Annotated in this window: 45 protein-coding genes and 2 pseudogenes (2 of these 47 only partly in view); 26 read left to right on the forward strand and 21 right to left on the reverse strand. The window is 69.6% G+C overall.

The annotated features are described in order from the left end of the window. Window positions 1-999, forward strand: the 3' portion of a protein-coding gene (locus ACFY0U_RS11020) for a helix-turn-helix domain-containing protein (protein ID WP_388633443.1). 159 nt of this gene lie to the left of the window's left edge; 999 of the gene's 1,158 nt are visible here — the last part of the coding sequence; the start codon falls outside the window, past its left edge; its stop codon occupies window positions 997-999. A gap of 75 nt (window positions 1,000-1,074) precedes the next feature. On the opposite strand, the gene snpA is transcribed toward ACFY0U_RS11020, so the two are convergent. Beyond that, window positions 1,075-1,722, reverse strand: a complete 648-nt coding sequence (snpA, locus tag ACFY0U_RS11025; RefSeq protein WP_388633446.1) for a snapalysin — start codon at window positions 1,720-1,722, stop codon at window positions 1,075-1,077. A gap of 172 nt (window positions 1,723-1,894) precedes the next feature. Here snpA and ACFY0U_RS11030 point away from each other — a divergent pair, with 172 nt between their 5' ends. Continuing rightward, window positions 1,895-2,821, forward strand: coding sequence for a LysR family transcriptional regulator (locus ACFY0U_RS11030; protein ID WP_388633449.1), 927 nt, complete (start codon window positions 1,895-1,897; stop codon window positions 2,819-2,821). Between the two features lie 20 nt (window positions 2,822-2,841). Here the strand turns inward: ACFY0U_RS11030 and ACFY0U_RS11035 are convergent, their stop codons facing one another. After that, window positions 2,842-4,923 carry a PhoX family protein gene (locus ACFY0U_RS11035; RefSeq protein WP_388633452.1) on the reverse strand — a complete coding sequence of 694 codons (2,082 nt, stop codon included), beginning with the start codon at window positions 4,921-4,923 and terminating at the stop codon, window positions 2,842-2,844. A 294-nt stretch (window positions 4,924-5,217) separates the two neighbouring features. On the opposite strand from ACFY0U_RS11035, the gene ACFY0U_RS11040 reads away from it, so the two are divergent. Next, window positions 5,218-6,867, forward strand: a complete 1,650-nt coding sequence (locus ACFY0U_RS11040) for a VWA domain-containing protein (RefSeq protein ID WP_388633455.1) — start codon at window positions 5,218-5,220, stop codon at window positions 6,865-6,867. A 59-nt stretch (window positions 6,868-6,926) separates the two neighbouring features. On the opposite strand, the gene ACFY0U_RS11045 is transcribed toward ACFY0U_RS11040, so the two are convergent. After that, window positions 6,927-7,337: a hypothetical protein gene (locus ACFY0U_RS11045; protein ID WP_388633458.1), complete on the reverse strand. Its 411-nt coding sequence runs from the start codon at window positions 7,335-7,337 to the stop codon at window positions 6,927-6,929. Next, on the reverse strand, window positions 7,334-9,028 hold the full coding sequence (locus ACFY0U_RS11050) for a hypothetical protein (protein ID WP_388633461.1): 1,695 nt from the start codon (window positions 9,026-9,028) through the stop codon (window positions 7,334-7,336). The genes ACFY0U_RS11045 and ACFY0U_RS11050 overlap by 4 nt, the downstream gene beginning before the upstream one ends. Before the next feature lie 366 nt (window positions 9,029-9,394). Between ACFY0U_RS11050 and metG the strand changes: the two genes are divergently transcribed. The 3 genes from metG to ACFY0U_RS11065 all read left to right on the forward strand — a co-directional run bounded on the left by metG (window position 9,395) and on the right by ACFY0U_RS11065 (window position 15,551). After that, window positions 9,395-11,113 carry a methionine--tRNA ligase gene (gene metG / locus ACFY0U_RS11055; RefSeq protein ID WP_388633464.1) on the forward strand — a complete coding sequence of 573 codons (1,719 nt, stop codon included), beginning with the start codon at window positions 9,395-9,397 and terminating at the stop codon, window positions 11,111-11,113. 122 nt (window positions 11,114-11,235) lie between these two features. Beyond that, complete coding sequence (locus ACFY0U_RS11060) at window positions 11,236-15,180, forward strand: CHAT domain-containing protein (RefSeq protein WP_388633467.1); 3,945 nt, start codon at window positions 11,236-11,238, stop codon at window positions 15,178-15,180. After that, window positions 15,177-15,551, forward strand: coding sequence for a hypothetical protein (locus tag ACFY0U_RS11065; RefSeq protein WP_388633469.1), 375 nt, complete (start codon window positions 15,177-15,179; stop codon window positions 15,549-15,551). Before ACFY0U_RS11060 ends, ACFY0U_RS11065 begins: the two co-directional genes overlap by 4 nt. 49 nt (window positions 15,552-15,600) lie before the next feature. Here ACFY0U_RS11065 and ACFY0U_RS11070 read toward each other — a convergent pair whose 3' ends face one another. Together ACFY0U_RS11070 and ACFY0U_RS11075 are read right to left on the reverse strand one after the other, a co-directional pair. Then, window positions 15,601-15,813, reverse strand: a complete 213-nt coding sequence (locus tag ACFY0U_RS11070) for a DUF397 domain-containing protein (protein ID WP_388634310.1) — start codon at window positions 15,811-15,813, stop codon at window positions 15,601-15,603. Window positions 15,814-15,858: 45 nt separating this feature from the next. Beyond that, a pseudogene (locus ACFY0U_RS11075) lies at window positions 15,859-16,513 on the reverse strand (helix-turn-helix domain-containing protein); the annotation flags it as partial. Window positions 16,514-16,667: 154 nt separating this feature from the next. On the opposite strand from ACFY0U_RS11075, the gene ACFY0U_RS11080 reads away from it, so the two are divergent. The 3 genes and pseudogenes from ACFY0U_RS11080 (at window position 16,668) to ACFY0U_RS11090 (ending at window position 18,920) form a co-directional block, all read left to right on the forward strand. Next, the gene (locus ACFY0U_RS11080; RefSeq protein ID WP_388633472.1) at window positions 16,668-16,985 is read left to right on the forward strand and encodes an ATP-binding protein; all 318 of its coding nucleotides are present in this window, start codon (window positions 16,668-16,670) and stop codon (window positions 16,983-16,985) included. 367 nt (window positions 16,986-17,352) lie between these two features. Then, window positions 17,353-18,220 (forward strand): annotated as a pseudogene (locus tag ACFY0U_RS11085) (helix-turn-helix domain-containing protein). A gap of 49 nt (window positions 18,221-18,269) precedes the next feature. Beyond that, window positions 18,270-18,920 carry a Uma2 family endonuclease gene (locus ACFY0U_RS11090; RefSeq protein WP_388633474.1) on the forward strand — a complete coding sequence of 217 codons (651 nt, stop codon included), beginning with the start codon at window positions 18,270-18,272 and terminating at the stop codon, window positions 18,918-18,920. Between the two features lie 5 nt (window positions 18,921-18,925). Here the strand turns inward: ACFY0U_RS11090 and ACFY0U_RS11095 are convergent, their stop codons facing one another. After that, window positions 18,926-20,275: a polysaccharide lyase family 1 protein gene (locus tag ACFY0U_RS11095; RefSeq protein ID WP_388633477.1), complete on the reverse strand. Its 1,350-nt coding sequence runs from the start codon at window positions 20,273-20,275 to the stop codon at window positions 18,926-18,928. A gap of 148 nt (window positions 20,276-20,423) precedes the next feature. On the opposite strand from ACFY0U_RS11095, the gene ACFY0U_RS11100 reads away from it, so the two are divergent. Together ACFY0U_RS11100 and ACFY0U_RS11105 are read left to right on the forward strand one after the other, a co-directional pair. Then, window positions 20,424-20,888, forward strand: coding sequence for a hypothetical protein (locus tag ACFY0U_RS11100; protein ID WP_388633479.1), 465 nt, complete (start codon window positions 20,424-20,426; stop codon window positions 20,886-20,888). A gap of 64 nt (window positions 20,889-20,952) precedes the next feature. Further along, complete coding sequence (locus ACFY0U_RS11105) at window positions 20,953-21,318, forward strand: PH domain-containing protein (protein WP_388633482.1); 366 nt, start codon at window positions 20,953-20,955, stop codon at window positions 21,316-21,318. A 2-nt stretch (window positions 21,319-21,320) separates the two neighbouring features. Here the strand turns inward: ACFY0U_RS11105 and ACFY0U_RS11110 are convergent, their stop codons facing one another. The 3 genes from ACFY0U_RS11110 to ACFY0U_RS11120 form a co-directional block, all read right to left on the reverse strand. Then, window positions 21,321-23,051 (reverse strand): carbohydrate-binding domain-containing protein, encoded by a 1,731-nt coding sequence (locus tag ACFY0U_RS11110; protein ID WP_388633484.1) that lies wholly within the window; start codon window positions 23,049-23,051, stop codon window positions 21,321-21,323. 128 nt (window positions 23,052-23,179) lie between these two features. Further along, window positions 23,180-23,968 carry a polyphosphate polymerase domain-containing protein gene (locus tag ACFY0U_RS11115; RefSeq protein ID WP_388633487.1) on the reverse strand — a complete coding sequence of 263 codons (789 nt, stop codon included), beginning with the start codon at window positions 23,966-23,968 and terminating at the stop codon, window positions 23,180-23,182. Continuing rightward, the gene (locus ACFY0U_RS11120) at window positions 23,965-24,576 is read right to left on the reverse strand and encodes a DUF4956 domain-containing protein (RefSeq protein WP_388633490.1); all 612 of its coding nucleotides are present in this window, start codon (window positions 24,574-24,576) and stop codon (window positions 23,965-23,967) included. The genes ACFY0U_RS11115 and ACFY0U_RS11120 overlap by 4 nt, the downstream gene beginning before the upstream one ends. A gap of 127 nt (window positions 24,577-24,703) precedes the next feature. Between ACFY0U_RS11120 and ACFY0U_RS11125 the strand changes: the two genes are divergently transcribed. Then, window positions 24,704-27,802, forward strand: coding sequence for an FG-GAP-like repeat-containing protein (locus ACFY0U_RS11125; protein ID WP_388633493.1), 3,099 nt, complete (start codon window positions 24,704-24,706; stop codon window positions 27,800-27,802). 226 nt (window positions 27,803-28,028) lie between these two features. On the opposite strand, the gene aspS is transcribed toward ACFY0U_RS11125, so the two are convergent. Next, on the reverse strand, window positions 28,029-29,792 hold the full coding sequence (aspS, locus tag ACFY0U_RS11130; protein ID WP_388633496.1) for an aspartate--tRNA ligase: 1,764 nt from the start codon (window positions 29,790-29,792) through the stop codon (window positions 28,029-28,031). A 183-nt stretch (window positions 29,793-29,975) separates the two neighbouring features. Between aspS and ACFY0U_RS11135 the strand changes: the two genes are divergently transcribed. Further along, complete coding sequence (locus tag ACFY0U_RS11135; protein ID WP_388633499.1) at window positions 29,976-32,105, forward strand: SpoIIE family protein phosphatase; 2,130 nt, start codon at window positions 29,976-29,978, stop codon at window positions 32,103-32,105. 252 nt (window positions 32,106-32,357) lie between these two features. Continuing rightward, window positions 32,358-34,094 carry a recombinase family protein gene (locus ACFY0U_RS11140; RefSeq protein ID WP_388633502.1) on the forward strand — a complete coding sequence of 579 codons (1,737 nt, stop codon included), beginning with the start codon at window positions 32,358-32,360 and terminating at the stop codon, window positions 34,092-34,094. Window positions 34,095-34,166: 72 nt separating this feature from the next. Here ACFY0U_RS11140 and ACFY0U_RS11145 read toward each other — a convergent pair whose 3' ends face one another. From ACFY0U_RS11145 to ACFY0U_RS11155, 3 genes are all read right to left on the reverse strand, one after another. After that, window positions 34,167-35,138, reverse strand: coding sequence for a pirin family protein (locus tag ACFY0U_RS11145; RefSeq protein ID WP_388633505.1), 972 nt, complete (start codon window positions 35,136-35,138; stop codon window positions 34,167-34,169). Window positions 35,139-35,264: 126 nt separating this feature from the next. Then, window positions 35,265-37,202: a YncE family protein gene (locus tag ACFY0U_RS11150; RefSeq protein WP_388633508.1), complete on the reverse strand. Its 1,938-nt coding sequence runs from the start codon at window positions 37,200-37,202 to the stop codon at window positions 35,265-35,267. A gap of 181 nt (window positions 37,203-37,383) precedes the next feature. Next, window positions 37,384-37,848 (reverse strand): SseB family protein, encoded by a 465-nt coding sequence (locus ACFY0U_RS11155; RefSeq protein ID WP_388633511.1) that lies wholly within the window; start codon window positions 37,846-37,848, stop codon window positions 37,384-37,386. Between the two features lie 120 nt (window positions 37,849-37,968). On the opposite strand from ACFY0U_RS11155, the gene ACFY0U_RS11160 reads away from it, so the two are divergent. From ACFY0U_RS11160 to ACFY0U_RS11175, 4 genes are all read left to right on the forward strand, one after another. Beyond that, the gene (locus tag ACFY0U_RS11160; RefSeq protein ID WP_388633514.1) at window positions 37,969-38,799 is read left to right on the forward strand and encodes an intradiol ring-cleavage dioxygenase; all 831 of its coding nucleotides are present in this window, start codon (window positions 37,969-37,971) and stop codon (window positions 38,797-38,799) included. A gap of 134 nt (window positions 38,800-38,933) precedes the next feature. Next, on the forward strand, window positions 38,934-40,760 hold the full coding sequence (locus ACFY0U_RS11165) for an acyl-CoA dehydrogenase (RefSeq protein WP_388633517.1): 1,827 nt from the start codon (window positions 38,934-38,936) through the stop codon (window positions 40,758-40,760). A 77-nt stretch (window positions 40,761-40,837) separates the two neighbouring features. Further along, a complete protein-coding gene (locus tag ACFY0U_RS11170; RefSeq protein WP_388633520.1) occupies window positions 40,838-42,133 on the forward strand; it encodes a M18 family aminopeptidase in 1,296 nt (431 codons plus the stop codon). Window positions 42,134-42,221: 88 nt separating this feature from the next. Beyond that, a complete protein-coding gene (locus ACFY0U_RS11175) occupies window positions 42,222-42,461 on the forward strand; it encodes a DUF6458 family protein (RefSeq protein ID WP_046261110.1) in 240 nt (79 codons plus the stop codon). Here ACFY0U_RS11175 and ACFY0U_RS11180 read toward each other — a convergent pair. Both ACFY0U_RS11180 and ACFY0U_RS11185 read right to left on the reverse strand, forming a co-directional pair. Further along, complete coding sequence (locus ACFY0U_RS11180) at window positions 42,449-44,278, reverse strand: NHL domain-containing thioredoxin family protein (protein WP_388633523.1); 1,830 nt, start codon at window positions 44,276-44,278, stop codon at window positions 42,449-42,451. The genes ACFY0U_RS11175 and ACFY0U_RS11180 overlap by 13 nt on opposite strands. 29 nt (window positions 44,279-44,307) lie before the next feature. Then, window positions 44,308-44,715 (reverse strand): cupin domain-containing protein, encoded by a 408-nt coding sequence (locus ACFY0U_RS11185; protein ID WP_388633526.1) that lies wholly within the window; start codon window positions 44,713-44,715, stop codon window positions 44,308-44,310. A 53-nt stretch (window positions 44,716-44,768) separates the two neighbouring features. Between ACFY0U_RS11185 and ACFY0U_RS11190 the strand changes: the two genes are divergently transcribed. Further along, on the forward strand, window positions 44,769-45,788 hold the full coding sequence (locus ACFY0U_RS11190; protein WP_388633529.1) for a GlxA family transcriptional regulator: 1,020 nt from the start codon (window positions 44,769-44,771) through the stop codon (window positions 45,786-45,788). Here ACFY0U_RS11190 and ACFY0U_RS11195 read toward each other — a convergent pair. Continuing rightward, the gene (locus ACFY0U_RS11195) at window positions 45,715-46,245 is read right to left on the reverse strand and encodes a hypothetical protein (RefSeq protein ID WP_388633532.1); all 531 of its coding nucleotides are present in this window, start codon (window positions 46,243-46,245) and stop codon (window positions 45,715-45,717) included. The genes ACFY0U_RS11190 and ACFY0U_RS11195 overlap by 74 nt on opposite strands. 69 nt (window positions 46,246-46,314) lie before the next feature. Between ACFY0U_RS11195 and ACFY0U_RS11200 the strand changes: the two genes are divergently transcribed. Then, window positions 46,315-46,812 carry an LURP-one-related/scramblase family protein gene (locus ACFY0U_RS11200; RefSeq protein ID WP_388633535.1) on the forward strand — a complete coding sequence of 166 codons (498 nt, stop codon included), beginning with the start codon at window positions 46,315-46,317 and terminating at the stop codon, window positions 46,810-46,812. Between the two features lie 3 nt (window positions 46,813-46,815). On the opposite strand, the gene ACFY0U_RS11205 is transcribed toward ACFY0U_RS11200, so the two are convergent. Then, window positions 46,816-47,610: a carbon-nitrogen family hydrolase gene (locus ACFY0U_RS11205; protein WP_388633538.1), complete on the reverse strand. Its 795-nt coding sequence runs from the start codon at window positions 47,608-47,610 to the stop codon at window positions 46,816-46,818. 181 nt (window positions 47,611-47,791) lie between these two features. Here ACFY0U_RS11205 and ACFY0U_RS11210 point away from each other — a divergent pair, with 181 nt between their 5' ends. The 3 genes from ACFY0U_RS11210 to ACFY0U_RS11220 all read left to right on the forward strand — a co-directional run bounded on the left by ACFY0U_RS11210 (window position 47,792) and on the right by ACFY0U_RS11220 (window position 49,707). Further along, window positions 47,792-48,616 carry a maleylpyruvate isomerase family mycothiol-dependent enzyme gene (locus tag ACFY0U_RS11210; protein ID WP_388633541.1) on the forward strand — a complete coding sequence of 275 codons (825 nt, stop codon included), beginning with the start codon at window positions 47,792-47,794 and terminating at the stop codon, window positions 48,614-48,616. Window positions 48,617-48,730: 114 nt separating this feature from the next. After that, window positions 48,731-49,252 carry a hypothetical protein gene (locus ACFY0U_RS11215; protein ID WP_388633544.1) on the forward strand — a complete coding sequence of 174 codons (522 nt, stop codon included), beginning with the start codon at window positions 48,731-48,733 and terminating at the stop codon, window positions 49,250-49,252. Next, complete coding sequence (locus ACFY0U_RS11220) at window positions 49,249-49,707, forward strand: GNAT family N-acetyltransferase (RefSeq protein WP_388633546.1); 459 nt, start codon at window positions 49,249-49,251, stop codon at window positions 49,705-49,707. Before ACFY0U_RS11215 ends, ACFY0U_RS11220 begins: the two co-directional genes overlap by 4 nt. Before the next feature lie 58 nt (window positions 49,708-49,765). On the opposite strand, the gene ACFY0U_RS11225 is transcribed toward ACFY0U_RS11220, so the two are convergent. Next, entirely contained in the window at window positions 49,766-50,668 is a 903-nt protein-coding gene (locus ACFY0U_RS11225) for a D-alanyl-D-alanine carboxypeptidase family protein (protein ID WP_388633549.1), read from the reverse strand. A 220-nt stretch (window positions 50,669-50,888) separates the two neighbouring features. Between ACFY0U_RS11225 and ACFY0U_RS11230 the strand changes: the two genes are divergently transcribed. Together ACFY0U_RS11230 and ACFY0U_RS11235 are read left to right on the forward strand one after the other, a co-directional pair. Then, window positions 50,889-51,563, forward strand: a complete 675-nt coding sequence (locus ACFY0U_RS11230; protein WP_388633551.1) for a GntR family transcriptional regulator — start codon at window positions 50,889-50,891, stop codon at window positions 51,561-51,563. Then, window positions 51,560-52,852, forward strand: coding sequence for a nitrate/nitrite transporter (locus ACFY0U_RS11235; protein WP_388633554.1), 1,293 nt, complete (start codon window positions 51,560-51,562; stop codon window positions 52,850-52,852). Before ACFY0U_RS11230 ends, ACFY0U_RS11235 begins: the two co-directional genes overlap by 4 nt. 55 nt (window positions 52,853-52,907) lie before the next feature. Here ACFY0U_RS11235 and ACFY0U_RS11240 read toward each other — a convergent pair whose 3' ends face one another. Beyond that, window positions 52,908-53,327, reverse strand: a complete 420-nt coding sequence (locus ACFY0U_RS11240; protein ID WP_388633557.1) for a hypothetical protein — start codon at window positions 53,325-53,327, stop codon at window positions 52,908-52,910. 111 nt (window positions 53,328-53,438) lie between these two features. Then, window positions 53,439-55,064, reverse strand: coding sequence for a protein kinase (locus tag ACFY0U_RS11245; RefSeq protein WP_388633560.1), 1,626 nt, complete (start codon window positions 55,062-55,064; stop codon window positions 53,439-53,441). Between the two features lie 336 nt (window positions 55,065-55,400). Between ACFY0U_RS11245 and ACFY0U_RS11250 the strand changes: the two genes are divergently transcribed. Continuing rightward, window positions 55,401-56,937 carry the 5' portion of a protein kinase gene (locus ACFY0U_RS11250; protein ID WP_388633563.1) on the forward strand. 29 nt of this gene lie beyond the right edge of the window, so the window shows 1,537 of its 1,566 coding nt (coding positions 1-1,537); its start codon is at window positions 55,401-55,403; the stop codon falls past the right edge of the window.

A 56,937-nucleotide genomic window follows, 5' to 3' on the forward strand; every position in this document is an offset into this window, starting at 1 on the left:
GCCGTGCACCGCATCGCCACCGCCTGCGGTGCCACCTCCGCCGAACTGCGCGAACTGCACCGGCTGTGGGCTGTCGCCGACACGGAGCGCGAGAGACGGGTGCCGCGGGAGGGGATCGCGCACGGCGATGTCGCGGCCGCGGAGCACGAGGCCGGGCGAAGACCCTCGCCGGACTCCGCCGGACCGGAATCGGCCGCCCCCACCGAGGAGGCCACCACCACCGCCCGGGAACCCGCCACCGCATCCGGGGATCCCTGCCCCCAGGAATCCGCTCCGGCCCCCGGGAGCCGGGAGCCGAGGACAGGGCCCGGTCGGCTCCCGGTGAGCCGTCGGGCCATCGCTCTGACCGCCGCGGCCGCCGTCACCGTCCTCGGGACCGTCGGCTGGGCCGTGTTCCTCTCCTCCGCCCCCGACGCTCCGGCCGAAAAGGCGGATTCACGAACCCTGTTCTCCCCCGCCTGCTCGCCTGTGGTGAGCATGGGCCAGCACGACGAGTGCGTACGGGAGGCACAGACGTTGCTCAAGCGTCATGGCGCCGTCATCGCGGTGGACGGCGACTTCGGTCCTCAGACCCTGCGCCGGGTCACGGCCTTCCAGGTCATCGTCGGCCTCCCGCCGAACGGCGTCGTCACGGCGGCCACCAAGAAGGCGCTCTACGAGTCGAAGGTCCGCATGGACACCTGGTCGCCGAAGAAGGTCCGCGAGCGTATCCGCGAGGTCTTCGACGCAACACCGGACGACGCCGTCGCCATCGCCGACTGCCAGTCCTTCCTGGACCCTCTGCACATCCTGCCGAACACCAACGGCACCAGAAACTGGGGCCTGTTCCAGATATCCGACACCCGGCTGCGTGAACTGGGCGGAACTCCCGGCAAGGCGCTGGATCCCGAATGGAACATCCAGGCCGCCAAACGCCTTTGGTCCCGCGACCAGGACTTCCACGACTGGCCGCACTGTGAGCGCGCCCTGCGGACCAAGGCTTCGGCCACTCCTTCCTGAGCCCGCACATGGGTGCGGCCGCCCTGTGCAGGAGGGCGGCCGCACCGGTGGGGGGTGGGGTCGGTTCTTGTGGGGTCAGTTCTTCCCGGGTCGGTTCTTCTGGAGGGCCTTGTCCATGGCCGCGGCGAGGCCGTTCGCCCAGAGCTGGTTCACCCGGGAGCGCTCGGCCGCGTTCGGCTGGGCGTTGGTGCAGGACGTGCCGGGGCCGCCGCCGGACATCAGCTCGCTGCACGGGCCCGAGTAGTGGTCCGGGAGGCCGAGGACGTGGCCGGTCTCGTGGGCCGTCACCCGGGTGGAGTTGTACTGCTGGTTCTGCCGGTAGTCGAGGAAGATGTAGCCGCTGCCGTGGCCGTCCGTGGAGGCGTAGGAGCCTCTGGAGTCGTTGCCCTCACGGTAGGAGAAGTCGGCGGAGGCGGCCGAGCCGGACTGGAGCTTCACGTTGGAGACCGCGCTGTTCCATATCTGGGTGCTGGAGGCTATCTGCGCGCTGAACGTGGGGGCCCGGGAGGCGTCGTAGACGACCGTCACGGCCGCCGTGCTCGTCGGGTTCGCGGCGCGTTTCTCCGCCACCGACTTCAGGACCGCCTGGAAGAAGGCGTCGGTGGCGTCCACGTTCGTGGTCGAGGTGTAGCCGACGGTCGCCGCAGTCGCGGGAACTGCCGTACTCAGGCCGAGCGTCGCGAGACTGAGGCTCAGTGCCGCCGCCATGACGGGCTTGCGCATCGATGACTCCTTGGTGGGGGGTGAGTCGTCGATGTGAGTCTCAGGGGCCGTGCGGCCGCTGTGATGATGGCAATCGGGGATAGGGCCGGGCTATCAGGGCCCCGATTCGCCTGCGTAGACGGCGATTTGTGTGTCTGGTGGAAGCTGTGAGCCCGCCTTAGTCTTCCAGGGCATGGAGCTCGAGGTGAGGCACCTTCGCGCGCTGTGCGCCATAGCCGACACCGGCAGCCTGCACCGGGCCGCCCGTCAACTGGGTGTCGCACAGCCCTCGTTGAGCACACAGCTCAGACGTATCGAACAGGAGCTGGGCGGGGCGCTGTTCCGGCGGGAACGGACCGGATGCCGGCCCACCCCGCTCGGACGGCTGGTGCTGAGCCGCGCCCGGCCGCTGGTGGCCGAGATGCGCTCCCTGGTCACCGAGGCGCGAGCCGCGGCCATGGGCGGGCCGCAGCTGCGGGTCGGGTCCACCGCCAGCAGAGCCCTGTCGGGCTGGCTGCGAAGACTCAGGGCACGCGGCCAGGAGCCCACCCTCCACATGGACGTCTCGCCCAACGCCCTGCTGCGCATGGTCGCCGACGGGCAGCTCGACGTCGCCTTCGTGCACGAGGTGGAGGGGTGCCCCCTGCGGATACCGGAGGGCCTGCGGCTGCGCGTGCTCGTGGAACGGGAGCCGCAGTTCGTGTCCCTGCCCGCCGACCATCCGGCCACCGCCAAACCCGTCGTCGACCTCGCCGACCTGGCCCAGGACCGCTGGATGATCGACCCCACCGTCGACGGCGAATGGGACGCCGTGCACCGGATGTTCCGGGCCGCCGGACTCAACCCCCGTGTCCTGCACGGCGATTACCACACGGCCGCCGCCCTGGTCGCCACCGGCGAGGTCGTCACCGTCTGCCAGCCGTCCTGTCTGCCCCGCCCCGAGATGGCCGTACGCCGGCTGCGGGGCGACCCGCTCGGCGTACGGCTGCTGCTCGCGGCCCGCACGGAGACGGACCTGGACGGGGTGCGCCCCGCGCTGGAGGAGGCGTACTGGGAGGCGGCGCGGCAGGCGCCGGCGTACCGGGAGTGGCTGGAACAGACGATTCCAGCCACTCACTGAGCGTCCTTCTTCAAGGGAGCTCAGACGCCGATGTCGTCGCCGTCCTTGCGCCACACCGCCACGACCGCCGGGCGGACGATCTTGCCCGGTCCGTCGGGCCAGACGCTCGCCGGGTTCTCCACCGTCGCCCCGCTGATCTCGCCCGGGTGCTGGACGGCGACCAGGACACGGCGGTCCTGGACGATCGGGCCGCAGGTCTCGGCGCCGATCGGCATGGTGAGGAACTGCTTGAGCTCACCGCGCCGGTCGCCCTTGGTCGCGACGCCGAAGAGGCCGTCGTGGTAGCCGAGCTGGGCGCCGTCGGTGGAGATCCACAGGTTGCCGTGCGGGTCGAAGGCGACGTTGTCCGGGCAGGAGATGGGGCTGACGCGGTCCTTGGGGAACCCGGCGAAGTAGGTGGCCGGGTCGTTCGGGTCACCGGCGACGAGGAACAGCAGCCAGGCGAACTTCGTGCTCTCGGGCCGGTTCCAGCGCTCGGTCAGCTCCAGGATCTGGCCGTGCTTGTTGGCGTTGCGCGGGTTGGCCTCGTCGGCCGGGGCGTTGCTGCCGACACCGCGGTTGGTGTTGTTGGTGAGGGCGACGTACACCTTGCCGGTGTGCGGGTTCGGCTCGATGTCCTCGGGCCGGTCCATCTTGGTCGCGCCGACCTTGTCACCGGCGAGACGGGTGAAGACGAAGACCTCGTCGGCGGTCATGCCCTCGACGTGCGAGACGGCGCCCTTGGCGGTCGCGGTGGCCAGCGGTATCCACTCGCCGCTGCCGTCGAACTCGCCGTCGGAGGGCAGCTTGCCGGTGCCGTCGATCTCGATGGCGGGGGAGTCGCCGGTGAGCTTGGCGACGTAGAGCGTGCCCTCGTCGAGCAGCGAGAGATTGTGCTCGCGGACGGCGCGACCCGTGCCCCTCTTCATGCGCTTGCTGCTGACGAACTTGTAGAAGTAGTCGAAGCGCTCGTCGTCACCGGAGTAGACGACGGGGCGGCCGTCGTCGGTGAGCCGGATGGTGGCGCCCTCGTGCTTGAAGCGGCCAAGGGCGGTGTGCTTGCGGGGGGTCGAGGTGGGGTCGTACGGGTCGAACTCGACGACGTATCCGAAGCGGTGGACCTCGTTGGGCTCCTGGGCGACATCGAACCGCTTGTCGAAACGCTCCCACTTGCGCTCGGTGGCACCCGTCCCGATGCCGTACCGCTTGTCGGTGGCCCGGCTGCTGTTGGCGAAGTACTGGTTGAAGTTCTCCTCGCCGTGCAGGCTCGTGCCCCAGGGGGTCGTTCCGCCCGAGCAGTTGTTGAGCGTGCCGAGGACCTTGGTGCCGGTGGGGTCGGCGGAGGTCTTCAGGAGGTCGGAGCCGGCGGCGGGCCCGGTGAGCCGGAATTCCGTCGTGGCCGTGACGCGACGGTTGAGGGGGTGCCGGGGTACGACGGTGAGCTTGCCGGTCTTGCGGCTCTCCTCGACGACGACCGCGGACAGGCCGTGCGCGGCCCAGGCGATCTCGACCTGCTCGCGGGTGGGGTTGGCGGCGTCGTAGCCGCGGAACATGAGCACCTCGTCGGTGTACTCGTGGTTGGCGACGAGGAGCTGCTTGCCGTGGCCCAGCGGGAGCAGGGTCAGGTAGTCGTTGTTGTACCCGAACTGACCGGCCTGGGCGGCGGCGGTCTGCTTCTCCGGGTCGAAGGCGGGCGCGCCGCGCAGGATGGGCTCGCCCCAGCGCACGACGACGTTCTGGGCGTAGCCGTCCGGGACGGTGACCTGGTCGGCGGTGTTGGGCGCGACCGGGGTGAAGCGGAGGCCGCGGGCGGCCTTGCCGCTGCCGGGCTTGTACGAGGCGGCGGTCGCGTCGGTGGCGGCGGCGGCCCGCGGCGCGTTTCCGACGACGGCGGCACCGGCCGCGGCGGTGACTGTCACGACGGCGGCGGCCTGCATGATCGACCGCCGGCTGACGGCACCGGCGATGACGTCGCCGACGTACTCGTTGGCGCTGGTGTTGGGCGCCTCGTGGAAGCAGGCGTTGCCACACCGGTACAGGCAGGTCAGGGCGGAGCGGCCGCCCGGGTGCGCGTCAGTCGGCTCGGATGACGACGTTCTGATGATCGGCAGCAGTTTGCGCATTTTGTGTTCCCCTTGCTTCCCCATGGAATCCCCTTGAATCCGCGTCACGGACGCTAGGAGCCCGTTTGTGCGACAGCGGGGACTCTCGGTGAACTGCCGGTGAATCCGAGGTAGCGGTAAGGGAGTTGGGGGGCCGGGAGAGGATGGGGGCCGGACTGTGGCCGGTTGGCGGTCTTGACGGAGGCAGGGTCCTGTGTCCGCCCCTCCCCAAGATCACCATCCCGGGCCGCTAACCTTACGTGTCCGTCCTGGCCAGGGATTTACGGGCATCAACTCACGCGAAGGGTTGCGCACATGGGCATTCTCACTCTCCTGCGGAACGCGTTCGGCCGGTCACGCAAGGGGCGTAGCGCCGAGGCAGAGGGTGCGGAAGGGACAAAGCCGACGGTGCCCTCCCCGTCGCCCGAACCCTCGACCCCGACCCCGGCCTCGGCCCAGGTCCCCGAGCAGCGTCCGTCTTCGTCGACGTCCCTGTCGACGCAGGAGGAGCACGATCTGGTATCGGCCGCGTTCGACAACGTGACGGTTCCGAAGCCGGCCGGGCCGGTGGAGGGGCGGGAGCCTGCGGCGGGCTCCGCGGAGACCGCGCCGGTGACCGCCGAGGAGGCTACGCCGGTCGCCGAGGAGCCGGTCGAGGCGTCCGCGCCGGTGGAGCAGTCCGCGCCGGTGGTCGCGGAGCCGGTCGAGGAGTCCGCGCCGGTGGTCGAGGAGACCGCCGTGGACGGGACGGCGGCCGAACCCGTCACGGAGGAGGAGCCGGCGACCGAGGAGCCGGTCGCGGTGGCCGAACCGGAGCCGGTCGCGGCGGTCGAGACCGAGCCGGTCGTGGAAACCGCACCTGAGCCGGTCGCGGAGACCCAGCCGGAGACCCAGCCGGAACCCGCCGCCGAGGAAGCCCCCGCCGAGGCCCCGGCCGCGGAAGAGGCACCCGCCGTCGAAGAGCCGGCCGCAGCTGAGGCACCCTCCGTCGAGGCGCCTGTCACGGACGAGCCCGCCCCGGAGCCCGCCGTAGCGGCCGAGGCCGACGCTGCCGTAAAAGCCGAGACCGCGGAGCCCGCCGTAGAGACGGAGCCCGAGCCGGTCGCGGTGGCTGCCGCCGAGGTCGACCCCGAACCGGCGGCAGAGTCCGCGCCGCAGCCGGCCGTCGACGAGCCCGCCACCCCCGAACCGATCGCCCCCGAACCGGTCACCCCCGAACCGATCGCCGCGGCCGCCGACGGCGAGTCCGCCCCGCAGGGGCCACCCGCGGTCGACGACGAAAGCAGCACGGGTGGTGCGGGTGGGAACACCGACGCCGAAGGCGAAGCCGTGGCGACGGTCGACCACGACGCCGCCGCCCTCGCCCTCGCCAAGGCCGGCCTCACCACCGCCCGCGCCAGGACCTACCTCGTCCTGGACCGCTCCGCGAGCATGCGCCCGTACTACAAGGACGGCTCCGCCCAGGCCCTCGCCGACCAGACGCTCGCCCTCGCCACCCACCTCACCCCGGACGCGGACACCCCCTCCGTCCACGTCGTCTTCTTCTCCACCGAGGTCGACGGCACCACCGACCTCACCCCCGCCTCCCCGAAGGACGCGATCGACGAGGCCCACGCCGGCCTCGGCCGCATGGGCCGTACCAGCTACCACGCCGCCGTGGAAGCCGTACTCGCCCATTACGACAAGACCACCCCCGACGCGAAGACCCCCGCCCTCGTCATCTTCCAGACCGACGGCGCCCCCGACGCGAAGACCCCCGCCACCCAGGCCCTCACCGACGCCGCGAAGACCCACCCCAGCGTCTTCTTCTCCTTCGTCGCGTTCGGCGAGCACGAGAACAAGGCCTTCGACTACCTCCGCAAACTGAAGACCGACACCACGGCCTTCTTCCACGCCGGCCCGACCCCCAAGGAACTCACGGACGCGGAGCTCTACGACGGCGTACTGATCGACTGGCGCCCGTAGCACGCACAGGTGGAAAACACCGACGGGGCCCGGCACTGCCGGGCCCCGTTCCGTTTCCGTCAGCCCGCCGCCAGGCCCAGCAAGGCCAACGCCGAGGCGATCAGGGAGGTCACCGGCTCCACGTCCGCACACAGCTGCCTGAGCTGGTCGAGCATCGATCCCGCCGCGCGACGCTCTCCGTCGTCGGTGATGCGCTGGTTGCGGATCAGACGTAGCAGAAGCCGACAGGTGTCGGGATCGGCGATGCCCTGTCCCCCGCGGGTCAGGACGGCGTCGAGTTCATCGAGGATCCGGGACCACTCGGCGACGGTTGTCGCCGACCCCGCGGGGATGCTCACATGGTGCGCGACAGAACCGGTCGAATGTGCCAGGTTCTGAACGTCTCCCATGGCGCCGGTGTTGTAGACACCGCTGTTGGAGCCCCCCGATGACTCACCGTCCTGTGCGTCACGCCGATTGAAGATCGTCACGAGTCGCCTCCTCCGGAAGGGGCCGTCTTTTCCATGGTCGCGGTCGAGTTCTGGGCACCGGGCTGGTTCTGGACGTCGCCCATGACCCCGGAATTGACGACACCGCTGTTCTGCAGGATGTACGTGGCCTGTTGCAGGAACGCACTGATGTCGACGTGGTGCTCTTTGAGGAAGCCCAGTGCGGCACGGAAGACACCACGCTGCATCCAGTCCACGTGCCTGCGTGCGTCGTCGAACTGGAGCATGTCGTCCATGAAGCGCGAGGAGTAGACCTCGCGCAGACTCACGGGCCCGCGTCCGGGGTCCATTGGCGCTCGGGCCGGGCGCAGGGGTGCGCGCAGCCGATTGAGCAGTGCGAAGACGTCCAGCAGCGCGTTGAGGGCTGTACGTACATGCCAGCCCGCCCCACCACGCTCGGCAGCCTTCACCCCGGTGCGCAGAGTCGGGTGTATCGGATTGATGACCTGCGCTCGGATGGTGATGCGCAGAAAATGGTGCTCGTACGCGAAGCTGACGTACAGCGCGGCAACGAGTTCACCGTCCCAGGAGACGATGCGCGTGCACAGCAGCCGGCGGGCTTCCTTCGTGGCGGAATTGGCCCCTTCCGCGCCGGTACCGAGCCGGGCGAGGGCGATCAGGGAGGCCCATTCGGCGCCGGTGATGTCGTCCCAGCGTTCCGCCGAGACCGCAGCCACGTCGAAGACGTCGAGCCTGTTCTCCGGGTGGTGGGCAGGCCGGTGGTCGATGAGGCGGCGCATCTCGCCGGCCACATGGCGATGCAGTTCGTCGGGGGTGAACGCGACGACGCCCCGACCTGCGGTACCGCCCAGGATCTCGTCGACGCTCTGAAAGGTCTGGCGTACGAGCTTCTCCTCTTCCGTCTCGTCCTTCAAGGCCTCTTTCTCAGCGGCCGAGGTGACGTCGATCCCTATGGCCTGCTCGAACCACACGTCACCCGCCCCCACCAGGTGGTGCAGACCCACGCCGTTGTCCCGCAGCCGCAGCGTGTACGGCACCACCAGGCCGTCTCTCTCACGCGGGTCGCGGCGCAGCATCCGGCGTCGCCAGGGACCTATCCACCAGCGCAGGTCGTGCGGCCCGCGTCGCTCGGCCCAGTGGGCGCGACGGAAGCCGACGTAGGCGAGGAGACGGTCGGCGTAGCAGGCTGCCCAGGCGCCACCGAACAGCACCGGCAGGACCGGGCCGAACCCGGCGGTCACACCCGTGACCACGGCCGCCGCGAGCACGCCGAGCAGCAGGACTCTGCGCAGGATGGTGAGTTTCTCGGAGCTCGCCGCGCTCTGGAGGACGGGTGTGAGGTGGAAGCCGTGGGGCGGTACGGGGTGTCCACGGCTGATGCGGCGGCGCACCCAGCGAACGTACGCGTGGCCGAGCGGCACTGGCCACTGGACGTCCGAGGGACGAAGACGTTCGGTGGCAGCCCGCAGTGCCTCGCTCCGCTTGCGCTGGTCCCGGCGGGTGAGGAATATCCAGGCGAACCTCGGGACGATGACCGCGTACGTGGTGGCCAGCCGCGCCATCGTCTCGACGTGGTCGTCACGCAGGTAGGCCGCCGCGCAGAGCCAGTGCGTCGCGTCGGAGAGGTCGGCGTGCTGTGTGCCGACAGCCGGTGCCGCGGTCTCCGTGGCCCCGCCTCCGGGTACTGCCGTCCCGCCTCCCGGAAGCGGCATGACGGGTTCCTTGCGCAGTGTGAAGCGACGCTGCCTCGGTGCCGTCAGACCTGCCGAAGATCCTGGTGAGCTGTCGTGATCAAGGTCATCGGCGCCCTCGTCCACCCGCTCGAAGTTTGTGCCCAGGCCCACTGCCCCGCCCCCTCCACTCTCCGGTGGTGGGTGACAGGGTGCAGATGCTCCCCCTTCCGGAGAAGAGGGCCTCGGCTGCGGTGGCTCCTTTTCGGCCAGTCCGTATTCGCTGCCCGGAGACCTGTCTGCGGAGTCCTTCCACCCCTCAGGACGGAAAGCGGGCGGCCCACCCATGTCGGCTACGATTTCTTGGTTCGTAAAGCGTCACGAAATCCGACCTGGGAGCAGCCCCCGATGGCTCGACACCTCATCACCAGCGCCCTTCCCTACATCAACGGGATCAAGCACCTGGGCAACATGGTGGGGTCCATGCTCCCGGCGGACGTGTACTCCCGGTACCTCCGCCAGCGCGGCCACGAGGTCCTCTACATCTGCGCCACCGACGAGCACGGCACCCCGGCGGAGCTGGCCGCGAAGGAGGCGGGGCTGAGCGTCGCCGAGTTCTGCGCGCAGGCGCACGACGCCCAGAAGGCGGTCTACGACGGCTTCGCGCTGGCCTTCGACTACTTCGGCCGCAGCTCCAGCGAGCAGAACGTCGAGATCACCCAGCACTTCGCACGCCGCCTCAACGAGAACGGCTTCATCGAGGAGCGGGCGATCCGCCAGGTGTACTCCCCCACCGACGGCCGCTTCCTCCCGGACCGCTACGTCGAGGGCACCTGCCCCCACTGCGGCTACGACAAGGCCCGCGGCGACCAGTGCGAGAACTGCACCCGCGTCCTGGACCCCACCGACCTGATCAACCCGCGCTCGGCGATCTCCGGCTCCACGGACCTGGAGGTCCGCGAGACCAAGCACCTCTTCCTCCTCCAGTCCAAGCTCCAGCACGAGGTCGAGGAGTGGGTCTCCCGCCACGAGGCCGAGTGGCCGCAGCTGGCCTCCTCCATCGCCCGCAAGTGGCTGACCGAGGGCCTGCACGACCGCGCGATCACCCGTGACCTGGACTGGGGCGTACCGGTCCCGGCGGACACGTGGCCGGAGCTGGCGGCCGAGGGCAAGGTCTTCTACGTCTGGTTCGACGCCCCGATCGAGTACATCGGCGCGACGAAGGAGTGGTCGGACCTGGACCCGGAGAACCGGGACTGGAAGTCGTGGTGGTACGACGTCGACGCCGACGTCCGCTACACGGAGTTCATGGCGAAGGACAACGTCCCCTTCCACACCGTGATGTTCCCGGCGACGGAGCTCGGCGTCCGCGAGCCCTGGAAGAAGGTCGACTACGTCAAGGCCTTCAACTGGCTGACGTACTACGGCGGCAAGTTCTCCACGTCCCAGAAGCGCGGCGTCTTCACGGACCAGGCCCTGGACATCCTCCCGGCCGACTACTGGCGCTACTTCCTGATCGCCAACGCTCCCGAGTCCGACGACTCGTCCTTCACCTGGGAGCACTTCACCGCGACGGTGAACAAGGACCTCGCCGACACCCTCGGCAACTTCGTCAACCGCGTCCTGTCCTTCTCCAAGAAGCGCTTCGGCGAGGAGGTCCCCGCGGGCGGCGAGCCCGGCGAGGCGGAGACGAAGCTGGGCGAGCAGATCGCCGAGCTCCTGGCCGAGTACGAGAACCAGATGGAAGCCCTCCAGTTCCGCAAGGCCGCGGCCGCCCTGCGCGCCCTGTGGTCCGCGGGCAACTCCTACCTGGAGGAGAAGGCCCCCTGGCTGGAGATCAAGACCGACCCGGAAGCCGCGGCCCTGACCCTCCGCACGGCGATGAACCTGATCCACCTCTACTCGGTGGTCTCGGAACCCTTCATCCCCGCCTCCTCGGCCGCCATGCGCCAGGCCTTCACCCTCAACGACGACACGGCCACCTGGATCAGCCCGACCGAGGCGAAGTCCCTCACCGCCGTCCCGGTCGGCACCCCCTTCACCGTCCCCCCGGTCCTCTTCGCCAAGCTCACGGAAGAGGACCTGGAGACGTACAAGGAACGCTTCGGCGGCGAGCCGGCCGCGTAACGCGACAAGCAACCGAGGGGCCCGGAACCGGCGTTCGGTGCCGGGCCCCTTCTCCAATGGGAAGACTGAGCCGCCATACGCAAACCCTGGAGAGGTCGCTTTCAGCGACGGTAGTATGACGTATGGTTACCGGTCTGGCTGTGGACGCCAATGGGTTTGAGCTGGTCGTTGATGACCAACGGGTCGGTCCCCGCCGGATGTTGCAGACCGCTGACATCGAGCTACTCAATGCCGTCGCCGGTCAGTATGTGGATGCCGTGCGTAACGGCTCCAAGGACCGGGCGCTGCTAGCAGTGGGACGCGAGTTGTATCGGTGGCTCGACGGCGACCTCGGTCAGTTGACGCGCCTGCTCGATGAGGCGTCAGGGCCGCTGGTGTTCGAGGTCCGAGCGCCGGCCAGGCCGTCTGCAGCTGCGTGGGCGTTACTGCGGGCCCCGTACGAGCTGCTGGCCGCTCCCGAGGGCGGGTTTCTGGCCGCCGAGGAGTCGAAGCTGTTCGCCGTGGCGCGTCGGCTCGGTCACCCGAGCGGGGCGCAGGCCCTGGACGGGTACCGACTCGGGGTGGCGTTCATGGCCTCGGCGCCCCGGGGCCAGCACGAGCTGGACTTCGAAGCCGAGGAGATGGCCATCCTCAACGCCGTTGGGGAGACGAGCGTTGATCTCGTCGTAGAGGACTCCGGCAATCCCGAGCGTCTTGGCCTACGCCTGTCCGAGCTCGGCGGGATGCCGGTGGTTCATCTGTCGTGTCACGGGCTGCACAACTGGCGCCCGGGGCCTGACGGGCCCGCCACCCCTGTCCTGCTGATGGAAGATGATCTCGGGGACGGGCGTCCGACGAGCGCGGACGCGCTGGTGCGCCTGTTGACTCCTCGGCCACGGCTGGCGTTCGTGTCGGCCTGCCTGACCGCCACCGGTGCCGACGTGGCCGGGCACGTTCCCGCCGGCGCCGGCCACCGCGGCGGTCCCTCAGCCGAGCCCGGCCTGCCGGTGGCCCACTCGATGGCCACCGGGCTGGTGGCCGCCGGGATTCCCGCGGTCATCGGCTGGGACGGCTCGGTCAGCGACCAGGCCGGCACTCGTTTCGCCGAACGCCTGTACCAGCAGCTCAGCCGCCGTGTCGAGGTGGCCGAGGCCGTCGCGGACGCCCGCCGCCATCTGCTGGCCTGTCCCGATGAACGCCAGCGCGCCGACTGGCACCTGGCGCGGCTGTGGCTGGGGCCGGCCGGTGGTGGCCCGCTGGTCGCGGGGATCCGCAAACGTCAGATGGTGCCTCCGCACCATGTGACCAAGACGTTCCTGGACCGCAAACACCAACTGCCGGTCGCGGTCGCGGAAATGTTCGTCGGCCGCCGCCCGGAAATGCAGCACACGCTGCGGGCCCTGCGCGGCGGGCAGAAGGCCGGGGTCCTGCTCCACGGGCAGGGACGGTTGGGCAAGTCGAGCCTGGCCGCCCGCATCGCCGACCGTCACCCCAACCGAGCCGTCGCGGTCGTGTTCGGCGACTACACCCCGACGGCGATCCTCGACGCCATCGCCGACGCTGTCGCCACCAACTCCGATGCCCGCACCCTCATCGAAGCGAGGCGCGCCGAGGTCCGCCAACACCCGGACCGTCTCAAGCCACTACTGATCGATCTGCTGGCCGGACCTGCCGCCCAGGAACTCGACGACGTTCGCAAACCCCTCCTGCTGATCATCGACGATCTCGAACAGATCCTGACCGCCAACCCTGACGGCCCGCACCGGCTCGATCCCGAGCACGCCACCGTGCTCGCCGACGTGCTCTCCGCGTTCGACCCGGCCAGAACCGACAGCCGACTCCTGGTGACCAGCCGCTACACGTTCACTCTCGACGGGTTGGAGGCCCGGCTGGAACCTGTCCAGTTGCAGCCGCTGTCGCCGGCGGCCCAGCTCAAGCTCCAACGTCGTCAGCAGGCCCTCGCCCCGGCCGGGTACCCGACCCAGCGCGCCCAGCTGGCCCAGCGGGCTCTCGACGTCAGTTGCGGCAACCCCGGGCTGCAGGACCTCATCGGGCTGCGCCTGGTCTACAGCGACCAGGTCGACCAGGCCCGCGCCGAGACCGCCGTCGCCGACATGGAGGCCTACCTTCACCAGGGTGACCTCCCAGCCGACAACTCCGACATCGGCGAGTTCCTGAAGAACCTGGCTCTCGACGCCCTCCTCGCCCAGGCCGGACCCGCCCACCGCGACCTGTTGCGGGCCTGCACCTTGTTCACCGTCCCGGTCCCGCACCCCGTCATCGACGTCCTTGCCACCGCTGTCGGCGGATCGGCGTCCCGCCTGTGCGGCCTCGGGCTCCTCGACGCCTTTCCCGACCAGTACCGCCCCGACATCCCGGCCTTGGCCGTCAACGCCCTCACGGCCGGACGCCTGGCCCCCCTCAACCCCGACGAGCGGGCCGCCCTCGCCACGCTGGCCGCCGAACCGCTGTACGCACAGTGGGGCGGTGCCACACCCCGGACCGCCCGCGGCAGCGACCTGGACCTGCAACTGACCCAACTGGCCCTGGCCGCCGACAACCCGACCATCACCGCCGACTGCGCCGCCAAGGCAGTGTCAGCCCTGCGGCAAGGCCCAGCCTCCACCGCCGCCGAGCTCGGCCACCACGCGATCACCCTCCTGGACCGCCACAACCACGAGGTTCCCGTCACCCTGCTACGGACTGTCGCCGACGCGGCCGTCACCAGCGGCGACGGCGACCACGCCGACACCCTGCTCCACCGTGCCATCCAGCAGACCCAGACCAGCAACGGGCAGACCAACCCGGCCGACCACGCCACAGTCCTCTACGATCACGCCAACCGCCTGATCACCCGTGGCGAGGTCGACCAAGCCGAGGACCTGCTCCACCAGGCCCGCCAACTGTTCACCGACGCCGGTGACACCCGCTCGGCCGCGGTCACCTGGGGAAAAATCGCCGACATCCTCCAGCAGCGAGGCGAGGTCGACGAGGCCTTGCGGATCCGCCACGAGGTCACCCTGCCCGCGTTCGAGCGGATCGGCGACACCCGCGAGGCCGCGGTCACCTTGGGAAAGATCGCCGACATCTTCCAGCGGCGGGGCGAGGTCGACGAGGCGCTGCGGATCCGCCGCGAGGTCGAACTGCCAGCGTACGAGCGGATCGGCGACACCCGCTCGGTCGCGATCACCTGGGGCCAGATCGCCAACATCTTCCAGCGGCGGGGCGAGGTCGACGAGGCGCTGCGGATCCGCCGCGAGGTCACCCTGCCGGCATTCGAGCGGATCGGCGACACCCACTCGATCGCGAACACCTGGGGCCAGATCGCCAACATCTTCGAGCAGCGGGGCGAGGTCGGCGAGGCGCTGCGGATCCGCCGCGAGGTCACCCTGCCGGCATTCGAGCGGATCGGTGACACCCGCTCGATCGCGGTCACCTGGGGCCAGATCGCCGACATCTTCGAGCAGCGGGGCGAGGTCGACGAGGCGCTGCGGATCCGCCGCGAGGTCACCCTGCCCGCGTTCGAGCGGATCGGCGACACCCGCGAAGCCGCGATCGCCTGGGGAAAGATCGCCGACATCTTCCAGCGGCGGGGCGAGGTCGACGAGGCGCTGCGGATCCGCCGCGAGGTCGAACTGCCAGCGTACGAGCGGATCGGCGACACCCGCTCGGTCGCGATCACCTGGGGCCAGATCGCCAACATCGTCGAGCAGCGGGGCAAGGTCGACGAAGCCCTCGAACTGCAGCTCAAGCGCTTGGAAGTCAATGAGCAGCTCGGCGATATGGACGGCATAGCGGCAGCCAACTGGGACCTTGCGCGAATCGAACTGAGTCGCCGGGATCTCAACGCGGCGGTGCCGAGGCTGGTCACCTCGTTTCAGCTCCTTCTGAAGCTTCAACGGCCGGATGGCATCGCGGTCGTCGGGGCTACCTTGGGGCAACTTCTACTGGCCGCGGGTGAACACGGGCAGGCCCGACAGATCTTTCAGACGAGCCGAGCCGCTGCCGCCAAAATCGATATGTCGGATGTTGTTGACCAGCTAGACGAGCTACTGAAAGCCACCGACGACGGAAACGAGAAATCATGATCATCGAGTTCGTCGGAGCGGACACCGAAGCCGCCGGAAAGAGCATTGCCGCGTTGACCGCGAGCTGGGGCTACCCACCCGAACCAGCTCCGACAGCGGAACCTGCGACCAATCCGGACACCAAGGGCGTCGATCCCGTCGCGGTCACTTCCCTGCTCGTGTCCATTCCATCGGCCATGCTCGCAGTCGCGGACATCGCCGACCGTATCCGCAAACGGCGCCGCGCCAGCGAGCTCATCGAACGCGCCCAACAGCTCAGCGCGCAGCAGGCAACGGTACGGCTCGTGTGCGAAGACCGCTCCGTCGACCTTGCCGCTCTCACCCCCGACCAGCTTCTGGATCTCGTCGCCGACGAACCTTCAGCGACCTGAACCCATCACACACCCGTCGGCAGCTCGCTCGCGCAACAGATCAGCGGGATCAGTTCCCGGACGCGTACGCCACGAAGTCCGCCCATGCCTCGGGAGCCAGCGCGAGGCGCGGGCTGGTGCCGTGGTACTTCGAGTCACGGACGTGAATGGTCGCCGGGGTGGTGGCGACCTCCACGCAGGAGTCGCTGTCGGGGCCACTGCTGTAGCTGCTCTTGAACCACGCCAGTTCGGAGGCGTCACCGGCTGTGGACTTGCGGATCATGTTTCTCCCAGCAGTCGTTCGACGAGGGCCAGCGACTCCCTCGGAGGCCGTGCCGTCCTCGAACTTCAGCAACTCGATCCTGCCGCTCATGCCGGGGTGCGGCGCGCTGTCCAGCGACATCACCTGAAGCGTGACGTTGGACAACCTCCCCATCTCCAGCAGACGTTCGAACTGCTGTCGCCGCACCATTGTGCCTCCGACACTGCGGTGCAGCGTCGCCTCTTCGAGGACGAAACCGAGGGCAGGAGGGGTGTCCGTTCGTAGATGGATCCAGCAGAGCCCGCGCGTGCTCAGGCGTTTGCAGCAGTCCGTGGATGTTGCTGCACTCGTACACCCCGATCTCGACCGCCTTCGCCTCCATCTTCGCCAGCGCCCGCACCTTCTTCGGGTACCGGACCTTCTTCACGTCCTCCCAAGCCGCCGAGATGAGCCCATCCGCCCCCAACACCTCGTCGGCCTTGTCCAGATACTCCTGCCGGGGAATCCGCTTCCCTCCCTCGATCTTGTAGACCAGGTCCTCGCCGTACCCGACCGCCTTCGCGAACTCGGGCACCCGCATCCCCACCGCCTCCCGCCGCAGCCTCAACTGCCGCCCCACGGTGGCGATGACGGCCACACCCCAGTCATCGTCCGGATCCACCTCCCAACCCGGCTCGCCCGCCTCCGTCTTGAGCCGCCCCGCCTCCGTGTCCACCGACATCCCGTACCCCTCCGTCGTACGACCTTGCCGCAACGCCTTTACCCGCACGCACCCTCTGGACAGCCCGGACACGTCTGGACAAGCCCTGGACAGTCGCTCTACGTACCGGCGTGATCACTCCTCACGGTAAGCGCACACAGCCACGCTGAGTGACGTGATGCAGAAACCCGACGACTGCCCCATCCGCAACTTCAGCGTCCTGCTGTCCCCGACCCCACGCGGCGCCCGCCCCGCCCGGCTGCTCGCCGCCGAGCAACTGCGCTGCTGCCACCTCCCGTTGGACCCGGCGGCGAGCGTCGTCGCCGAACTGGCGAACAACGCGGCCACCCACGGCCACGTTCCCGGCCGGAGCTTCCAACTGCTGCTCTACGTTGTGGGCGACACCCTTCGCATCGAGGTCACCGACACCGGCTACCGCAGCCCCAACCCACCACCCCCGAGAGCGAAACCGGCCGCAGCCTCGCCCTCGTAGCCGCCCTCGCCGACCGCTGGGGGGTGACCTCCGGCCTACCCCACGCAAAACGGTCTGGGCCGAACTCGAACTCACCGCCCCAGTACCGGAGTCACCGAAGCCTGACGCCCCGCACCCCGGTCCGACCTGCGCTCCCTAGGAACCACCTACCGGGGAGAAAGCACCCCACCAAGCCCCACCCCTCCCTTCCGTCGGGCAAACTCACCCCCGCGAGTGAATATGCCCAACTCGGCTGGATTTGGGACCGGTTGCCTGCCTTACGCTCAGCGCGAGCAACACAACGCAACCGCAAACATGCGACGGCCCCCGCCGGGACTAGCGATCCCAGTGCGGGGGCCTGACCACCGAGGAAGTTCGGAGCTTCCTGATGGACACCGAAAACACTAGCGCGCCCTCGCGCGCTCAGTCCCGCGTCTCAGGGGAAAACCACCCCCACGCGCGACCGCACTCCGGCGTGGTCCACGACAACGTCCGCCACACCGAGAACTTCACGGTGATCGGCAACGACCTCATCCAGCACCGGGAACTCTCCGGGCTCGCCATCGGCCTGGCGTAACATCCAGTCGGTGCGACAGGGCACCGCCGTCGACATCAAGACTCTCGCCGACCGCTTCCCTGAGGGCCCCACCCGTATCGCCGCCGCCCTGCGCGAACTCGAAGCCCATGGCGTCCTGCGCCGCACCCGCGAACGCACCCCCACCGGCCGGGTCATCACCCGCACGGTCTCCTGCAACAGGCCAGGACACCGGGCCGCCCCGTCCGAGCCCACAGAAAGGCGGCCCGTCCGACGCGCCGCCCCAGACAAGCCACCCCCACGCAAGCGCCTCCCCGCCGTACCGCAGCCCTCGTACCCCCACCCCGCCCTCCTCCAGACGGCCATCGACGTCCTCGCCGGCCTCCGCCGCCGCGACCCCCGCCTCCTCCTGTCCGCCACCGACGCCGAGCACCTCGCCCCCGGTGTCGCCGCCTGGCTGGAACGCGACCTCACCCCCACCGCCGTACGCCACGCCCTGACCGAGAACCTGCCGCCGGAACCCCTGATCCGCCCGGCGGCCTTCCTGGCCCACCGCCTGGCCGCCCAGCTCCCGCCCCCGCCACCGTTCCGGCCCCCGGCGCCACCGGCCCCGGAGCCCAGACACCCCTTCCAGACCTGCGACGGCTGCGAGCGTCCCTTCCGCGCTCCGGAACCGGGCCGCTGCCGCGACTGCCGAACCGATCTCCTGGGGGCCGCCTAGCATGGAAGCGACGATCCTTGCCCCTGGGCACAGACGAGGAGCGAGCGCCATGACCATCGCACCGGACAACGCGCGGCAGGGCGCTTCCCACCTCTACCTGGCCATGAGGGACTTTCTGCAGTCCATGGACGACACCCTCCCCGGCAAGTTCGAGATCACCAAGGAAGGGATCGTCCACGACATGATGTCGCCCGTGAGGCAGCATGAGATCACTGTGCTGCACCTGCGGAAACGCCTGGAAAAGGTGATGCCGGAGGACATCGTGGCCCACACGGGTGAACCCGATGTGGAGGCGGCGCCCGAAGGCATCATGCGTCACCCCGACGTGATGGTGATCCCCTGGGCGGACATGGAGGGTGACGGCTCCTTCGACCCTCGGACGCTGATCGCCGCCATCGAAGTCGTCTCGCGTTCCAACCCGGACAACGACTGGGCAGGCAAGATGCGGGACTACCCGCTCATGGGCATCCCCGCCTACGCGATCTTCGACCCCCGCACCGGCACCGGCGCCGTCCTCACCGACATCCACGCCACCCCCGACGGCCCGCGCTACGCGTCCCGCAAGGACTTCGTCTACGGCGAGGACGTCACCATCGGCGACTGGACCATCTCCACCCGGGGGCTGCCACGTTACGGAAGCACGGCGGCCGAACAGCCGGACGGGTCCGGGAAGCCGACCGGCTCCCCGGATCCGTCGTAGACGCCCTACTTCAGAACACCCGCCCCCGCCGAACTCCCCAGCGAAGTGGGCAGGTTCTTAACCGCCGACCCCGACTCCAAGCCCGCCGTCAGCGTCGGCGTCCAGTTCACCGTCGTCTTCAGGTCCTTCGACGACGCCGCGTTGTACGCCGCCACCAGGTCCGTCACCGTCCCGTTGACCAGGTTGCCGCTGCCCTTCACCGAACCCGTGCCGTCGCCGCTCAGGAGCTTGGCGACCTTCACGCTCGACGGGACCTTCCAGTAGTTGTTCTCCGCCACCACCTGGGCCTTGGCTCGGGAGTTGATGCTGTACTGGACCGCGTAGCCGTTCAGCGGCGTGACGTCGTAGTAGTTGTTGTAGATGTGGACCTGGCCGACGCGGGACAGCGGGGCGCGCTGGGTGATGCCCTTGTAGACGTTGTGGTGGATCGAGACCCGCAGCTTGCCCGCCGGCTCGCTGTCGCTGCTGCCGATCAGGGTCGTCTTGTCGTGGTTGGTGAACTGGTTGCGGGAGATCGTCACGAGGTCGGAGCTCTTGGTCACGTCGAGCGCGCCGTCGTGGATCTGGTACTCGCGGCCGTAGTACTTCGGGTTCGCCGAGTCCAGGTGCGGGGCGTCCGTGAACGTGTTGTGGTCCGCCCAGACATGGGTCGCGCCGCGCAGGGTCACCGAGTCGTAGTTGGAGTTCCAGTTGCCGTCGGCGCCGTCGGTCGGGTCCCACTGCGGGAAGCAGTCCTCGGTGGCGGCGAAGGTGAGGTTGCGGACGATGACGTTGTCCACGTTCTGGATCTGGAGCATGCCGCCGGTGATGCCGGCCCCCGTACCCGGGACGCCGACGATCGACGTGTTCGCGGGGACCTTGAAGACGATCCGAGCCGCCTGCTTCTTCTGCGCCGCCGCCCGCGCCGTCTCCTGCGTGCCGGACGGCAGCTTGGAGCGGCCGTACGTCGACGGGTCGTACGCCTTCAGATAGGAAGCCAGCGAATAGCCCGTGCCCGACGCGTAGTTCGCGCAGGTCAGCTTCTTGCCCGCGTCGTCCGTGTTGGCGTCGATCGTGCCCTTGATCTTGATGATCCGGGGCGTGGTGTCGGTGGCCGAGCCCAGCGCCTTGACCAGCTGGGCGCGGGTGGAGACCGTGAAGGTGTGCGCGGCGTCGGCCTTCGTGCCACCGGTCGTGCCCGTCCCCGAGGAGGCCCAGCCGTCCTTGGCGGCGAGGGTCTCGTGGTACAGGTCGACGGTCCCGGCGTTCGCGTTCAGCACGAGCGCGCCCGCGCCGACACCGGCCGCCACCACGGCGGCGGAGACGACGAGGGTGCGGCGCTTGCGGAGGGACCGGCGGTGTGCGGGAGCAGCCACGGATGAGTCCTTACGTACGTGGGAGGTAGTTCCGACTCTTCTGTGGTCGTGGAGATCCAAAAGGTTGCCGTAAAAATTTCGGCCGATCGGTGATCAACTCATGGATGGGGGGCGGAACTTGCCAGGGAAGCTACGTATGGTTTGCGCCATGGCAGTACCTGGGATCATCCCGATCGCCTACGAGCCGCACGGCCGTACCGAGGCCATCGGGCTATACGCGGACGGGCAGTTCCTCGGGTCGGTCTCGTACGCCTTCCCCAAGGGGTTCCGGCTCGACAGCGGCTGGGAGGAGCACAAGCGCCTCTACGCCGCGCTGCACACCTTCGACGCGGAGGGCAACCACCGCGACTCGCGGATCTGGTGTGCGGGGACCTGGGCCGAGCAGCAGCGCGACGGTTCGGTGCTCGGGCGGGCGCGGGCGCACCTCGCCACGCTGTTGCGCAGTCTGCCCCGGCGCACGTACACCGACATCGCCATACGGCCCTTCCAACTCGTCGTCGACGATGTCCTGTTCGGTCTGGTGACCGGGGAGGACGAGGACGAGCTGTGGGCCGAGCTGTATCCGGACAATCTGGGCTTCGGACCCCCCTGGGACGGGAGTTACGACACCTGATCTAGGCAGAGGCCCCCACAAGGCGCTATACATGCCCGAAGATCACTAGTGGGGGGTTTCATCCATGGCACTTTTCGGCAACGCGCACACCGTCGATCCGGCCCAGGCGGCATCGGACTTCGCCAAGCTCCTGGGCGCCGGTGAGGGTGTGCAGGCGGCGTACCAGCTGGTGCGGGACGTCATCATGTTCACCGACCGTCGGCTGATCCTGGTCGACAAGCAGGGGATCACCGGCAAGAAGGTCGAGTACCACTCGATCCCGTACCGCAGCATCACGCACTTCGCGGTGGAGACGGCCGGCACCTTCGACCTCGACGCCGAGCTGAAGATCTGGGTCTCCGGCAACTCCGTGCCGATCCAGAAGACCTTCACCAAGGGCGTGGACATCTACGAGGTGCAGGCGATCCTCACCCAGTACGTCGCGCGCTAGCACTACCTGCGCGGGCCGCCCCCGAAGCCTCCTTCGGGGGCGTCGCCCGCCGTCACCGTGGCGATCTCGTCGGCCCCGTCGAGATCGCCCGCCGCGTACATCCCGCCGGTCTCGCCGCCCGAGGCCGTGCCGCCCGTGTAGATCCGGTACTCCGAGCCGCTCTTGACGGCCGACGACGAGTAGACGACGTTCTGGATCGCCTTCGAGGTGACGTACGAGGCGACCACCTCGCCGTCGGAGTCGACGACGTGCAGGGTCGTCCCCGCCGCCACCGTCGAGTCGAGCGTCGCCGACAGCCATCCCTGCCCGGACTCCTCGTCCGGCGCCACGGCCATCCCCGCGCTGCCCGCGGCGAGCAGCACCCCGCCGCTCACGGTGAAGCTGCCGTTGACGTCGAGCGCCCCGTTGCCGCCCGTCTCCGGACCGTTGACCACGAGCGTGCCGCCGGTGATCTCGGCGGTGCCGTTGGAGTCGAAGCCGTCGCCGTCCGCGGAGATGACGAGGGTGCCGCCGGTGACCTTGAGGGTGTAGTCCCCCACGGACTCCCCACCGCCACCACCCGGCCCGCCACCGCCTTGCTCGGTCGAACCAGTCGTGCTCCCCCACGCGTTGACCCCGTCGTCCCCCGAGGTGACCTTCGTCGAGCCGCCCGCGACGGTGATGTCCTTGCCCTCAAGGCCCTCGTTCGACCGCGTGATCTCGACCGCGCCCTCGCCGATGACCAGGTCGCCCTCGGCGTGCACCCCGTCGTCCCCGGCCGTGACGGTCACCTCCGCCCCGTCCAGGTGCACGGCCGCGTCGCTGTGCAACCCGTCGGCGGAGGCGTCGACCGTGACAGTGCCCTTCTCCAGGACCGTGATCACGCCGGACTTCAGTCCGTGCGCGGAGGAGTCGTCAGTGGCCTTCGCGGTGACGTCGAGCGTGCCGCCGGTGACGACCAGGTCGGTGGCCGCGTCGACGCCGTCGCCCCCGGCACTCACCCGCACGGTCCCCGCCGAGACGGCGATGTAACCGGCGTCCGCGTCCTCGGTGTTGTCCGCCTTGAGCCCGTCGCCCTTGGCGGTCACCCGCACCGAGCCGCCCTTCACGACCAGGTAGTCCTTGCCGCGTACGCCGTCGTCGGCGGCCTCGACCGTGACCGTGCCGGACGCGATGACCAGGCCGTCCTTGCTCGCGATGCCGTCGTTGCCGTTCCCGTGCACGGTGAGCGAGCCCGCGCCCCCGACGGTCAGGTTCCCGGCGCTGAAGAGAGCGGCGTCGGCGTCCTCGTCCTCCTCGTAGGAGTCGGTGTCGGAGAGGGTGTTCTCGCTGCCGTCGGCCAGGACGACCACCAGCTCCTCGACCTCCGTCGCCGCGATGGCCGCACCGGAGGAGCTGGAGATGTCGACCCCGTCGAGGATCAGCGTCACCTTCTGATCGGGGGCGTCGACGAGCACCTGCCCGTCGGAGAGCCTCCCGCTGAGCCGGTACGTGCCGCCCTCGGTGAGGGTGACGCTCTTCCCGTCGAGCACGACGTCCTCGGCGCCATCGACATCCAGGTCCCCGTCATGGGCCTCCTCGTCGGCGGCGAGCACGGCGGCGGCCTTCTGGGAACCGTCGGCGGCGGCGGCACTCCCCTGTTCCGCGGACGCGGTCGTCTCCTCCGGCTCCGAGGACGCCGAGCACCCGGCCAGCGCGGCGGCGCCCAGCACGGTGGACACGACGGCGCCCATCACCTTCGTACGGATTCTCATGCGGGACTCCTTCTGGGCGGTCTGCTCGACGTACGGTGCGACGTCGCGCCCCCGAGGGGCGCGGGGCTGTGCTCGACAGGCGGCTCCGCCGCGTGGGCGCGACCGGCCCCCACCGGCCCGCGGCTCTGTCACCGCTGTCCCGGCGGAGCGCTGCGCGCGGTCGGAAATTGGCGGCGCAGCACGGGCAGCCACCGGTGGGCGGGCAGTTCGGGGCGCAGGGCGGCGAGACCCGTGCCGTACTTCGACACCGGCACGGGGCGGTGGCGCAGGGACCACAGCAGCCGGTCGGCACCGGAGCCGGCCCGGCCGGCCTTGGTCTCGACGATCGCGCGGTCGGGGGCGCGCAGCTCCGTCACGCCGTCGGGGAGGCGCCAGGTCAGGGCGGTGTCCACGGTGAGGCGGCTGTCGCTGGCGGGTAGGAGGAGGGTGGTGCGGCGGTAGGCCGTGGTCAGGGTGGGTTCCAGGCGCAGGTGCCGGATGTCGATGCCGGCCCCGGCGAGCACGTCGTCGGCGTAGGCGCGGGCCTCGGGGGACAGCCGGTGCGGATCACCGTCGTAGGGCATGCGGTCCTTGACCGTGATGCCGCGCGGGCCGCGCGTCTTGACCTCGACGAAGCACTCCCCGGAGTCCAGATAGGTGCGCAGACGCAGCTTGAAGCGGCGTCTGCGCTGCCGGGCGGCGCCGAGGTAGCCGTGCAGGCCGGGGGTGTCGAAGTACAGGGAGCGGTAGCCGAACCGCCGCTCGCCGTCGATCTCCAGGACCCGTACGTCCTCGCCCAGGCCGCCGAACAGGATGGGCAGGTCGACCAGCGGCAGGACGTACTTGCGGTCCAGGCGTGTCAGCAGCGGCGGGAGTCCGTCGAGACCGACGGGGCGCAGAAGCCCTACGGCCGTGTGGACGGAGTCGAGCGCGGTCACGCCCGTACGCCCTGTTCGGCGGGGGTGCCGGCCTCCTGCGGTACCGGGGTGCCGGAGACGATGTAGCGGACCTCGACCTGGGTGGTGTCGTTGACGAGGTCGACGCTTCTCACGGTCAGGTTGACCACCCGGCCGCCGAGCAGGACCTCCAGGTGGGCGCGCAGGGCGTCGTCGTCGGTGTAGGCGGAGTCCAGGCGCAGGCTGCGCTGACGGTGGCGGGGGAAGAGGCGGGGGTGGTCGCCGACGTACATCACGGCGACGATCAGGGCCGTCATCGCGGCGGTCAGCGGGTTGGCCTCGGCGGGGAGACCGCCGAGCAGGCCGATGGCCAGGGCGGAGAAGTAGTACGCGATCTCGTGCTGGGCGATCTCGTACGACCGCAGCCGGATGATCGACAGGACGCCGAACAGGCCCATCCCGAGCCCGATGCCCACGGACGCCGAGCTCAGGGTCATCGCCACCGCGAGCACCCCGACGTTGACTCCGAGGAAGGCGGCGACCAGGTCGCGGCGGTGGTGGCGCGGAAAGTAGACGCCGAAGACGAGCACCGAGACCGCGGCGAGGTCGGAGGCGACAAGAACCAGCTGGTGAACGGCTGTTGACGGCATGGGAGAACATTCGGGGAACGACCTGTGGGTTCCCTTTGAGAAGCGTTAAGCGACTTTAAGAAGTCTTGGTAATATCCGGCCACTTGTGCGAGGGCAGGGGCCCTCGTGACGGGAGGGGACTACACACGTGGGCAGACACGCCCTGAGACGGGGCGGTCTGGCCGCCGCCGTCTCCTCGCTCGCGGTCGCCGTGGTGGCCGCGTCCGTCGTCGCTCTGGCAGAGGGCGGCGGCACCGCGGAAGCGGCCGAGGCCGGGACCACCGCGGTGACACTGGTCGACCCGACCTCGACCACTCCGCGAGCCGTTCGCCCGCTCGTCGCCGGTGACAGCGGCTTTCTTCATCGGCAGACCGGTCACAGCGACCTGCGGTGGACCGACTACACGACCGGCCGGAGCGTCCCCGTCGTGGACGCCGACGGGGCCTACACCCCGGTCATCGCCTGCGAGTACCTCGGCACCGAATGCACGATGCCCGGCTGGTACGGATCGGACAGCGACCTCGTCGCCCTCCCGACGACCAGGTCCGACACCTACGCCACACTCTGGGATCCGGCCACGGCCACGTCCAGGAAGGTGAGCTGGACCTCCGGCAACGGCTACTACCAGGCGCTGGCCGGGGACGCGATCGTCACCACCTACTCCGTGATCGACAAGGTCGACGGCGCGTGGCGGGCCCGCAGGGTGACCGGTGACGCGACCGGTGTGCAGAGCGGGGATGTGCGCGGCGCCGACTCCACCGGCGTGCTGTGGTCACCCGGCAGCAGCGGGATCCACTACATCGACGTCGAGTCGGCCGTGAGCACCACGGTGTTCACGGACGCCGACGCCAACGCGCGATACGTGATGAGCCCGGACCGGATCGGCTGGTACTACGAGGGCACCGCCGAACTGCACCTCAAGTCCCGCACCGACCTCACCGCCGCCGAGCAGGTCGTCACCCTGCCCTCCAACCCGGGCACCCTCGACGGCGACCCCGTCCTGGTCGGCGACTGGCTGCTGCTGCCGCTGTCCTCCCGCTCGCTGGGCTCCCAGCTCCTCGCGGTCAGCGTCACCGACCCGACCGTGCAGCAGACCCTGCTGACCAGCGCCGGCGAGTACACCATGGAGTCCGGTGACGGCAGCGCCCTGGTCACCGGCGGCACCGACGCCAACGACTGGTGGGTGCAGCGGGTCAGCCAGGCCGAGGACGGCTCGCTCAAGCTGGAGAAGGTGCACCAGTCCCCGGCGGTGGAGAACGCCAAGACGGGTATCGCGCTCAGCCGCGGCAGCCTGCGCGTCGCCGAGTCGGACCGTACGACGTCGGTGCGCACCCTCACCACGAACGGCTCCACCGAGCTGACCGCGTCCGCCGCGACAGCCGGCCCCTCCGTCTCCTCCACCGCGGTCTGCCCGTACACCGACACCACCTGTGTACCGCTGTGGGGCAATCTCGACGCGGAGGACGTCTACCTCTCGACGTACTACGACGACGAGCTCGGCCTGGAGCAGAAGGCCGACCGTCTGGTGAGCATCGGCTACGTCCCGCTGGAGTTCGGCACCACGGGCGGCTCGATCGTCGACGTCTCCGACAGCTACGCGGTCTACAACTCCGGTGGCACGACGCCAATGCAGTACGTCGGCGAGTACGGCCAGGGCCAGAAGCTGAAGCGTTCCGTGCGCGCCGCCGCCCTCAACGGCTCCACCCTCTGGAGCGCCACCACGACCGCGGGCAGGCTCACCTCGTACAGCATCCCGCTGGAGAAGACCCTCTCCACGGTGACCGTCCCGGACCTGGCCTGTGTGCCGAGCGAGCTCCAGGCGGCGGGCCGCTGGGTGTACTGGGCGTGCGGGACGGACTCGGCGGGTGTGTACGACACCAAGGCCGGTACGTCGAGGGCGGTCACCCCTGGTGACGTGCTCCTCGGCGACGGCTTCACGGTCCGCCACGACCACCCGGCCGACACCCTGGTCCTGACCGAGGCGGCCACGGGCACCACCCGCACGATCGCGTCCGGCCTGGCCGCCAACGCCCTCGCGCAGGACCGGCGTTACCGCTGGACGGTCGACGAGTACACCGGCCTGGTCGCCTGGTTCGACGACTACGAGCGCACCCACGTCACCACCACCGGCATCACCCCGTCCGCGGTGACGGCCCTCGAGTCGGAGACCTACAGCTACCTGGACGCGGCGACCCCCTTCACGGCCTCCTTCGTCCTGTCCCGCCCGGTCACCTCCTGGTCGCTCACCCTCACCTCGGTGCAGACCGGCCCGACCGGCAAGGGCACCCGGACGATCACCGGCGGCGCGACCGCGGCGCGGGTGTCGGCATCCTGGAACGGCAAGACGTCCGGCGGAAGTTGGTTCCCCACCGGCTGGACCAAGTGGACCCTGAAAGCGACCGGCCTCGGCACGACCACGGCGAACACGGTCACCTCCGGCGAGGTCTTCCTCGATCACGGAGCGGCCGTACGCCACGACTACGTCAGCCCCGACGGCCCGGACGGCCGCGGCGACCTGCTCACCCTCAACTCCTCCGGCGGCCTGACGTACCACTCCGGCACCGGCACCGGGAAGTTCGGCGAGAAGACCACGGGCACCGGCTGGGCGACCACGATCAAGGCGATCCCGGTCGGCGACCTGAGCGGCGACCGCAACAACGACGTCCTCGTGCGCTACAGCAGCGGCGCCCTGCGCCTGTACAAGCCGGGCCGGGGCGCGGCCCTGAAGCCGTCGACGTCGTACACGACCCTCGCGAGCAGCGGCTGGACCCAGTACGACGTCCTGACCTCGCCGGGCGACGTGAGCGGCGACGGCCGCCCCGACCTGATCACCCGCAACTCCTCGACGGGCACGGTCTACCTCTACAAGGGCACCAGCACCGGCAAGCTCTCCGCCCGCGTGAAGCTCTACGACAACTGGAAGACGTACAAGAAGATCGTCGGCGCCGGAGACCTCAACGGCGACGGCATCGGCGACCTGCTCGCCCAGGACAAGTCCAACGTCCTCTACCGCTACGACGGCAAGGGCGACGGCACCTTCAAGGCCCGCGTGAAGCTGTTCTCGAACTGGGGCGGCTCCTACAACGCGGTCGTCGGCGTCGGCGACATCACCGACGACGGCAAGGCCGACCTCGTCTCCCGCGACACCAGCGGCAACCTGTACCGCAACAGCGGGGACGGGAAGGGGTCGTTCGGGGCGCGCACGAAGATCGCCACCGGCTGGAGCGGGTACAAGTCCCTGTCCTGACCGAGCGACGGGCCGCGCCGCCATTGACGTAACACACCAAGGGCGCCCGGGACTTGACCGTCCCGGGCGCCCTTGTGCGTGTGCGTGGAGGTGGACGGTACGGCCCCGGTACCAGCCCGGGGAGACGGTAAAAAACCGGCCCCTTTTCCTGGGGCATGCAAAAGGGACCTGAAACCGGCGGGCGATTTCAAGTCCCTTTGCGATACCCGGAGTTACCAGGCTTGCCTTACTTCGGCTGCGGCTTGCGCACCGACAGGTGCAGCTCCTTCAGCCGCGCCTCCTCCAGCTCCGTCGGCGCGCCCATCATCAGGTCCTGGGCGTTGCCGTTGAGCGGGAAGGCGATCGTCTCGCGGATGTTCGGCTCGTCCGCCAGCAGCATGACGATGCGGTCGACGCCGGGGGCGATACCGCCGTGCGGCGGGGCGCCGAAGCGGAACGCGCGCAGCATGCCGGCGAACTTCTCCTCGACGGTCTCGCGGTCGTAACCGGCGATCTCGAACGCCTTCAGCATGATCTCGGGCTCGTGGTTCCGGATCGCGCCGGAGGACAGCTCGACGCCGTTGCAGACGATGTCGTACTGCCAGCCGAGGATGTCCAGCGGGTCCTGGGTCTCCAGGGCCTCCAGACCGCCCTGCGGCATGGAGAACGGGTTGTGCGAGAAGTCGATCGCGCCGGTGTCCTCGTCCTTCTCGTACATCGGGAAGTCGACGATCCAGCAGAACCGGAAGACGTTCTCCTCGAAGTGCCCGGCACGCTTGGCGGCCTCGACCCGCACCGCGCCCATGATCTTCGAGACCTCGTCGAACTCACCGGCACCGAAGAACACCGCGTGCCCGGCGGCCAGCGAGAGCCGCTTGGTGAGCTCGGCGACGTTCTCCTCGGTGAGGAACTTCGCGATCGGGCCGGACAGCGAACCGTCCTCGGCGACCCGCACCCAGGCCAGACCCTTGGCGCCCTGCGAGACGGCGTAGTCCCCGAGCTGGTCGAAGAACTTCCGCGGCTGCGCGGAGACGTCCGGCACCGCCAGCGCCCGCACGTGCTTGCCGGCGAACGCCTTGAACTCCGAGCCCTCGAAGACATCGGTGATGTCGACGAGCTCCAGCTGGGCCCGCAGGTCCGGCTTGTCGGAGCCGTACTTCAGCATCGCCTCGCGGAACGGGATCCGCGGGAAGGGGGACGTCACATGGCGCCCGTTGCCGAACTCCTCGAACAGCTCGGTCATGAGCTTCTCGATCGGCTGGAAGACATCCTCCTGCTCGACGAAGCTCATCTCCACGTCGAGCTGGTAGAACTCGCCCGGCGAACGGTCCGCGCGCGCGTCCTCGTCACGGAAACAGGGCGCGATCTGGAAGTACCGGTCGAAGCCCGAGATCATCAGCAGCTGCTTGAACTGCTGCGGCGCCTGGGGGAGGGCGTAGAACTTGCCCGGGTTCAGACGCGACGGCACCACGAAGTCACGCGCGCCCTCGGGGGAGGTGGCGGACAGGATCGGCGTCGCCATCTCGTTGAACCCGAGAGCCGTCATCTTGTGACGAATGGCGGAGATCACCGACGTACGCAGCAGGATGTTCTTGTGCATCCGCTCGCGGCGCAGGTCCAGGAAGCGGTACTCCAGGCGCCGCTCCTCGTTGACCCCGTCCTCGGTGTTGATCGTGAACGGCAGCGGGGCGGCCGCGCCCAGCAGCTCGACCTCGGAGACCTCGACCTCGATCTCACCGGTGGGCAGGTCCGGGTTCACGTTCTCGGTTCCACGTGAAACAACGCGGCCGTCGATGCGGACCGTGGACTCCTTGGAAACCTTGTCCAGGGCCTCGTACGCGGGCGTACCCGGCCGGGCGACGAGCTGCGTGATGCCGTAGTGATCGCGCAGATCGATGAAGAGGATGCCGCCCAGGTCGCGCCGATTGTGCAGCCAGCCACTCAGCCGGACGTCGGTACCGACGTCAGAGGCGCGGAGCTCGCCGCAGGTGTGGGACCTGTACCGATGCATCGTCGTTCATCGTCCTTACATCTTGGGCTGTGCCGAGGGTCACTCCCCGACAAGGAACGGGCCATGGTGCCCGGACCTCCCAAGGGTACCGGCCGCCCCAAGATCGGCTCCCCACCATTATTCGCGCGATCCCGGCCGGGCCATCGGTGGCAGTCCTCGATCACCTCTTCTTACAGTGGGGCAATGCGCACTGGTGAGCCCCTGCCCGCCGTGGGGGACGTCCTCGCCGCCCTCGCGACCGGCCTGTGGCACTGGGACACCGCAACGGGCCAGGTCACCGTGGACGCCGAGGCCGCACGCCTGCTCGGGCTGCCCGCCGAGGCGACCACGCTCACCGAGGTCCAGGCACGCGCACGCATGCACGCCGTCGACTGGAACGAGATCACCGGCGTCATCCAGCTCGCCGTCGCCGAGGGCACCCTCGCCGAGGTCCGCATCCGGATCATGGACGAGCACAACCGGGTGGTACGGGTCGTCCGCAGCCGCTCGAATCCCTCCTACGACGCCGAGCGCCGCGCCTTCGTCCTGATCGGCACCCTGCAAGAGGTCACCGAACCGTCCCCCGGCACCCCGGCGGCCCGCAGCGCGATCACCGGCGACTGGCGCCGCTCCAGGGAGGCCTTCCTCCTGGACGCGGGCCGAGCCCTCGCGGAAGCCCGCTCCACGGAGGAGGTCCTCCGAGTCGCCGCGGGCCTGTCGATGCCCGGCTTCTCCCCGGACGGCCTCGCGGTCTTCGGCGTCGAGGGCGACCGCCTGAAGATCATCGGCCACCACGGCCAGCAGCCCGGCGACGAGGGCCCCTTCTCCCACATGGCCCTGGAGACGGACTACCCGGCGGCAGAGGTCGTCCGCACCGGCCGCGCGGTCTACCTCTCCACCCCCGAGCAGTACCGGAACCGCTACCCGGTCACCTGGCCCCTCGCCGCCCACTTCGGCCGCCAGTCCTGGGCCTTCCTCCCCCTCACGGTCGCGGGCCGCACCATGGGCGCGTGGATGGCGGCCTTCGCCTACCCCGTCGCCTTCACCCCGGACGAGAGATCCGTGCTCACGACGGTCGCCCGGATGCTCGCCCAGGCCCTGTCCCGCGCGGAGGCGGCGGAGTCGGCCAGAGAGCTCACCGACGGACTGCAACGCTCCATGCTCCCCAAGCTGGGCCCCGAGATACCGGGCATGAGCGTGGCGGCGCGTTACGTCCCCACCGGCGGCGGCCTCCAGGTGGGCGGCGACTGGTACGACATGATCCCGCTGCCCAGCGGCCGCTTCGCCCTGGTCATCGGCGACGTCCAGGGCCACGACGTCCACGCGGCAGGCCTCATGGGCCAGCTCCGCATAGCCCTGCGGGCCTACGCCTCGGAGGGCCACCGCCCCGACGCGGTCCTGTCCCGCGCCTCCCGCTTCCTGCACGGCATGACCTACGACGCCGACGACCCCGCCGACCAGCGCTTCGCGACCTGCCTCTACGTCGAGGTCGACCCCGCCACCGGCTGCCTCGACATCGCCCGCGCCGGCCACCCCGACCCCGCGATCCGCATGGCCGACGGCACGGTCCTGATCCGCCGCACCGACGGCGGCCTCCCCCTCGGCATCGACCCCGACGCCGACTACCCCACGACCCGCCTCACCCTCGAACCCGGCGAGACGATGATGGTCTGCACCGACGGCCTGATCGAGACGGGCGGCCACGACCTGGAGACGGGCTGGCAGCGGGTCCGCACGATCCTCGAAGAGCACAAGGGCGAGCTGGAGGAACTGGCGGACGCCCTGGTCCAAGCCGTCCACGGCCCCTCCTCCCACCACACCACGGGCCCCCTCGCGGACCGCCGCGAGGACGACATAGCGGTACTGCTGCTGTGCCGCGAGGGAGAGGGCTGCGGCTGCGGCGACACCGTCGTGGCAGTGCCGCGGGTCCGCCGCACGATGCTGTCCGTGGCCCAGGCCGAACCGGAACGCGTGGCGGTGGCCCGCCAACAGCTGAGGGAACTCCTCCACGACTGGCCGTCGGAGGACCAGGTGGACTCGGCGGTACTGCTGCTGTCCGAGATGCTCACGAACGTCCTGGTCCACACGGACGCGGACGCACTGCTCCTGGCAGAGGTACGCGGCGAACAGGGCGCCCGCCGCATGCACGTGGAGGTGACCGACACCAGCGACGACCTCCCCCACGTCCGCCGCCCCGGCGAACTGGCCTCCTCGGGCCGCGGGTTGATGCTCATCGAACTCCTCGCCGACACCTGGGGCGTTGACCCACGGGGCGAGGGCAAGAGCATCTGGTTCGAGCTCTACGAATCGACACCGTCGGACGCACCCGAATAGAGCCCCCACAGCTCATCCGCAACACCGAAGACGGCTGCGGTGAGCGGCACGGCCGGCAACGTCCCGAGCCGCGGTCCTGAGCGAGGCGAGGATCTGATCCGCGGTGGCGCCCGTATCACCAGCACTGATCACTTTGAGCAATCACCTGCGACACTCCGTTGCGATCACTTAGCGTTCGCAGTAACAAACAACCCCGGCCGGGTGTTAGCGCACCCGCCGGGGTCTCACCACAGGATCGAACGGACCGATCTCATGGATATCAGCGACTCTAGCGCTGCCCTGCCCACCCCCGCACGCCCCGCAGCCGTCACCGGTATGGCGATCCACGTAGGGGTGTACCTACGCCAATCCGAGCTTCGAACCACCGGCAGCGAGGCCAGCACCGCGGCTCAGCACGAAGAATGCCTGAAAGCCCTGAAGCAGTGGGACGTCCCACCGGCACACGTCGAGGTGTACGAAGACCTGGGGATCAGCGCCTTCAAGAATGTGGAACGCCCCGCCTACGAACGACTGCTGCGCGACGTACGAGCCGGTCGCATCAACGTGATCATGGTGCACTACATGTCCCGACTCAGCCGGAAGAACGCCGCGGAGACGTACGGCGAACTTCGCCCGCTGCTCGCGAACCGGGTTCGCATCATCAGCGTCGGCGAGCACCGCGAGTTCCACACCGACAACCCACTCGCCCTCATGGAGCTCTTGTTCAAGCTTCAGGCCAACCATGAAGAAAGCCTGAACAAGAGCCGTGCAATCAAGGCCGCCAAGGCCCTGGAAGCAAGCCTGGGCGGCTACACGGGCAAGCCCCCCTTTGGCTTCACCCTCGTCCGTGAGACACGCCGGTCCGCCGACGGAAAGCCGGTCAGCGTCAAGATGCTCACGCCGGACGAGGAGCATGAAGCACCCGTCGTCCGCCGCATCGTGGAGATCGTCGAGGAGTGGCTCACGACTGGCAACACGTCCGGCTCCTGCGGGCAGCTAGCCCGTCGTCTCGAAGCCGAAGGACACCTGACGCGCGGCAAAAGGACCGCGCAACAGCACTCAGAGGCACCCTGGGACAGGGGCACCGTGAAGCGCATTCTGATTGACCCACGCATCGCAGGATTCGCTTGTGAAAGCGTGTACGGAGTCCGCCGTGACGGCACACCGGACAAGAGAGTCGCCGAGTACCGGATCATCTTGGACGACAACGGCAATCCCGTAGCAGCGTTCGAGCCGATCATCAGCCCTGAGCGTTGGTACCGCGTGCAGGCGTGGGTCGAGGAGCGTCACCCCGGCGGTGGGGCCTGGCAGGGCCGGCCCTCCGGGGTCCTGTCCGCGATGAGACTCCTGTACTGCGAGTGCGGTTCATACATGACGCACGGCGGAACCGGTTCCAAGAAGCACTATCGGTGCCGCCGCCGGGTCGTGAAGCCGGGGCAGCACATGGGAACGGTGGCCATCGGCGCGAAGGGCATCGAGGAGTACCTCGCCCGCCGGGTTCTGGCTGTGATCGCGACAGCGCAGGACGACCAAGCCACCATGACCGTTCTCGCGCACGCGTCCGCACGGTATGTCCGTGAGCAGGAGCAGCAGGAGCCCCTTCAGGTCACGCAAGAACGCGATCGTCTCTTGGCCGAACGCGCAAACCTGCGGCACTCACTCCAGAAGCAACACACGGACACGAGCAAGCGTGACCTCGCGGATCGGCTGCAGGCCCTTGATGCTCGCATCGCACAACTCTGTTGCAGCGACCAAGTCCAACTGCCTTCTTCCACCTGGCTACCGTGCGAAGGCTCCGATCCCCTCGGTCCGGACTCCTGGTGGGCTAAAGCCACCCGAGACGAGAAGCGCGCCTTCTTCCGTCTCTTCCTGGACCGCGTGGAAGTCCGCAAGGCGTACCGCTACGCCGGACAAGGCGTGCCCACCGCGTCGCGCGTCAGCATCACCTGGGCGGGAGGCGTGACTCTCGACGGCTCACCGGACACCGGGAGGCTGCCCGTGTCCGCCTGAGCCTGAACAACGGCCCGAAGCCACAGGACATCGTCGGCCGGCCTACGAACCGGCCGACGATCTGCCAAGGAACTACAGCCCGCCCTCGGACATCCCGTGCACGGCCGGGATCGTCCCCAGCCGTCCCTTCTGGAAGTCCTCGAAAGCCTGCTGCAACTCCTCGCGCGTGTTCATCACGAACGGGCCGTAGTGCGCCATCGGCTCACGGATCGGCTGACCGCCCAGGAGTACGACCTCCAGGTCCGGCGCGTTGGAGTCCTGCTTCTCGTCCGCGCGGACCGTCAGGGAGCCACCGGCTCCGAAGACCGCCGTCTGGCCGAGGTGGATGGGACGTCGGTCGCTGCCGACCGAGCCGCGCCCGGCCAGAATGTAGGCCAGCGCGTTGAAGTCCTCACGCCACGGCAGCGTGATCTCCGCACCCGGCGCCAACGTCGCGTGGATCATCGTGATCGGCGTGTGCGTGATGCCGGGGCCGTCGTGGCCGTCCAGCTCGCCCGCGATCACCCGCAGCAGCGCGCCGCCGTCCGGCGAGGTCAAGAGCTGGACCTGGCCGCCACGGATGTCCTGGTAGCGCGGGTCCTTCATCTTGTCCTTGGCCGGCAGGTTGACCCAGAGCTGAAGCCCGTGGAACAGCCCACCCGACTTCACCAGAGACTCGGGCGGCGTCTCGATGTGCAGCAGGCCGGAACCCGCCGTCATCCACTGCGTGTCGCCGTTCGTGATGGTGCCGCCACCGCCGTTGGAGTCCTGGTGGATGAAGGTTCCGTCGATGATGTAGGTGACGGTCTCGAAGCCGCGGTGCGGATGCCACGGTGTCCCCTTCGGGGCGCCGGCTGGGTAGTCCACCTCCCCCATCTGATCCATCATGATGAACGGATCCAGATGCCGGTAATGAATCCCGGCGAACGCACGCCGCACCGGAAATCCCTCACCCTCGAAACCGCTCGGCGCGGTCGTGACACCGAGCACGGGACGGGCCACGGCGTCGGCCGGGGCGGCCACGCGCGGGAGCGTCAGCGGGTTCTCGACGGTCACTGCAGGCATGTCGGTACCTCCTTGGTGCGACCAGTTTAGTTGAGCGTTGAACTTTCTGCCACCCGTAACAGAGAAAACCCGGAGGGCATTCCCTCCGGGTCTCCCCGTCCGAGCCGGACCCGATCCGGACCGGTGTCAGTTGCTGAAGTACAGGTACTTCCAGGTCCCGTACGTCGTCGAGTTCACCGTGTCACCGGACGAACCGTTGACGTACACGGACCGGATCCGCGCCTTGACGCCCGACTCGCCGGGCGCCTCGAGCGTCACGGCCGACTTGCCGCTCGTGCCGAGCGGGAAGTACTGCGAGTCCAGCGTGTGCCACGCGCCCCCGTAGTAGGCCTGCAGGTCGAAGCGCTGCTCCCGGCCCGCGTAGTAGCTCATCGTCGTGGTGAGCAGCGGGTCGGTGCTCTTGTGGAACCAGTAGTACGTCGTCGAGCCGATCTTCGCCGTCTTGTAGTGCTTGGAGACAGCGGTGGAGACCTTGACCCGGGCGTAGCCCGTGACCTTCACCGTCTTCGGCTTGTAGCGGGCGTCGCCCTTGAAGACCGCGGTGACGGTGGTGTCCCGGGTCATGTCGACCCAGGCGGCGATGTTGCCGTCCGCGTTGACCGTGCCGCTCTTGATCAGCTTGTTGGGCTTGTCCGCGCCGAACGGGTTGGCCCAGATCTCGACCGAGCGGTTCTTGTACGTCGTCCCCAGATGCGCGGTGAACTTGACGTCGGTGCCGTAGTTGTACGTCTTGCCGTTGTTGTTCAGGCTGAGCGAGGTCGATGCGCGGGAGACCTCGACGGTGTCGGAGGCCTTCACCGCCGTGTGCTGCGCGTCGCCCGCGTAGGCGACCTTGTACGTGACCTTGCCGCCGGCCGGCGGGGTGTCGGTGAAGGAGTACGTGCCGTCGGCCTTGACCGTCACCGGGGCCAGCGCCTTGCCGTTCGGGCTCTCCAGGTCGGTGCGGGTCACCGTCAGCTGGGCGCCGCCCGGCAGCGGGACCGTCGCCGTGAGCTTGCCGGTGACGGTGAGCTGCTTGGCGCGGGTGGCCGTGGCGGGCGCGGCGACCGTGAGGGTGGGGACGTTGAGCGTGGTGTCGGTGAGGGCCTTGAGGGTGTAGCCGGACCCCGAGGACGAGCCCACCAGCGCGAAGATCCGCGAGGAGTCCGCGGCCCAGGCCAGGTCGGCCGTACCGCTCGTACTGGTGGGGTAGGTGCGCAGCGGCTGGGTGGCGTTGGGCTCGTAGACCGCCACCTTGTCGCCGGTCACCTGGGCGACCAGGCCGTTCGCGGCGATGTCCGCCCGCTGGCCGGACGGGTAGGAGCCGGCGAGCGTGAACTTCCCGTCGGCGTACTGGGCCCGGTCCCTGCCGTTGAACAGCACCTGTGGGGCGCCGGGGACCAGGTCGATGTCGCCGATGCCCTGGTTCAGCGAGTAGTCGCCGTTGTGCCAGGCGAGCTGCTGCGCGGTGCCGCCCGACACGTCCAGGACGGCCATCGAGTCGGTGGACAGGCCGGTCTCGCCGACGGCCAGCAGCCCGGGCGCGGTCGGATCGGTGTCCAGCAGGGCCTGGCCCCAGACCTTGCCGGAGAACTGGCCGAGCGCCACGGGATCGGTGCCGCTCGCCGGGTCCACCGCCGGGTCGACCGAGCCCAGGTCGCCGGACCACTGGTCGCCGTAGCTGAACCAGACCTTGCCGCCGGCGAAGGCGACATGGCGCGGGCCGTGGGTGGTGGCGACGGTGTAGCGGGCCTTGACGGCGAGGGTGGCCGTGTCGAGGGCCACGATCTCGTGCAGTTCCGGTGTGGCCGCGTACAGGGTGCCGCCGTCGGCCGACAGGGCCAGGTCGGTGACGCCGGGGATGCCGCTCACGGAGTCGATCAGGGTGCCGGAGTAGTCGGCGGCCAGGATCGTGCCGGAGGCGTTGTCGCCGAGGAAGACCCGCTGGTGGACGCCGTCCGCGACGAGGCCGCCGGGTGTGGTGACCACGGCGGAGGCGGCCGACGCCGAGCCGGCCGCGGCGACGCTGAGCGCCACCGAGCTGAACAGGACCGCGAGCGCCGTCGCGGCCGAGGTGCTGCGCATGCGCACAGTGATGAACCCCCACAGAGAATCCCGGCGGTGCCGGGAGGTGAAAGCGCCGCGCGGCGCCCGGACGCGGACCGCGGAGAAGCGGTGGCGTGCGGGGCGCGGCTGCCAGAGGGGAACTCTATGGCATGGCTGTGACAACCAGGGAGGGATATTCCGGCGCGACTCCTGGGGTTCGCTAGCCGTACATCCGCCGCATCGCGAACTCGACCATCTGCTCCACGGCCTTCGCGTCGAAGACCATCCGGTGCTCCCCCTCCATGTCGAGGACGAAGCCGTAGCCGGTCGGCAGCAGGTCGATCACCTCCGCCCCGGTGATCACGAAGTACTTGGACTCCTTGCCCGCGTACCGCCGCAGTTCCTTCAGCGAGGTGAACATCGGGATCACCGGCTGCTGGGTGTTGTGCAGGGCGAGGAATCCGGGGTTGTCGCCGCGCGGGCAGTACACCTTGGACGTGGCGAAGACCTGCTGGAAGTCCTCCGCCGCCATCTGGCCCGTGGTGAAGGCCCGTACCGCGTCCGCGAGGGACGGCGGGGACGGCTCGGGATACAGCGGCGGCTGCTGGCCGTACCCGCCCGGCATCTGCTGCTGCGGCGCGGCGTACTGCTGCTGCGTACCCGCGCTCTGGTCGTAGCCGTACATGGGCGCAAGCGTACCGAGAGGGCGGGGCTCGGCGGACGGCTATGGGTGTCCGGGAAACCGACAGCGACTCGACAGCCACCGTGACTGTGGTTCCGGGACCGGCGCTCGTAGCGTCGTTCCATGCGCCGACACCAGGACGACGAGATCCACGAGCACGACAGAGGGCTCTCCTACGACCTTCCCGTCCTCGCCCGCCGACGGATGATCCGGCTGATGGCGGGGGCCGGCCTGGTGCCGCTGGTCGGCTGTTCCACGGACGACGACCCCGCCTCCACCACGGCTCCCTCCACCACCGCTCCCTCCTCCACCACGGCGTCCGAGTGCGCGGCCATCCCCGAGGAGACCGCCGGCCCCTACCCCGGCGACGGCTCGAACGGTGTGAACGTCCTCAAGGAGAGCGGTGTCGTCCGCAGCGACATCAGGAGGAGCTTCGGCGACTCGGCGGGCGGCACCGCCGAGGGCGTACCCCTGACGATCACCCTCACCGTCGTCGACGTCTCCTCCGGCTGCGATACGCCGAAGAACGGCGCCGCCGTCTATCTGTGGCATTGCGACCGGGAGGGCGCGTACTCCCTGTACACCGAGGGCGTCACGGACGAGAACTATCTGCGGGGTGTGCAGGAGACCGACGAGAACGGCCAGGTCACCTTCACCAGCATCTTCCCGGGCTGTTACACCGGCCGCTGGCCGCACGTCCACTTCGAGGTCTACGGCAGCCTGGAGGACGCCACCGCGGCGACGTCGATCACCAACACCTCGCAGCTCGCGTTCCCCAAGGACGTCTGCGACACGGTGTACGCGACGGACGGTTACAGCCAGAGCGTGAACAACCTCGGGGAACTCTCCCTGAAGACGGACATGATCTTCAGCGACGGCTACGACCAGCAGATGGCGACGCTGAAGGGCGGCGTGGACGCGGGCTACACAGCCAGCCTCACGGTTCCGGTGTGAACCGTCACAGATGACCGGATCAGGGTTGCGGTTTATTACTGGCGGGTAGCATCATCGGAAAGAAGCTACTTGTTGGTACGTGAACTAGCGCGAGGATCCAGTGCCTCGCCGATCTTTCTTACGGAGCCGTCGCCATGGGGCACTACAAGTCGAATCTCCGCGACATCGAGTTCAACCTCTTCGAGGTCCTCGGGCGCGACAAGCTGTACGGCACGGGTCCGTTCGAGGAGATGGACGTCGAGACCGCGAAGAGCATCCTCGACGAGCTGACGCGCCTCGCGGAGAACGAGCTGGCGGAGTCCTTCGCGGACGCCGACCGCAACCCGCCGGTCTTCGACCCGGAGACCAACACCGCGCCGGTCCCCGCGTCCTTCAAGAAGAGCTACAAGGCCTTCATGGACTCCGAGTACTGGCGTCTGGGCCTGCCCGAGGCGATCGGCGGCACCACCGCGCCGCCGTCGCTGATCTGGTCGTACGCGGAGCTGATCCTGGGCGCGAACCCGGCCGTGTGGATGTACTCCTCCGGCCCCGCGTTCGCCGGGATCCTCTACGACGAGGGCAATGACGTACAGAAGAAGATCGCCCAGATCGCCGTGGAGAAGACCTGGGGTTCGACCATGGTCCTCACCGAGCCGGACGCCGGCTCGGACGTCGGCGCCGGCCGCACCAAGGCGATCCAGCAGGAGGACGGCTCCTGGCACATCGAGGGCGTCAAGCGCTTCATCACGTCCGGTGAGCACGACATGGAGGAGAACATCCTCCACTACGTCCTCGCCCGCCCCGAGGGCCACGGCCCCGGCACCAAGGGCCTGTCCCTCTTCCTCGTCCCGAAGTACCTCTTCGACTTCGAGACCGGCGAGCTGGGCGAGCGCAACGGCGTCTACGCCACCAACGTCGAGCACAAGATGGGCCTGAAGGCCTCCAACACCTGCGAGATGACCTTCGGCGACCAGCACCCCGCCAAGGGCTGGCTGATCGGCGACAAGCACGACGGCATCCGCCAGATGTTCCGCATCATCGAGTTCGCCCGCATGATGGTCGGCACGAAGGCGATCTCCACGCTGTCCACGGGCTACCTGAACGCGCTGGAGTACGCCAAGGAGCGCGTCCAGGGCTCCGACCTCGCCGCCTTCGGCGACAAGACCGCGCCCAAGGTCACCATCACCCACCACCCCGACGTGCGCCGCTCGCTGATGACGCAGAAGGCGTACGCGGAGGGCATGCGCGCCCTCGTCCTCTACACCGCCTCCATCCAGGACACGATCGCCGTCAAGGAGGCCGCGGGCGAGGACGCCAAGGCCGAGCACGCGCTCAACGACCTGCTCCTGCCGATCGTGAAGGGCTACGGCTCCGAGAAGGGCTACGAGCAGCTCGCCCAGTCGCTCCAGACCTTCGGCGGCTCCGGGTTCCTCCAGGAGTACCCGATCGAGCAGTACATCCGCGACGCCAAGATCGACACGCTCTACGAGGGCACCACGGCGATCCAGGGCCAGGACTTCTTCTTCCGGAAGATCGTCCGCAACCAGGGCGCGGCCCTGAACGGTCTCGCCGAGGACATCAAGAAGTTCCTGGCGCTCGGCACCGGCGGCGAGGACCTCGCGGGCGCCCGCGAGCACCTGGCCAAGGCGGCCGTCGAGCTGGAGGCCATCGTCGGCCTGATGCTGACCGACCTCGCGGCCACCGAGCAGGACGTCAAGAACATCTACAAGGTGGGCCTGAACACCACCCGCCTGCTGCTGGCCTCCGGCGACGTCGTCGTCGGCTACCTGCTCCTCAAGGGCGCCGCGGTCGCCGCCGAGAAGCTGGAGACGGCCTCCGCCAAGGACAAGGCCTTCTACACCGGCAAGATCGCGGCGGCGAAGTTCTTCGCGGCCAACGTCCTGCCCGGCGTCACCGGCGCCCGCAAGCTCGCCCAGGGCGTCGAGCTCGACCTGATGGAACTGGACGAGGCCGCGTTCTAGGACACACCCGCACAGCTCTCCCGAGGCCCGCTCCCATCACCGGGAGCGGGCCTTCGTACGTCGTTAAGGTGAACCCCATGAGCGAACCCTCCCGCTTCGACCGCGGCCACACCGACGACCTGATGTCCTTCCTGGCTGCCAGCCCCTCGCCGTACCACGCCGTGGCGAACGCCGCCGAGCGACTGGAGAAGGCGGGCTTCAGGCAGGTCGCGGAGACGGACGCCTGGGACGGGACGACCGGCGGCAAGTACGTGCTGCGCGGCGGCGCGATCGTGGCCTGGTACGTCCCCGAGGGCGCCGAGCCGCACACACCGTTCCGGATCGTCGGCTCGCACACCGACTCCCCCAACCTGCGGGTCAAGCCGCTGCCGGACGCCGGGGCGCACGGCTGGCGCCAGGTCGCCGTGGAGATCTACGGCGGACCGCTGCTGAACTCCTGGCTCGACCGCGACCTGGGCCTGGCGGGGCGGCTGACCCTGCGCGACGGCTCGACGCGGCTGGTCAACGTCGGCCGGCCGCTCCTGCGGGTCCCGCAGCTCGCCGTCCACCTGGACCGCTCGGTGGCGACGGAGGGCCTCAAGCTCGACAAGCAGCGGCACCTCCAGCCCATCTGGGGGCTCGGCGACGACATCCGCGAGGGCGACCTCATCGCCTTCCTGGAGGAGGAGAACGGGCTCCCGGCGGGCGAGGTCACCGGCTGGGACCTGATGGTGCACTCCGTGGAGCCCCCGGCCTATCTGGGGCGCGACAAGGAGCTGGTGGCCGGCCCGCGCATGGACAACCTGCTGTCCGTGCACGCCGAGGTCGCCGCGCTGGCCGCCGTCTCCAGCGGCTCGGCGCTGTCCCACATCCCCGTGCTCGCCGCCTTCGACCACGAGGAGAACGGCTCGCAGTCGGACACCGGAGCGGACGGGCCGCTGCTCGGCAGTGTGCTGGAGCGTTCGGTGTTCGCGCGCGGAGGCTCCTACGAGGACCGGGCGAGGGCCTTCGCCGGCACGGTCTGTCTGTCCTCCGACACGGGCCACGCGATCCACCCCAACTACGCGGAGCGCCACGACCCCACGCACCACCCCCGCGTCAACGGCGGCCCGATCCTCAAGGTCAACGTCAACAACCGCTACGCCACGGACGGTTCGGGCCGGGCGGTCTTCGCCGCCGCCTGCGAGCAGGCCGACGTCCCCTTCCAGTCCTTCGTCTCCAACAACTCCATGCCCTGCGGCACCACCATCGGCCCCATCACCGCGGCCCGGCACGGCATCAAGACCGTCGACATCGGCGTCGCCATCCTGTCGATGCACAGCGCCCGCGAGCTGTGCGGAGCGGACGACCCGCATCTGCTGGCGAACGCGCTCGTGGCGTTCCTGGAGGGATAGCGAGGGATGACGGGGGACTGCGAGGGATAGCCTCCGCGAGGCCGGGTACCCGCCTGCGACCGGAACCACCGGACAGGGAGGCGACACTATGGGCCTCGGCGGATGCATCATCCTCATCGCCGCGGGAGCCATTCTCACGTTCGCGACCGACTGGGAGATGCAGGGAGTCAATCTCGACCTGGTCGGCGTCATCTTCATGATCGTCGGCCTGATCGGCGTCAGCACGTTCAGCAGTATCGCCCGGCGCAGGCGGGTGGTCGTACCGCCGTCCACGACCACGGTGGTCGAGGACGACCAGCACCGGCGCGGCGGCGGCTACGGCGCCTGAACGTCCATACCGGCCAGCACGAGGGGCAGCCGGTCCGCACCGCCCTCGGCGAGACGGACCGGCACTCCCCAGTCCTGCTGGTGGACGTGGCAGGCCGGGTACTCGTTCGCAGGGTCGTCGTCGCATGAGGCGGCCATCGCGGAGACATGCAGGACGCCTTCGACGACCGCCGGATCGAGAGACAGGGTGCGGGAGAGCTCGGTGCCCGCGCCCTCGCCCTCGACGAGCAGTTCCGGCGGAGTGGAGGAGATCAGCAGACGGGTCGAGGGGCCGTACCGGGTGTCGAGCTTCTGACCCGGCGGGGCCTGGAAGACCACGTCCAACCGCAGCCTGCCCGGGGCCACTTCGGTGGCGGCGCGCTGGGTGCGATGGGCGACCGACTCCACGCGTACGGCCTCCTCCGGGAGCCGCAGCCGGGTGAGCCGGTGGCGGGCCGACTCGACGACCACGAGGTCGTCCCCGACGAGGACGGCGCCGCTGGGCTCGCGCAGATCCGTGGCCAGGGTGGTGACCTCGCCCGTCGCCGGGTCGTAGCGGCGCAGGGCGTGGTTGTACGTGTCGCTGATCGCGACCGAGCCGTCGGGCAGTGCGGTGACGCCCAACGGGTGCTGGAGCAGGGCCTGTTCGGCGGGCCCGTCGCGGTGCCCGAAGTCGAAGAGCCCGGTGCCGACGGCGGTGTGGACGGTGCCGTCGGGGTCCATCCAGCGCAGGGCGGATGTCTCGGAGTCGGCGATCCACAGCCGCTCGGGGGTGGCGGCGAGCCCTGAGGGCTGGGCGAACCAGGCCTCGGCGGCGGGCCCGTCGACCAGGCCCTCGTTGGTGGTGCCGGCCGCGACCGCGACCGTCCCCTCCTCCGGGTCGTACGTCCACAGCTGGTGGATACCGGCCATGGCGATCCACACCTTGCCGCGCCACCAGGCCACGTCCCAGGGGGAGGAGAGGTTGATCTCGCGGGCCGGTCCCGAGGTGTCGTCGCCCTGCATCCACTGGTGTCCGGTGCCGGCGAGGGTGGTGGTGCGGCCCGACTCCGGGTCGAAGCGGCGCAGCGTGTGGTTCACCGTGTCGGCGACCACCACGGAACCGTCCGGCAGCAGCGCCAGCCCCTGCGGCTCGTTGAACCGGGAGCGCACCGACGTACTGTCCGTCGTCCCCCGGTGATCCCCCTGCCCGATCCGCCGCACCACGGTCTCCCCGTCCGGCGCCAGCTCCACCAGCTGATGCCGGGTGGTGTCACTGACCAGGAGGTTCCCCGAGGGCAGCAGCACCGCCTTCCCCGGGAACCGCAGTACGGTCGCCTCCGGCTCCGGCGCCACATAGGGCCCGTCCCCGCGCCGCAGCGTCCCCTTCGCCTCGTGCTCGGCCTCCAACTCCCGCACGAGCCGCTCGATCGCGTGCACATGCCCCTCACCGGCATGCTGCGCGACGACGTACCCCTCCGGATCGACCACGACAAGCGTCGGCCAGGCCCGCACCGCGTACTGCTTCCACGTCGCCAACTCCGGATCGTCCAGCACCGGATGCTCCACCCCGTACCGCTCCACGGCGTCCACGACCGCCCCGTGCTCGGCCTCGTGCACGAACTTCGGCGAGTGGACACCGATGACGACGACGGTGTCGGGGTGCTTGCGCTCCAGCTCGCGGAGTTCGTCGAGGACGTGCAGACAGTTGATGCAGCACAACGTCCAGAAATCGAGAACGACGATGCGTCCGCGCAGGTCGGCGAGGGTGTACTGCTTCTCGCCCGTGTTCAGCCAGCCGCCCTTTCCGACGAGCTCGGGGGCGCGGACGCGAACGCGGCGGGGTGCGGAGTCGCTCATGGATCAAGAGTGCCACCCGCCACCGACAGTCACCCCAGCGTGTGCCCCGTCGTGGCGTCCACGTGGTCGGGGACGTCCTCGTGGCGGTCGCCCACCGTGAGGGTGCCCGTGGGTTCGAGGACGAGGATCGAGGAGGGGACGGGGGCGTACGGCTTGTGTTCGGTGCCTCGGGGGACCGTGAAGACCGTGCCCTTGGGGAGGACGACCGTGCGTTCGCCGGTCGGTTCGCGCAGGGCGATGTGGAGTTCGCCGTCGAGGACCAGGAAGAACTCGTCGGTGTGGTCGTGGGTGTGCCAGAGGTGTTCACCCTCGACCTTGGCGATGCGGACGTCGTAGTCGTTGACGGTGGTGACGATGCGGGGGCTCCACTGGTCGGTGAAGGAGGCGAGGGCCTTTTCCAGGGAGATCGGTTCGACGGCGGAGATCGGTTCGCTCATGTCGGTCATCGTCGGCCGTGGCCCGGCACCCCCACGAGTGCTAGGAATTGCATATGCCGCAAGGATCCTCTCAAGCGCCCGGGCGCCCGCACCGGGTCGCGGTCATCGTCGACGAGGGCACCAACCCCTTCGAAGTGGGCGTCGCCACCGAGCTGTTCGGACTGCCGCGGCCCGAGCTGGGGCTGCCGGGGCCGTTGTACGAGGTCACGCTGTGCACGCCCACGCCCGAGGTGCGGATGAACCACGGGTTCTTCACGCTGAGCGGTGTGGCGGGGCTCGAAGCCGTGGACGGGGCCGACACCCTCGTCGTGCCGGGGCGTCCGGACAACGTCGTACCGCGCGGGACGGCCGTACTCGACGCCATTCGCCGCACGCACGCGCGTGGCGCCCGTGTCATGAGCCTGTGCACCGGCAGCTTCGCGCTCGCGGAGGCGGGGCTGCTGGACGGGCGGCGCGCGACGACGCACTGGCTGTGGGCGGACGCGTTCCGCGAGCTGCATCCGAAGGTGCTCCTGGAGCCCGACGTCCTCTTCGTCGACGACGGCGGCCTCCTCACCGCCGCCGGCAGTGCCGCCGCGCTCGACCTCGGGCTGCACATCTGGCGACGCGACCACGGTGCCGAGGTCGCCAACGCCGTGTCCCGGCGGCTGGTCTTCGCCGCCCACCGGGACGGCGGGCAGCGGCAGTTCGTGGAGCGCCCGGTGCCCCACGTGCCGGACGAGTCGCTGGCGCCGTTGCTGGCGTGGGCGCGGGAGCGGCTGGGGGAGCCGCTGACGGTGGCGGAGCTCGCCGCCCGCGCGGCCGTCTCCCCCGCCACACTGCACCGCCGTTTCCAGGCCCAGCTCGGCACGACACCGCTGGCCTGGCTGACGGGGGAGCGCGTGGCGCTGGCCTGCCGGCTGATCGAGCGGGGCGAGGAACGGCTGGACGTGGTGGCCGCCCGCAGTGGCCTGGGGACGGCCGCGAACCTCCGCGCGCGCGTGCGGCGCGAGACGGGGCTCAGCCCGTCGGCGTACCGGAGGCGGTTCGGGACGTCGGCGACGGTGTCGGAAGTGCCGTGGCCTCGGTCCTGACCTGTCGCATCCAGGCCGCGGAGACCTTCTTGGGGACGCTCGCCAGCAGCCCGTCCGCCTTGGTGAGGGCCAGCGCCCGGGACCAGCCGCCCCCGCCGCAGCCGTCGGACCGGCGCAGCAGCTTCACGTCGACGGAGTCGTCGACGACAGGCGTGCCGGCACCCGCGCGGGTGACGCGGAGGCGGACCGGGGCGGTGTCGGGGTCGACGTCGTCCGGCAAGGAGAGGGACACCCGCGAGACGGCCTCCCCCTGGAGCTCGCCCTCGACGCAGTCGCCCCGCGAGCACAACGCGTAGGAGGCGCCCGCGAGAGTGCCGAAGTCCTCCTGGACGACGTACACGCCGAGCTCGGACACCACACCGACCCCGGCACAGGACGTCGGGTCGGCACATCCGGACAGGACCGCGAGGAACGCGGCCGCGGCGACGGGGACGTACACCCGTCCGATCTTCCTCATGGGGGTGTCGACCATCCCGACGGCCTATTGGTTGCGTTCCGCCGCGCGGGTCGGGGAAGCCGTAACGGCATGAGATTCCTCGTACGCGACCGGCTCCTCGGCTTCGGTGACGACTACTGGATCGAGGACGACCGGGGCAACAAGGTGTTCCTCGTCGACGGCAAGGCCATGCGGCTGCGGGACACCTTCGAGCTGAAGGACACCGGCGGGCGTGTCCTGATCGACATCCGGCAGAAGATGTTCGCCCTGCGGGACACCATGGTGATCGAGCGGGACGGCGAACCGCTGGCCACCATCAGGCGCAAGCGGCTGTCCCTGCTGCGCAACCACTACCGGGTGGCCCTGGCGGACGGCAGCACCGAACTGGACGTCAGCGGGAAGATCCTCGACCGGGAGTTCGCGGTCGAGTACGACGGTGAGCTGCTCGCCGTGGTCTCCCGGCGGTGGCTGCACGTGCGGGAGACCTACGGCGTCGACGTCGTACGGGAGGACGCGGACCCGGCGCTGCTGATCGCGGTGGCGGTGTGTGTGATCCACCTCGCCGAGAAGGAGCGGGAGTCCGACTGAGGGCTAGCGCCGGGGCGCGTCGAGGCCCAGCACCCGGTCCTTCAGCGCCGGGAACTGATCCCGTGTCACGGCCACCTTGCCGGGATCGAACTCGACGGTGAGGACCTCCTCGCCGGCGCCGGCCTCGGCCAGGACCTCGCCCCACGGATCGACCACGATCGAGTGACCGGCCTGCGGAACTCCCGCGTGCGTCCCGGCCGTTCCACAGGCGAGCACGTACGCCTGGTTCTCGACCGCCCGCGCCTGGGCCAGCAGCGTCCAGTGCGCCCGGCGGCGCTCCGGCCAGCCCGCGGGGATGACCAGGGTCTCGGCGCCGGCGTCGACGAGACCGCGGAAGAGTTCGGGGAACCGGAGGTCGTAGCAGGTGGCCAGGCCGAGGGCGGTCTCGGGCAGACGGACCGTCACCAGGTCGCGGCCCGCGCCCATCAGCACGGCCTCGCCTTTGTCGAAGCCGAAGCGGTGGATCTTGCGGTAGGCGGCGATCAGGTCGCCGGAGGGGGAGAAGACGAGAGAGGTGTTGTAGAGGGTGCCTTCGGGAGTGTGCTCCGGGATGGAGCCCGCGTGCAGCCAGACGCCCGCGTCGCTCGCGGCCTTCGCCATGGCCTCGTACGTCGGGCCCTCCAGCGGCTCGGCCTCGCTGCCGAACTCCTCGTAGGCGAACGCGCCGGTGGTCCACAGCTCCGGCAGCACGACCAGATCGGCACCGGACTGGTCCCGTACCAGAGAGGCCACTCGCCGTCGGCGCGATTCGACCGATTCGCCCTCACTTACGGCGATCTGAATCAACGAGGCGCGCACACTACCACCGTCCTGGCATTCGAGCCGTTCACACGGGCCTACGATCGTCACACGAAAGCACTGCCGGGGTGCCTCACAGCAGCGTAACTTAGCGTTCCAAGACACCCGCCGACAGCCACACCTCCCACTGGCAACGCCGCCATCACCAGCCCGTGCACCGACCGCCGAGGGGTCCCGTTCCGTGAGTCTGCATCCCACCCTCCAGCCCTACGCCGACGCCTGGACCCACTCCATCGATGCGATATCCGAGCTGGTGACGCCGCTGGTGGAGGGAGAGTGGAACCGGCGTACCCCCTGCCCCGGCTGGTCGGTGCGGGACATCGTGTCCCACGTCATCGGTCTGGACACCGAGATGCTGGGGGACCCGCGCCCCATCCACTCGCTGCCTCGCGACCTCTACCACGTCACCAATGAGCACCAGCGGTACACGGAGATGCAGGTCGACGTCCGCCGCCATCACACGGCGCCGGAGATGACCTCCGAGCTGGAGTACGTGATCATCCGCCGCAACCGCCAGCTGCGGAACGAGTCGCGGGACCCGGGGACGAAGGTGCGCGGCCCCCTCGGCAGCGAACTGACGCTCGAGGAGTCCATGCGCAAGCACGCCTTCGACGTCTGGGTGCACGAGCAGGACCTCCGCGCCGCCCTCGGCCGCCCCGGCAATCTGGACTCCCCCGGTGCGCACATCGCCCGTGACGTCCTGCTCGCCGAACTGCCCGCCGTGATCGCCGAGAAGGCCGACGCTCCGCGCAGCTCGGCGATCGTCCTCGACGTCCACGGCCCGATCGAGTTCCTGCGCACGATCCGCGTCGACATCCAGGGCCGCGGCACCCTGGAGACGGCCCCCGCCCTCGGCCCCGCCGCCACCCTCACCCTCGACTGGGAGACCTACGTCCGCCTGGCCTGCGGCCGGGTGACCGCGGACGCGGTACCGGACCGGGTGAAGGCGGAGGGCGACCCGGCACTGACGGCGGCGATCCTGCGGAACTTCACGGTGACGCAGTAGTCACGTCGAGGCGCTCCGAGGCAGTGGGTCGCAACCCGAAGGGACGGCCGCAACGTCGCATTGCGGCCGCCCCTTCACCCCTGACCGTGTGGCGTGACCGGGCATCATGGCCGTATGGCCGATCTTCGAACCGTCGCAAAGCTGCCCGCAGCCATGGACGTGTCCGCGATGAAAGACCTCGCCGACACTCATCACGCCCGTGCCGTAAGGCCGTTGGGGACGCACGAGGTCGCCGGGCATCTGGTGAAGGTGTACGGCATCGAAGCCCCCGGGCGGGTGGTCGAGGACGCGGACGCCGGGCTGGCGATCGCCGAGGCGCACCTCGCCACCGCCGGTCTGCGTGGCTCTCTCGGGGCCGCCGTGCTGCTGGTGCATGCCGGTGGGGACGGGGACTACGTGCTCGTACACACGTGGATCGAGGGGGACATGTCCGACCTCGCGGTGTTCGTCGGGCCCGTCGGTGAGCCGGAGGGGTTGCGGCCGGGGCGGCAGGGGCTGGCTCCCTGTGTGTGGGAGGCGGCCGTGCTCGCCTACGAGCGGGACGCCTGGGTGCGGCAGGTGCTGGACGGAGACGGGGAGATCGGTGCACGGCTCGCCGCCTGGTCCGCGGATGTGCTGGAGGGGGAGGTCCGGTGAGCGGCGTCCCTGTCGTACGGCGGGCGCGGGTCGGGGATCTGGCGGACGTCGTCGCGCTGATCGCCGAGCACGCCGTCTATGAGAAGGCCGAACCGCCCGCCCCCGGGCTCGAAGAGCGGTTGCGACCCCTGCTGTTCGCGAGCCCCGAGCCGCGACTGCGGTGTCTCGTCGCGGAGTTGGACGGGACCGTCGTCGGATACGCCACCTGCTCCGCCGAGGTGTCCACCTGGGACGGCGCCGAGTACCTGCACATGGACTGTCTGTTCCTGCGGGACGGGCATCGCGGGCTCGGCATCGGGGAGTCGCTCATGGACGCCGTACGGGACGAGGCGCGCGCCCTTGGGCTCGCGCAGGTGCAGTGGCAGACGCCCGCGTGGAACGACGGGGCCATCCGGTTCTACGGGCGGCTCGGGGCCGCGTCCAAGGACAAGCGGCGGTTCTTTCTGCCCGTGTGAACACAGAAGAAGGGGCCCGCCGCCGCAGGCCCCTTCCCCTCGTTCTCGCGTCTGCGCGTCAGCTGATCTTCGCGTAGCCGTAGTTGATGAGCTTCTTCACGTCCGCGGTGCGGTTGGCCTCGGAGGACGCGGTGAGGACCGTGCCGATCACCGACTCGCCGTTGAGGGTGGCGGCGAAGATGAGGCAGTACTTGGCCTCGGTGCCGGAGCCGGTCTTCACGCCGAGCGTGCCGTTCCAGCCGAGCAGGAGGTTGGTGTTCTTCCAGGCCGCCATCGTGCGGGTGGAACCGGTCTTCGTGATCGTCTTCGCCGTGTACGACTTGGTCTTCACGACGGACTTGAAGGTGGAGCTCTTCATGGCGCTGCGGGCGAGCTTCGTCAGGTCGCGCGGCGTCGAGGCGTTGGCGCCCCTGCTGATGCCGTCGAACGAGTCGAACTTCGTGTTCGTCATGCCCAGGCTCTTGGCCATGGTGTTCATCTTGCCGATGAAGCTCTTGGTGCGGGCCGCGACCGTCGTGCCGGAGCCGTACTTGTCGGCGAGCGCCATCGCGGCGTCGCAGCCCGACTTCAGCAGCATCCCGTAGAGCAGCTGGCGGACGGTGACCTTGTCGCCGACGATCAGGTTCGCGGACGAGGCGCCGTTGGCGACGATGTAGTCGCTGTACGCCTTCTTGATCGTGACCTTGGCGTCCAGGTTCAGGTTCGACTGCGACAGGACGACCTTCGCGGTCATGACCTTCGTGGTGGACGCGGTGAGCCGCTTGGTGTCGGGCGACTTCGAGAAGAGCGTCGCACCGGTGGCGCTGTTCATGAGGAAACCGCCCTTGGCGGTGATGGACGGCGTGGCGACGGCGGCCTGCGCCGGCGCCGCGGTGAGGGCTCCGGTGGCGAGCAGGGAGCCGGTGGTCACGGCCACGGCTACGGCTCGGCGGATACGGATGCCCTGAATGCCGGTAATCAAGTGAGGTACCCCGAATACGTTGAATGCCCCTGGCGTGCGGCCGAGTTGAGCCCTGAAAGTTGTTGGAGCCGCACGTGTCTGACTCGTAAGTAGCACAGAAGGTTGTGCGGCCGCTGGGGCGGATTCGGCTTTCTCTGTCAGAGGGGGCTCCTGGGGTCCTCGGGGTCCGCATGATGGACGGCCCTCTGGCATGCGTACGTGTTGTATCTATGATGTGCGCATGCCTTCAGCCCCACCCGCCCCGTCCGCCGCCCACATCAAGCAGCCGCCCGCCGCCGACCGCGTCTACGACCACGTCAAGCAGGGCGTCCTGGAGCGCCGCTACGAGGGCGGGACCCTGCTCACCGAGGGCGAGCTCGCCGAGGCCGTGGGGGTGTCGCGGACACCGGTGCGGGAGGCGCTGCTGCGGCTCCAGGTGGAGGGGCTGATCAAGCTCTACCCGAAGAAGGGCGCACTGGTCCTGCCCGTCTCCGCGCAGGAGATCGCGGACGTGGTGGAGACCCGCCAGCTCGTCGAGGAGCACGCCGCGCGCAAGGCCGTACCGGCGTCCCCGCGGCTCATCGCGCGGCTGGAGGAACTCCTCGCCCAGCAGAAGGAGCAGGCCGCCGCCGGGGATCTGGCCGACGCCGCCGTCACCGACCGCTGCTTCCACGCCGAGATCGTCCGCAGCGGGGGCAACGAGATCCTGTCCCGGCTCTACGACCAACTGCGCGACCGGCAGCTCCGCATGGGCGTCGCCGTGATGCACGCCCACCCCGACCGCATCACCAAGACCCTCGTCGAGCACGAGCAGATCCTCGACGCGCTGCGCTCCGGCGACGCGGAGGCGGTCGTCGGGCTCATCCACGGGCACGTCGAGTGGTTCTCCCACCTGGCGCGGGGCGAGGTCCGATGAGCGCCACCCTGCCGGGCGACCCGCCGGGCGGCCGCCGCGCGATGGCCGTGTGGGGCATCGGCGTCTCCGTCTACTTCGTCGCCGTCATCTTCCGTACGTCGCTGGGGGTGGCAGGGCTCGACGCCGCCGACCGCTTCCACGTCAACGCCTCCGCGCTGTCGACCTTCTCGATCCTCCAACTGCTCGTCTACGCGGGCATGCAGATACCCGTCGGCCTGCTCGTCGACCGGCTCGGCACCAAGAAGGTGCTGACCATCGGGGTGGTGCTGTTCACGGCCGGACAGCTCGGCTTCGCCTTCTCCCCCTCGTACGGCATGGCCCTCGCCTCGCGCGCACTGCTGGGCTGCGGTGACGCGATGACGTTCATCAGCGTGCTGCGGCTCGGCTCCCGCTGGTTCCCGGCCCGGCGCGGGCCGATGGTCGCGCAGCTCGCGGGGCTGGTCGGCATGGCGGGCAACCTGGTCTCCACCCTGGTCCTGGCCCGGCTGCTGCACGGCATCGGCTGGACGGCGGCCTTCGCGGGCAGCGCGGTCGCCGGTGTGGTGGTGCTGGTCCTGCTGCTGCTCTTCCTCAAGGACCACCCCGAGGGACACGAGCCGGCGCCCTTCCCGCACCAGGGCGCGGCCTACGTACGACGGCAGATCGCCGCCTCCTGGCGGGAGCCGGGCACCCGGCTCGGCCTGTGGGTGCACTTCACGACCCAGTTCCCGGCGATGGTGTTCCTGCTGCTGTGGGGCCTGCCGTTCCTGGTCGAGGCGCAGGGGCTGTCACGGGCGGTCGCCGGAGAGCTGCTGACCCTCGTCGTGCTGTCGAACATGGTGATCGGGCTGGTCTACGGCCAGGTCGTCGCCCGGCACCACGAGGCGCGGCTGCCGCTGGCGCTGGGGACCGTGGGGGCGACGGGGCTGGTCTGGGCGGTGACCCTGGCGTACCCGGGTGAGCACGCGCCGATGTGGCTGCTCGTGGTGCTCTGCGCGGTGCTGGGCGCGTGCGGGCCGGCCTCGATGATCGGCTTCGACTTCGCGCGCCCGGCGAACCCGCCGGAGCGGCAGGGCACCGCGTCCGGCATCACCAACATGGGTGGCTTCGTCGCCTCGATGACGACCCTGTTCGCGATCGGGGTGCTGCTGGACGCGACCGGGAGCAACTACCGGGTCGCCTTCTCCGCGGTCTTCGTGCTCCAGGCGCTGGGGATCAGCCAGATCCTGCGGCTGCGCAGGCGGGCGATCCGCCGGGAGCGGGAGCGGTTGGTGGCGAGCCGGGTGGAGACGGTGCACGTACCGGTGTAGGTGTCCCTGCCGCCTCGCCTCCGAACCCGCCACGTGCCCCCGCACCCGGTTCGGTCTAGTAGTAGGTGTTGCCGTCCCAGTCCGACTCGTCGCAGCCCAGCTGGTCGTCCTTCTCGTAGACGCAGACCTGGATGCGCAGCGCCCAGATGCCGCGGGTGTCCTTCAGGGAGGTCACCCAGGTGTCGGAGTGCTGGTAGCCGGCGGTGACCGAGCGCCAGGCGTAGCTGGTCACCACGCGCTCCGGGGTGAGGGACTGCACCCGGATACGGACGTGGTGCCCGTCGGGAGCGGTGTCGGTGACCGTCAGGTAGATGTCGCTGGCGACGGTCTTGCTCGCGTAGTAGAAGTCCCCGGTGCCCTGGGCCCCGGGGATCGACTCACCGACACCGCCGGCGGCCGCCGGGCTCACGGAGAAGGCGAACGCGCCGAGGGCGGCGGCGCCCACCGCGAGGATTCTGCCGAGCTTCTTCTTCATGGGTTCCCCCTGCTGTCCAAGATCGATTGCCTTGCAGGCGGGATCCTACGAGGGGCATGGCCATGCCACACCTGTGATCGCCGGCCCTGTGACAGGGGTAACAGGGACGCGCTAGCCGGCCGAGACGCCTGTCGAGACGTCGAACTGCATGTCCGGCGGGTTCTTCGGGTCGAAGTCCGTCCCGGCCTTGGGGAACTGGTTCATGATCGTGCCCTGGCCGTACGTGTTCTCGGCGTACTCGCGGTCGTCATACTGCCAACCCGCCGCCTGTAGGCACAGCTTGACCGAGTCCCAGTTCTTGAACGCGAAGTCCGGCATCTGCACCTGCTTGGGGTCGTTGTTCGACTCCTGCGGCTCGGTGCACTCGGTCGTCTCGACCGTCCGGTTCGCGTCGCCGGTCCGGTACCCCGACGGGGTCGACGAGGTGGTCGGCGTGGTGTCGCCGCCGGCGTCGTCGTCCGTCCCGCCCCCGTTCAGCGACAGCGCCGCGATCAGGCCGCCGACCGCCACGACGGAGACGATGATCGAACCGAGGACGACCGGTCTGTTGCTCTTGCGGCCGCCGCCCGAGGGCGGTGCGTGCTGGGGCGTGATGTTGTACGGCGGCGGGGTCGAGGCGTACGCGTTCGGCGCCGGCGTGGGGGCCTGGTAGCCGCCCTGCTGCGGATAGCCGTACGCGGGAGAGGGCATCGAGGGCGGCGGGGTGCCGTACGGGTTCGGCGCCGGCGTCGGCTGGTACGGCGTCTGGACCGGGCCCGGCGCCGGAGTGCCCTGGTCCACCGGCGGGAACACCGCCGAGCCCACGCCCGCCCCGCTCGACGTCTGCGCGCCGGGGACGATGCTCGGCGCGGCCGCCTGGAAGGACGCCGCCACCCGCAGGCACTCGGTGCGCATGGCCTCGGCGCTGGGGAAGCGCTCGTTCGGGTTCTTCTTCAGGGCGCGGGCGATCAGCGCGTCCACGGCGGGCGGCAGCGAGCGGTTGACCGACGAGGCGGCCACCGGCTCTTCCTGTACATGCGCGTACGCGATCGCCAGCGGCGAGTCCGCGTCGAACGGCAGCCGCCCGGTGACCAGTTGGAACAGCATGATGCCGACCGAGTAGAGGTCGGAGCGGGCGTCCACGCCGCGGCCGAGGGCCTGCTCGGGGGAGAGGTACTGAGGGGTGCCGACGACCATGCCGGTCTGGGTCATCGACGTGACACCCGACTGCATGGCGCGGGCGATGCCGAAGTCCATGACCTTGACCACGCCGCGCTTGGTCATCATCACGTTGCCGGGCTTGATGTCGCGGTGGACCAGGCCCATCTCGTGGCTGATCTCCAGCGCCGCGAGCACGTCCGCGGTGATCTTCAGCGCCTTGTCGGCGGGCATCGCGCCGTACTGCCGTACGTCCTCGTCGAGCACCGAGCCGAGCGGGCGGCCCTCGACGTACTCCATGACGATGTACGGCATCGTCATCCCGTCGAGGGTGTCCTCGCCGGTGTCGAAGACCGAGACGATGTTGGTGTGCGTGAGCTTGGCCACGGCCTGGGCCTCGCGGCGGAAACGCTCGCGGAAGGCCTGTTCACGCCCCAGTTCGGTGTGGAGCGTCTTGATCGCGACGGGGCGGTCGAGCACGGTGTCGTGCGCGAGATGCACCGAGGCCATGCCGCCCTCGCCGAGCAAGTCGCGCAGCTGATAGCGGTTGTTGGCGAGCGCCCGCCCCGCATACCGGCCGTGTGCGCCGTCCTGGCTCATCTTCCGCGTCCCCCATCGGCCATCAGGCGCCGGCCCGACTGTCGTTGATCGAATGGCTCATTCCCGGCCAAGTCTGCCCCACGGCACTGACAGGTCAAGCCGGGTGCCCGTTCCGTGACCGTACGCGAAAGAAGCGTCGCGGAAGCGTTACAGGTGCCGTACGGCCGGTACACAGAATTTGCACGACAGCGCGTGCTACCGCTTTGATGACCGGTCCGTCTCGGACCGGCCCCCGGGCTCATCCCGGACCGGAGGCTTGCGTGGAGGCTGTAGCGTGGCCGACGGAGACCGTAACAACACCGCGCGCACCGCGGGCAGAAACGACGGCGAGGACCGATGGCACAGCAGCAGCGCGCTCAGGGCCCGTCCGACCCCGAGGCGACTGGCGGCGGGATGTCAGACGCGCCGGAGATGTGGGGCAACGGCGGACTGGTCGGCGACGGCCGGTACCGACTGACACACAGACTCGGCCGGGGCGGCATGGCCGAGGTTTTCGCCGCCGAGGACGTACGTCTCGGCCGCACCGTGGCGGTCAAACTGCTGCGCGCCGACCTTGCCGAGGACCCGGTCTCCAAGGCGCGCTTCACACGCGAGGCCCAGTCCGTGGCCGGTCTCAACCACCACGCGATCGTCGCGGTGTACGACTCCGGCGAGGACTATGTGAACGGCCAGGCCGTTCCGTACATCGTCATGGAGATCGTCGAGGGCCGGACGATCCGGGATCTGTTGATCAACGCCGAGGCCCCCGGGCCCGAGCAGGCGCTGATCATCGTCTCCGGTGTCCTGGAGGCGCTCGCCTACTCGCACCAGCACGGCATCGTGCACCGTGACATCAAGCCGGCCAACGTCATCATCACCCACGGCGGCGCCGTGAAGGTGATGGACTTCGGCATCGCCCGCGCCCTGCACGGCGCGCAGTCGACGATGACGCAGACCGGCATGGTCATGGGCACCCCCCAGTACCTCTCTCCCGAGCAGGCGCTCGGCAAGGCGGTGGACCACCGCTCCGACCTGTACGCGACGGGCTGCCTCCTCTACGAACTCCTCGCGCTGCGGCCGCCGTTCACCGGTGAGACCCCGCTGTCCGTGGTCTACCAGCACGTCCAGGACATCCCGACGCCTCCGTCCGAGGTCTCCGACGCCACGCCTCCGGAGCTGGACGGCCTGGTCATGCGCTCGCTCGCCAAGGAGCCGGACGACCGGTTCCAGACGGCCGAGGAGATGCGCGGGCTGGTCCAGTACGGGCTCCAGATGCTGTACGAGCAGGGCGGTCACACCGGCACCTGGAACACCGGGCCGGTCGCGATGCACGACGGCCGGCACACCCCCTCGGGCGGCTTCGCCGGCACCGCCGTCATGCACCACCCCGGCGACGCCTCCGGCACCACGCAGATCCCGCAGCCGATCCTGCCGGGCGGCTACGGCGGCGGGGACGACGGCGGTTTCGAGGGCCACGGCAACCGGGGCAGCGGCCGCGGCAAGCTGTGGATCCTCGCCGTCCTCGCGGTGGTCGCCATAGCGGCGGGCGTCGCGCTGGCGCTGAACGGCGGCGGCGGGAACGGCGGCGGGGACGACACCACGCAGAAGCCGTCCACCTCGGCGACGCCCTCGGAAACGACCAGCGAGTCGCCGAGCGACGAGCCGACGGACGACCCGACGGACGAGCAGACCGACGACGGTTCCACAGGCACCGATCCGTCCTACTCCCCGTCCTATACGCCGTCGTACACGCCGTCCCCGACACCGACGGCGACGGCGACGGAGCCCACGGGCGATCCGACGAGCGCGGAGCCGACGGACGAGCCGACCGACACCGCGGAGCCCACGGACACCGCCGAGCCGACCGACACGAGCGGTGGTGACACCGGCGGCG

It is taken from the genome of Streptomyces sp. NPDC001536 (assembly GCF_042894505.1).
Lineage (GTDB): Bacteria > Actinomycetota > Actinomycetes > Streptomycetales > Streptomycetaceae > Streptomyces.

Coding starts and splice junctions, on each gene's coding strand:
- snpA (WP_388633446.1), bottom strand. CDS start 1,722: ATGCGCAAGCCCGTCATGGCGGCGGCACTGAGCCTCAGTCTCGCGACG.
- ACFY0U_RS11030 (WP_388633449.1), top strand. CDS start 1,895: ATGGAGCTCGAGGTGAGGCACCTTCGCGCGCTGTGCGCCATAGCCGAC.
- ACFY0U_RS11035 (WP_388633452.1), bottom strand. CDS start 4,923: ATGCGCAAACTGCTGCCGATCATCAGAACGTCGTCATCCGAGCCGACT.
- ACFY0U_RS11040 (WP_388633455.1), top strand. CDS start 5,218: ATGGGCATTCTCACTCTCCTGCGGAACGCGTTCGGCCGGTCACGCAAG.
- ACFY0U_RS11050 (WP_388633461.1), bottom strand. CDS start 9,028: ATGCCGCTTCCGGGAGGCGGGACGGCAGTACCCGGAGGCGGGGCCACG.
- metG (WP_388633464.1), top strand. CDS start 9,395: ATGGCTCGACACCTCATCACCAGCGCCCTTCCCTACATCAACGGGATC.
- ACFY0U_RS11060 (WP_388633467.1), top strand. CDS start 11,236: ATGGTTACCGGTCTGGCTGTGGACGCCAATGGGTTTGAGCTGGTCGTT.
- ACFY0U_RS11065 (WP_388633469.1), top strand. CDS start 15,177: ATGATCATCGAGTTCGTCGGAGCGGACACCGAAGCCGCCGGAAAGAGC.
- ACFY0U_RS11070 (WP_388634310.1), bottom strand. CDS start 15,813: ATGATCCGCAAGTCCACAGCCGGTGACGCCTCCGAACTGGCGTGGTTC.
- ACFY0U_RS11090 (WP_388633474.1), top strand. CDS start 18,270: ATGACCATCGCACCGGACAACGCGCGGCAGGGCGCTTCCCACCTCTAC.
- ACFY0U_RS11100 (WP_388633479.1), top strand. CDS start 20,424: ATGGCAGTACCTGGGATCATCCCGATCGCCTACGAGCCGCACGGCCGT.
- ACFY0U_RS11105 (WP_388633482.1), top strand. CDS start 20,953: ATGGCACTTTTCGGCAACGCGCACACCGTCGATCCGGCCCAGGCGGCA.
- ACFY0U_RS11110 (WP_388633484.1), bottom strand. CDS start 23,051: ATGAGAATCCGTACGAAGGTGATGGGCGCCGTCGTGTCCACCGTGCTG.
- ACFY0U_RS11120 (WP_388633490.1), bottom strand. CDS start 24,576: ATGCCGTCAACAGCCGTTCACCAGCTGGTTCTTGTCGCCTCCGACCTC.
- aspS (WP_388633496.1), bottom strand. CDS start 29,792: ATGCATCGGTACAGGTCCCACACCTGCGGCGAGCTCCGCGCCTCTGAC.
- ACFY0U_RS11135 (WP_388633499.1), top strand. CDS start 29,976: ATGCGCACTGGTGAGCCCCTGCCCGCCGTGGGGGACGTCCTCGCCGCC.
- ACFY0U_RS11140 (WP_388633502.1), top strand. CDS start 32,358: ATGGATATCAGCGACTCTAGCGCTGCCCTGCCCACCCCCGCACGCCCC.
- ACFY0U_RS11145 (WP_388633505.1), bottom strand. CDS start 35,138: ATGCCTGCAGTGACCGTCGAGAACCCGCTGACGCTCCCGCGCGTGGCC.
- ACFY0U_RS11150 (WP_388633508.1), bottom strand. CDS start 37,202: ATGCGCAGCACCTCGGCCGCGACGGCGCTCGCGGTCCTGTTCAGCTCG.
- ACFY0U_RS11155 (WP_388633511.1), bottom strand. CDS start 37,848: ATGTACGGCTACGACCAGAGCGCGGGTACGCAGCAGCAGTACGCCGCG.
- ACFY0U_RS11160 (WP_388633514.1), top strand. CDS start 37,969: ATGCGCCGACACCAGGACGACGAGATCCACGAGCACGACAGAGGGCTC.
- ACFY0U_RS11165 (WP_388633517.1), top strand. CDS start 38,934: ATGGGGCACTACAAGTCGAATCTCCGCGACATCGAGTTCAACCTCTTC.
- ACFY0U_RS11170 (WP_388633520.1), top strand. CDS start 40,838: ATGAGCGAACCCTCCCGCTTCGACCGCGGCCACACCGACGACCTGATG.
- ACFY0U_RS11175 (WP_046261110.1), top strand. CDS start 42,222: ATGGGCCTCGGCGGATGCATCATCCTCATCGCCGCGGGAGCCATTCTC.
- ACFY0U_RS11180 (WP_388633523.1), bottom strand. CDS start 44,278: ATGAGCGACTCCGCACCCCGCCGCGTTCGCGTCCGCGCCCCCGAGCTC.
- ACFY0U_RS11185 (WP_388633526.1), bottom strand. CDS start 44,715: ATGAGCGAACCGATCTCCGCCGTCGAACCGATCTCCCTGGAAAAGGCC.
- ACFY0U_RS11190 (WP_388633529.1), top strand. CDS start 44,769: ATGCCGCAAGGATCCTCTCAAGCGCCCGGGCGCCCGCACCGGGTCGCG.
- ACFY0U_RS11195 (WP_388633532.1), bottom strand. CDS start 46,245: ATGAGGAAGATCGGACGGGTGTACGTCCCCGTCGCCGCGGCCGCGTTC.
- ACFY0U_RS11200 (WP_388633535.1), top strand. CDS start 46,315: ATGAGATTCCTCGTACGCGACCGGCTCCTCGGCTTCGGTGACGACTAC.
- ACFY0U_RS11215 (WP_388633544.1), top strand. CDS start 48,731: ATGGCCGATCTTCGAACCGTCGCAAAGCTGCCCGCAGCCATGGACGTG.
- ACFY0U_RS11230 (WP_388633551.1), top strand. CDS start 50,889: ATGCCTTCAGCCCCACCCGCCCCGTCCGCCGCCCACATCAAGCAGCCG.
- ACFY0U_RS11235 (WP_388633554.1), top strand. CDS start 51,560: ATGAGCGCCACCCTGCCGGGCGACCCGCCGGGCGGCCGCCGCGCGATG.
- ACFY0U_RS11240 (WP_388633557.1), bottom strand. CDS start 53,327: ATGAAGAAGAAGCTCGGCAGAATCCTCGCGGTGGGCGCCGCCGCCCTC.
- ACFY0U_RS11245 (WP_388633560.1), bottom strand. CDS start 55,064: ATGAGCCAGGACGGCGCACACGGCCGGTATGCGGGGCGGGCGCTCGCC.